The 43465-nt window shown below is 71.6% G+C and carries 32 protein-coding genes and 2 pseudogenes (1 of these 34 cut by a window edge); 11 read left to right on the top strand and 23 right to left on the bottom strand.

The features are described from left to right. Positions 1-1004: the 3' portion of an FxSxx-COOH system tetratricopeptide repeat protein gene (fxsT, locus tag ACZ601_RS29150; RefSeq protein WP_469543478.1), read on the top strand. 2386 nt of this gene lie to the left of the window's left edge; the window shows 1004 of its 3390 coding nt (coding positions 2387-3390); its start codon lies beyond the left edge, outside the window; it ends in the stop codon at positions 1002-1004. Between the two features lie 74 nt (positions 1005-1078). Here the strand turns inward: fxsT and ACZ601_RS29155 are convergent, their stop codons facing one another. The 7 genes and pseudogenes from ACZ601_RS29155 to ACZ601_RS29185 form a co-directional block, all read right to left on the bottom strand. Then, complete coding sequence (locus tag ACZ601_RS29155; RefSeq protein ID WP_440575203.1) at positions 1079-4921, bottom strand: multifunctional oxoglutarate decarboxylase/oxoglutarate dehydrogenase thiamine pyrophosphate-binding subunit/dihydrolipoyllysine-residue succinyltransferase subunit; 3843 nt, start codon at positions 4919-4921, stop codon at positions 1079-1081. Positions 4922-5178: 257 nt separating this feature from the next. Then, positions 5179-6255: a HAMP domain-containing sensor histidine kinase gene (locus ACZ601_RS29160; RefSeq protein ID WP_311303251.1), complete on the bottom strand. Its 1077-nt coding sequence runs from the start codon at positions 6253-6255 to the stop codon at positions 5179-5181. Next, entirely contained in the window at positions 6252-6989 is a 738-nt protein-coding gene (locus ACZ601_RS29165; protein WP_014154105.1) for a response regulator transcription factor, read from the bottom strand. The genes ACZ601_RS29160 and ACZ601_RS29165 overlap by 4 nt, the downstream gene beginning before the upstream one ends. A gap of 235 nt (positions 6990-7224) precedes the next feature. Continuing rightward, positions 7225-7917, bottom strand: a complete 693-nt coding sequence (locus ACZ601_RS29170) for a spermidine synthase family protein (protein WP_469543483.1) — start codon at positions 7915-7917, stop codon at positions 7225-7227. 117 nt (positions 7918-8034) lie between these two features. Continuing rightward, a complete protein-coding gene (locus ACZ601_RS29175; protein ID WP_469543485.1) occupies positions 8035-8853 on the bottom strand; it encodes a nucleotidyltransferase in 819 nt (272 codons plus the stop codon). 48 nt (positions 8854-8901) lie between these two features. Continuing rightward, a pseudogene (locus ACZ601_RS29180) lies at positions 8902-9093 on the bottom strand (cysteine hydrolase); the annotation flags it as partial. Between the two features lie 178 nt (positions 9094-9271). Next, a pseudogene (locus ACZ601_RS29185) lies at positions 9272-9661 on the bottom strand (isochorismatase family protein); the annotation flags it as partial. A 198-nt stretch (positions 9662-9859) separates the two neighbouring features. On the opposite strand from ACZ601_RS29185, the gene lon reads away from it, so the two are divergent. Next, complete coding sequence (lon, locus tag ACZ601_RS29190) at positions 9860-12286, top strand: endopeptidase La (RefSeq protein WP_469543487.1); 2427 nt, start codon at positions 9860-9862, stop codon at positions 12284-12286. Positions 12287-12382: 96 nt separating this feature from the next. Here the strand turns inward: lon and ACZ601_RS29195 are convergent, their stop codons facing one another. Together ACZ601_RS29195 and ACZ601_RS29200 are read right to left on the bottom strand one after the other, a co-directional pair. Further along, on the bottom strand, positions 12383-13063 hold the full coding sequence (locus ACZ601_RS29195; protein ID WP_440575205.1) for a polysaccharide deacetylase family protein: 681 nt from the start codon (positions 13061-13063) through the stop codon (positions 12383-12385). A 299-nt stretch (positions 13064-13362) separates the two neighbouring features. Further along, the gene (locus tag ACZ601_RS29200; protein ID WP_469543489.1) at positions 13363-14226 is read right to left on the bottom strand and encodes a lysozyme; all 864 of its coding nucleotides are present in this window, start codon (positions 14224-14226) and stop codon (positions 13363-13365) included. Positions 14227-14450: 224 nt separating this feature from the next. Between ACZ601_RS29200 and ACZ601_RS29205 the strand changes: the two genes are divergently transcribed. Beyond that, entirely contained in the window at positions 14451-14948 is a 498-nt protein-coding gene (locus tag ACZ601_RS29205) for a MarR family winged helix-turn-helix transcriptional regulator (RefSeq protein ID WP_440575197.1), read from the top strand. Between the two features lie 37 nt (positions 14949-14985). On the opposite strand, the gene ACZ601_RS29210 is transcribed toward ACZ601_RS29205, so the two are convergent. Beyond that, positions 14986-15771, bottom strand: coding sequence for a hypothetical protein (locus ACZ601_RS29210; RefSeq protein WP_469543491.1), 786 nt, complete (start codon positions 15769-15771; stop codon positions 14986-14988). A gap of 363 nt (positions 15772-16134) precedes the next feature. Here ACZ601_RS29210 and ACZ601_RS29215 point away from each other — a divergent pair, with 363 nt between their 5' ends. Genes ACZ601_RS29215 through ACZ601_RS29235 form a run of 5 tightly spaced genes read left to right on the top strand, consistent with a single transcriptional unit; the run spans position 16135 to position 21914 of the window. Then, positions 16135-19128, top strand: coding sequence for a sensor histidine kinase (locus ACZ601_RS29215; RefSeq protein WP_469543548.1), 2994 nt, complete (start codon positions 16135-16137; stop codon positions 19126-19128). After that, a complete protein-coding gene (locus tag ACZ601_RS29220; RefSeq protein ID WP_440575195.1) occupies positions 19125-19604 on the top strand; it encodes a roadblock/LC7 domain-containing protein in 480 nt (159 codons plus the stop codon). The genes ACZ601_RS29215 and ACZ601_RS29220 overlap by 4 nt, the downstream gene beginning before the upstream one ends. Continuing rightward, positions 19601-20017: a DUF742 domain-containing protein gene (locus tag ACZ601_RS29225; protein ID WP_440575194.1), complete on the top strand. Its 417-nt coding sequence runs from the start codon at positions 19601-19603 to the stop codon at positions 20015-20017. The genes ACZ601_RS29220 and ACZ601_RS29225 overlap by 4 nt, the downstream gene beginning before the upstream one ends. Continuing rightward, the gene (locus ACZ601_RS29230) at positions 19998-20648 is read left to right on the top strand and encodes a GTP-binding protein (RefSeq protein WP_469543494.1); all 651 of its coding nucleotides are present in this window, start codon (positions 19998-20000) and stop codon (positions 20646-20648) included. Before ACZ601_RS29225 ends, ACZ601_RS29230 begins: the two co-directional genes overlap by 20 nt. Before the next feature lie 30 nt (positions 20649-20678). Further along, entirely contained in the window at positions 20679-21914 is a 1236-nt protein-coding gene (locus ACZ601_RS29235) for a styrene monooxygenase/indole monooxygenase family protein (RefSeq protein WP_440575192.1), read from the top strand. 61 nt (positions 21915-21975) lie between these two features. Here ACZ601_RS29235 and ACZ601_RS29240 read toward each other — a convergent pair whose 3' ends face one another. From ACZ601_RS29240 to ACZ601_RS29260, 5 genes are all read right to left on the bottom strand, one after another. Next, positions 21976-23145 (bottom strand): C40 family peptidase, encoded by a 1170-nt coding sequence (locus ACZ601_RS29240; RefSeq protein WP_469543497.1) that lies wholly within the window; start codon positions 23143-23145, stop codon positions 21976-21978. Between the two features lie 175 nt (positions 23146-23320). Next, a complete protein-coding gene (locus ACZ601_RS29245; protein ID WP_469543500.1) occupies positions 23321-26122 on the bottom strand; it encodes an outer membrane protein assembly factor BamB family protein in 2802 nt (933 codons plus the stop codon). A gap of 94 nt (positions 26123-26216) precedes the next feature. Continuing rightward, positions 26217-26483: a hypothetical protein gene (locus ACZ601_RS29250; RefSeq protein WP_440578820.1), complete on the bottom strand. Its 267-nt coding sequence runs from the start codon at positions 26481-26483 to the stop codon at positions 26217-26219. A 17-nt stretch (positions 26484-26500) separates the two neighbouring features. Then, positions 26501-27253, bottom strand: a complete 753-nt coding sequence (locus ACZ601_RS29255; RefSeq protein ID WP_469543502.1) for a TetR/AcrR family transcriptional regulator — start codon at positions 27251-27253, stop codon at positions 26501-26503. Positions 27254-27279: 26 nt separating this feature from the next. Continuing rightward, entirely contained in the window at positions 27280-28215 is a 936-nt protein-coding gene (locus ACZ601_RS29260) for an AurF N-oxygenase family protein (RefSeq protein ID WP_469543505.1), read from the bottom strand. Positions 28216-28393: 178 nt separating this feature from the next. On the opposite strand from ACZ601_RS29260, the gene ACZ601_RS29265 reads away from it, so the two are divergent. Further along, a complete protein-coding gene (locus tag ACZ601_RS29265; RefSeq protein ID WP_469543507.1) occupies positions 28394-29521 on the top strand; it encodes a ferritin-like domain-containing protein in 1128 nt (375 codons plus the stop codon). Positions 29522-29561: 40 nt separating this feature from the next. Further along, positions 29562-30662: a protein kinase family protein gene (locus tag ACZ601_RS29270; protein WP_469543510.1), complete on the top strand. Its 1101-nt coding sequence runs from the start codon at positions 29562-29564 to the stop codon at positions 30660-30662. 40 nt (positions 30663-30702) lie between these two features. Here ACZ601_RS29270 and ACZ601_RS29275 read toward each other — a convergent pair whose 3' ends face one another. The 7 genes from ACZ601_RS29275 to ligD form a co-directional block, all read right to left on the bottom strand. Next, positions 30703-32160, bottom strand: coding sequence for a peptidoglycan D,D-transpeptidase FtsI family protein (locus ACZ601_RS29275; protein WP_469543513.1), 1458 nt, complete (start codon positions 32158-32160; stop codon positions 30703-30705). Positions 32161-32242: 82 nt separating this feature from the next. Further along, a complete protein-coding gene (locus tag ACZ601_RS29280) occupies positions 32243-33622 on the bottom strand; it encodes an FtsW/RodA/SpoVE family cell cycle protein (protein WP_469543515.1) in 1380 nt (459 codons plus the stop codon). Between the two features lie 80 nt (positions 33623-33702). Beyond that, positions 33703-35043 carry an ATP-binding protein gene (locus ACZ601_RS29285; RefSeq protein WP_469543518.1) on the bottom strand — a complete coding sequence of 447 codons (1341 nt, stop codon included), beginning with the start codon at positions 35041-35043 and terminating at the stop codon, positions 33703-33705. After that, on the bottom strand, positions 35040-35846 hold the full coding sequence (locus ACZ601_RS29290; protein WP_469543521.1) for a hypothetical protein: 807 nt from the start codon (positions 35844-35846) through the stop codon (positions 35040-35042). Before ACZ601_RS29290 ends, ACZ601_RS29285 begins: the two co-directional genes overlap by 4 nt. Positions 35847-35960: 114 nt before the next feature. Further along, positions 35961-36302, bottom strand: a complete 342-nt coding sequence (locus tag ACZ601_RS29295) for a zinc ribbon domain-containing protein (protein WP_440576705.1) — start codon at positions 36300-36302, stop codon at positions 35961-35963. Beyond that, complete coding sequence (locus ACZ601_RS29300; protein ID WP_469543524.1) at positions 36299-38440, bottom strand: HEAT repeat domain-containing protein; 2142 nt, start codon at positions 38438-38440, stop codon at positions 36299-36301. Before ACZ601_RS29300 ends, ACZ601_RS29295 begins: the two co-directional genes overlap by 4 nt. Positions 38441-38626: 186 nt before the next feature. After that, positions 38627-39523 carry a non-homologous end-joining DNA ligase gene (ligD, locus tag ACZ601_RS29305; protein WP_440576703.1) on the bottom strand — a complete coding sequence of 299 codons (897 nt, stop codon included), beginning with the start codon at positions 39521-39523 and terminating at the stop codon, positions 38627-38629. Positions 39524-39583: 60 nt separating this feature from the next. On the opposite strand from ligD, the gene ku reads away from it, so the two are divergent. Then, positions 39584-40633, top strand: a complete 1050-nt coding sequence (gene ku, locus ACZ601_RS29310) for a non-homologous end joining protein Ku (protein WP_469543528.1) — start codon at positions 39584-39586, stop codon at positions 40631-40633. Between the two features lie 107 nt (positions 40634-40740). Here the strand turns inward: ku and ACZ601_RS29315 are convergent, their stop codons facing one another. Beyond that, positions 40741-42651: a S53 family peptidase gene (locus tag ACZ601_RS29315; RefSeq protein ID WP_469543550.1), complete on the bottom strand. Its 1911-nt coding sequence runs from the start codon at positions 42649-42651 to the stop codon at positions 40741-40743. Positions 42652-43465: the final 814 nt, after the last annotated feature.

Below are 43465 nucleotides of genomic sequence, written 5' to 3' on the forward strand. Positions count from 1 at the left end.
CCGAGTTCCTGGCGGCCGAGCGCGGTGAACTGGACCCGGACCATCTGCGCGCCGCCGGCGGGCTCGCCGCAGACCTGCGGGGCCTGGGCCGCTACCGGGAGGCGCTGGACCTGTCCGTCTCGATCCGGGACCGCTACCGGCGGCTGCTGGGCCACGACGACCCCCGGACCCTCAACGCGGAGAACAACGTCGCCGTGTCGCTGCGGCTGCTCGGCCGGTACCGACAGGCTCTGGAGGCGGACGAGTTCACCCTGGAGCGGCGGCGTGCCGTACTGCCGGAGCGGGCACCCGCCACCCTGTACTCGGAGATCAACCTCGCCATGGACCTGCGGCTGCTCGGCCGGCACCGGGAGGCGGAGACTGCCCTGCGGCAGACGGCCGGACGCCATCTGCGCTGGATGGGCGGCAACAACCCGCAGACACTGCGCGCCCAGTACCACCTGGCGCTCTGCCAGTACGCCCTGGAGGGCGCCGCCTCCGCCCTTCCGGCGCTCGCCGCGACCAGGGACAGCTCGCTGCGCCTGCTGGGCGAGCACGACCCGCTCACGCTGCTGATCAGCACGGCGGCGGCCGGCGCGGATCGGGAGGCGGGTGACCCCGGCCGGGCGCTGCGGCTGCACGAACAGGTGGTGGACGGCTACCGGCGGATGCTGGGCGACCGGCACCCGTACACGATCGGCGTCGAGGGCAACCTCGGGCTGATGCGCTGGGCCCTGGACGATCAGGACGCCGCCCGCTACGAGACCGAACGGGCCCGGACCCTGATGGCGGAGGCGGTCGGGGCCGGGCACCCCTGGGCGATCGGGTGCGCGCTGAACGCGACGGTCCTCCGGATGCGGACGGGCCGGACCGAGGAGGCCCACGCGCTGGGCGGGTCGATCGGCCGACGGGCCACCGAGGCGCTGGGCCCCGGCCATCCGCTCAGCCTCGCCTGCCGGGAGGCGGACGATCCGGTGCGGGCCGGGTCCCTGGCCTTCTGGCCGTTCGAGCCGCTCATCATCTGAGGACCCGTGGCAACGCCGGGGGCCCGGCCCGCGCGTGATGCGCGGGGCCGGGCCCCCGGTTCGTGATGTGCCGGTCAGGCCTCGAAGACCTCGTCGAGCAGCTGGGTCTGCTCGGCCTGGTGGCGCTTGGCCGAGCCGACCGCGGGCGAGGAGCCGCGCGGCCGCGAGATGCGGCGCAGGCGCTCACCGTGCGGGACGTCGGCGCCGACGGCCAGGTCCAGGTGGTCGATGAGGTTCAGGGCGATGAACGGCCACGCGCCCTGGTTGGCCGGCTCCTCCTGCGTCCACAGGTACTTCTCGGCGTTCGGGTACTTGGCGATCTCGGCCTGGAGCTCGGCACCCGGCAGCGGGTACAGGCGTTCCAGGCGGATGATCGCGGTGTCCGTCACGCCGCGCTTCTCGCGCTCGGCCTCAAGGTCGTAGTAGACCTTGCCGGCGCAGAAGACGACCTTGCGGACCGCGTTCGGGTCGACCGAATCGTCACCGATCACCGGACGGAAGCCGCCGGTGGTGAACTCCTCCGCCTTCGACGCGGCCGCCTTGAGCCGGAGCATCGACTTCGGGGTGAAGACGATCAGCGGCTTGTGGTGCGGGTTGTGCACCTGCCACCGCAGGAGGTGGAAGTAGTTCGACGGCAGCGTCGGCATGGCGACCGTCATGTTGTCCTGCGCGCACATCTGGAGGAAGCGCTCCGGGCGGGCGGACGAGTGGTCCGGGCCCTGGCCTTCGTAGCCGTGCGGCAGCAGCAGCGTGACGCCGGAGGTCTGGCCCCACTTCTGCTCGGCCGAGGAGATGAACTCGTCCACGACGGTCTGCGCGCCGTTGACGAAGTCACCGAACTGGGCCTCCCAGATGACCAGCGACTCCGGGCGGGCCAGCGAGTAGCCGTACTCGAAGCCCATCGCCGCGTACTCGCTGAGCAGCGAGTCGTAGACGTTGTAACGGGCCTGGTCCTCGGAGAGGTAGAGCAGCGGGGTGTAGTCCTCGCCGGTCTTCTGGTCGACGAGCACCGCGTGCCGCTGGCCGAAGGTGCCGCGGCGGGTGTCCTGGCCGGCGAGCCGGACCGGGGTGCCCTCCATCAGCAGCGAGCCGATGGCGAGCGTCTCGCCCATGCCCCAGTCGATGGTGCCGTTGTCCACGGAGGCGGCACGGCGCTGCATCTGCGGCATCAGGCGCGGGTGGACCGTGACCGAGTCGGGGATGTTGACCTGCGACTCGGCGATCAGCTTCACGACCTCCGAGGACACCGCGGTGGTCACGGCCACCGGGAACTCGGCCTGGACGTCCGGGACATGAGGCTGGGACGGTGCGGAGGTGGCCTCGCGGACCTCCGCGAAGACCTTCTCCAGCTGGCCCTGGAAGTCCTGGAGCGCCTGCTCGGCCTCCTCCAGCGTGATGTCGCCGCGACCGATGAGGGACTCGGTGTAGAGCTTGCGCACCGAGCGCTTCTTGTCGATCAGGGTGTACATCTGCGGGTTGGTGAACTCCGGGTTGTCGCCCTCGTTGTGACCGCGGCGGCGGTAGCAGATGAGGTCGATGACGACGTCCTTGTTGAACGTCTGCCGGTACTCGAAGGCGAGCCGCGCGACGCGGACCACGGCCTCCGGGTCGTCGCCGTTGACGTGGATGATCGGCGCCTCGATCATGCGCGCGACGTCCGTCGCGTACATCGAGGAGCGCGAGGACTCCGGGGCGGCGGTGAAGCCGACCTGGTTGTTGATCACCACGTGCACGGTGCCGCCGGTGCGGTAGCCGCGCAGCTGCGACATGTTCAGCGTCTCGGCGACGACGCCCTGGCCCGCGAAGGCCGCGTCGCCGTGGAGCGCGACGGGCAGGACGGTGAAGTCCGTGCCGCCCTTGTTGATGATGTCCTGCTTGGCGCGGGCGATGCCCTCCAGGACCGGGTCGACCGCCTCCAGGTGCGAGGGGTTGGCGGCCAGCGAGACCTTGATCTGCTCGCCGTCCAGACCGGTGAAGGTGCCCTCGGCGCCCAGGTGGTACTTCACGTCGCCGGAGCCGTGCATGGACCGGGGGTCGAGGTTGCCCTCGAACTCGCGGAAGATCTGCGCGTACGACTTGCCGACGATGTTCGCCAGGACGTTCAGCCGGCCGCGGTGGGCCATGCCGATGACGACCTCGTCCAGGCGCGCCTCCGCTGCGGAGTCGATGACCGCGTCGAGCAGCGGGATGACGGACTCGCCGCCCTCCAGCGAGAACCGCTTCTGGCCGACGTACTTGGTCTGCAGGAACGTCTCGAACGCCTCCGCGGCGTTGAGCCGGCGCAGGATCCGCAGCTGCTCCTCGCGCTCCGGAGCGGGGCGCGGACGCTCCACCCGGTCCTGGAGCCACTTGCGCTCCTTCGGGTCCTGGATGTGCATGAATTCGATGCCGGTGGTGCGGCAGTACGACTCACGCAGCACACCGAGGATGTCGCGGAGCTTCATCAGGGTCTGCCCGGCGAAGCCGCCGACGGCGAAGTCCCGCTCCAGGTCCCACAGGGTGAGGCCGTGCTCGGTGATGTCCAGGTCGGGGTGCTTGCGCTGGCGGTACTCCAGCGGGTCGGTGTCGGCCATGACGTGGCCGCGGACCCGGTAGGAGTGGATCAGCTCGAAGACCCGTGCGGCCTTGGTGACGTCGTCGTCGTGCGAGGCGTCGATGTCCTTGAGCCAGCGGACCGGCTCGTAGGGGATGCGCAGCGCCTTGAAGATCTCGTCGTAGAAGTCGTTCTCGCCGAGGAGCAGCTGGGAGAGGATCCGCAGGAACTCGCCGGAGGCGGCGCCCTGGATGACCCGGTGGTCGTACGTCGAGGTCAGGGTCATGACCTTCGAGATGCCCAGCTTGTTCAGGGTGTCCTGCGAGGTGCCCTGGAACTCCGCCGGGTAGTCCATCGCGCCGACACCCATGATGAGGCCCTGTCCGGGCATCAGGCGGGGCACCGAGTGAACGGTGCCGATGCCGCCGGGGTTGGTCAGCGAGGCGGTGACTCCGGAGAAGTCGTCCATGCCGAGCTTGCCGTTGCGGGCCCGGCGGACGATGTCCTCGTAGGCCTGCCAGAACTCGAAGAAGTTGAGCGTCTCGGCCTTCTTGATGGCCGCGACGACCAGCTGGCGGTCGCCGTTCGGCTTCACCAGGTCGATGGCGAGGCCGAGGTTGACGTGCTCCGGCTTGACCAGGGTCGGCTTGCCGTCCTTCACCGCGAAGGAGTGGTTCATCGCCGGCATGGCCTTGAGGGCCTGCACCATCGCGTACCCGATGAGGTGCGTGAAGGAGATCTTCCCGCCCCGGGCGCGCTTGAGGTGGTTGTTGATGACAATGCGGTTGTCGAAGAGCAGCTTCACCGGGACGGCGCGGACGGACGTGGCCGTCGGCAGCTCCAGCGAGGCGTTCATGTTCTTCGCGACCGCGGCGGACGGGCCGCGCAGCGTTACGTACTCGGGCCCGGCGGGGGCCTCGGTGGCCGGTTCCGCGGCGGCCTTGGCGGCCGGAGCCGGGGCGGCCTTCGCGGGAGCCGGTGCCGCCTTCGCCGGAGCGGCCGGAGCCGCTGGGGCGACAGGGGCGGGCGCGGGCGCCGGGGCGGCAGGCGCGGCCGGGGCCGGGGCCTGGGCCGCGGGCTGCGCGGGCGCGGCAGGGGCGGTGTGGTTGGTGGCGGTCGGCGCGGTCACGGGCGGAGCCGTGGGCACCGCAGCCCCCGCGGCTGCGGCGCCGGGAACGGGCTTGTCCGCCGTGCCGGACGTACCCGGCTTGTAGTCGGCGAAGAAGTCCCACCAGGCGCGATCGACCGAATTGGGATCCTGGAGGTACTGCTGGTAGATCTCGTCGACGAGCCACTCATTGGGGCCGAAAGCAGCAGCCGGGTTCGAACCCGGGCTGGCTTGGTCGGTCGAGATGCTCGAGTTACTGGGGGACTGAGACGACACGGCGGCAACCGCCCTCTTCCGCTTCACAAGGTGGTGGACAGCGGAAATCAAGGCTACGCCTCCCGGACCGTTCCATGCGGACCGGGCCGGTCTTCGTCGTGCAAGTCACATCGAAAGTCGGGTTTCGGCGCAGGAAATGGCGGGAAACAAGCTTGGTTCCGCATTGCTCCGGGTACGCGAGACCGCAGTTACGGCCCCTTGGACCGTACCCCTTGAACAGAACACGCAGAACGTGCCCTTCCGGTTCGAACCCTATGTCAACCTCGCGGTTGATGGATCCCCGGAAGAGTGACGCGGATGCGGCATCCGCGAGCTGATTCGGCCACACCGATCCGTCCGCCGTGCAGATCCACCGCCCAGCGGGCGATCGCCAGGCCGAGCCCGGTGCCGCCATCGCTGCCCGGACCGTGCGGGGACGTCACGTCGCCCCGGTTGAAACGCTCGAAGACCCGGTGCCGCTCGGACTCCGGAATGCCGGGGCCCTCGTCCAGGACCTCCAGATGCAGGGACTCGGGCTGACTGCCGCGCCGGGCGCGCACCGTCACCCGGCCGTGCGGCGGGCTGTGCTTCACCGCGTTGTCGATCAGGTTCGCCACCACCTGGTGCAGCCGCTCCGCGTCCGCGTGCGCGGTCAGCTCGGGCGGCGACACGTCCAGATGGAGATGGACGTCCTTACGGGTGGAGTTCCCGGAGCCGGAGGACAGCCGGCGGTGGCCGGTGGCCAGGTTCGCCTCCTTCAGCACCCCCGACAGATACGGCCACACCTCGAACCGGCGGGCCTTCAGCGTGACGACGCCGTTGTCCAGCCGGGACAGGTCCAGCAGCGTCTCCACCAGCCTGCCGAGCCGCTCGGTCTGCTTGAGGGCGGTGCGCATGGTCTCCGGATCGGGCGAGGACACCCCGTCCACGACGTTCTCCAGCACCGCTCTCAGCGCCGCGATGGGGGTCCGCAGCTCGTGTGAGACATTCGCCACCAGCTCCTTGCGGTGCCGGTCCACGGCCGCCAGATCGTCCGCCATCAGGTTGATCGTCTGGGCCAGATCGCCCAGCTCGTCACGCCGGTCGGCGCCGCTCACCCGTCTGGTGTAGTCGCCGTGCGAGATCGACCGGGCCACGGCCCGCATCTCGTCCAGCGGCGCGGTCAGTCCGTGCGCCACGAACTGGGTGATCAGCAGGGTCGCGATGACCGAGAACACCGTGATGAACCGCAGCTCGGTGCGGGTGCGCAGGGCCACCATCAGCAGCCCGGTCGTGATGAAGACCGAGACCACCACGAGGGTGCCCAGCTTGGCCTTGATCGAGAACGGCCGCAGCCCCGGTCCGGGCGCGGTCATGGCGCCGGGGTCTCCAGGGCGTAACCGACACCGTGCACGGTACGGATGCGCTCCGCGCCGATCTTCCGGCGCAGCGCCTTGATGTGGCTGTCGACAGTCCTGGTGCCGGAGGCGTCCGCCCAGTCCCAGACCTCGGCCAGCAGTTGCTCCCGGGACAGCACCGCGCGCGGCGTGTTGGCCAGGCAGACCAGCAGGTCGAACTCGGTCGGCGTCAGGTGGACGTCGTCCGCCCGCACCCGCACCCGGCGCTGCGCGTGGTCGATCTCCAGCTCGCCGAGGCGCAGTATGCCGCTGCGCGGCGTCACGGCGGCCAGCGCGGCCCGCTCGACGCGGCGCAGCAGGACGTGCACCCGGGCCGCCAGCTCACGCATGGAGAACGGCTTGGTCATGTAGTCGTCGGCGCCGACCCCGAGTCCGACGAGCATGTCGGTCTCGTCGTCCCTTGCGGTCAGCATCAGGACCGGCACCGGGCGCTGGGCCTGCACCCGGCGGCAGACCTCCAGCCCGTCGAAGCCGGGCAGCATGATGTCGAGCACCATCAGATCCGGCTGCCAGGCCTCGGCCGCGTCCACGGCCGCGGGGCCGTCGAGCGCGGTCTGCACCAGGAAGCCCTCGGCCCGCAGCCGGGCGGAAATGGCATCGACGATCGTCGCGTCGTCCTCGACCACCAGCACCCGGCGCTGCGCGCCAGGGGTGGCCGCGACACCGTTGTGGGTGGTGTGTGTCTGTTCCATCGCCCCGCCCCTGCCCGTTCTCGCGGGGGCCATTCCCCCGGACGCACGGTTATCGCTTGTGAATTTCGCGGGAGATCCCGTTATCGGTCAGCAGCGTAAAGGCAGCGGGCCGTTCCCGGCTACGCAGGGTGCAAGGGCGTGGGGGTGCGCGGCCCGCGCGAAGGAGGTGGAGTGTCGCTCTTGTGGCGCTTGGCCCCCGGGCGTCCCAGGGGCCCGGATACCCGGCGGGGGAATCTCACTCGGCGCGAAGTGCGAGATGGACCACGTCGGGCACACCTCGGGCAACGCCGACCTCTTCGGTCCGAACCCCATGGAATCCGGCATCGCGCAGGGCTTCCTCGAACGCGGCGGACGGTTGCGCGGACCACACCGCGAGCACCCCGCCGGGCGTGAGGCACCGGAGGCAGTCGGCCAGCCCGGCGGGGGAGTAGAGGTTCCCGTTGTCCTCCGTGACCGTCCAGTCCGGTCCGTTGTCGATGTCCAGACACAGCGCGTCGTAACGTTCCGTAGTGGTACGGAGATGGGCGACGAGATCCGCCGTCAGGATCGCGGCCCGCGGATCGGCCAGCGCCGCTCCCGAGATCCCGGCCAGCGGCCCGCCCAGGTGCCAGTCCACGATGGCCTGTTCCCGCTCCACCACCGCGATCCGGCCCCAGCGCGGTTCCGCGGCGGCCCGCGCGAGCGAGAACCCGACGCCGAGGCCGCCGATGAGCACCGCCGGGGCCGGCCGGTCCGCGGGCAGCGCGGCGAGGGCGGCGTCGATCAGCAGCCGCTCGGAGCGCCCGTCCGAGGTGTCCATCAGGAAGCACCCGTTGGCGATGATCTCGAAGTCGTCGCCCCGCCTGCGCAGGACGACCTCCCCGTACGGTCCCTCGCGGCGGTCGAGGGTGACGGGGGCGAGGGCGTCGGGGCCGTGGGTGTGGTGCATGGCGCGGGTCTCCGGTGGGTTGGTCGGCGGGTGCGGTCACCGCCGGTCGGTGTCGGGCCCATCCTGGCCCGAGCGGCGCTTCCTGGGCCAGTGGGGTGCCCCGGACCGTGGAGGTGTTCAGGGGCGCGGGGCCTTCTCGCCGTGCACCGCGATGTGCTCGGCCGCCAGCCACGGGGCGAGGTCGTCGACGAGCATCGACAGGACGGCCGGGTCCGCGGTCGGGGCGCGGCCCGTGCGGGCGGCCAGCCGCATCTGCTCGGCCCGCTCGGGCTGGTGGGGGTAGTAACGGGCGAAGAGCTCGGCGCACTCGGTCAGATCGCTGGTCCAGCCGCCCCACCTGGGCATCACCAGGGTGAAGCCCGTCCGCACGATGCGGCGGGCGACGCGGCGGCTCATGGCGCGGCGTTCGGAGTCCGTCGTCGCCCCGGCCGCCCGCTCGTGCCAGCGCGGCAGCAGCAGGCACAGGTCGCCGTTGGTCTCCCGGGCGAGCAGTGAGCTCGGACGGTAGCGCGGCAGCCGCCCGGCGAGGTCGTCGCCGAGCAGCGGGGTGCACAGGCAGGCGAGGAAGAAGCCCGTGTCATGGCGTTCGAGTTCGCTGAGCACGGTGTCCCTGCCGGACAGCAGGATGCCGACGCCGTCGATCTGCTCGAACGACGCGTCGAGTCCGGCCTCGACGGCGTCGGCGTCGGCCCGGTCCGTCTCGGTGGGCTCGGCGTGCAGGACCAGTTGCAGATCCAGGTCGGAGACGCCGGGAACGGCCGTGCCGCGCGGAATGCTGCCGTAGAGGTAGGCGCTGTCCAGCCGGTCGGGGCCGAAGACCCCGGAGATCCGGGACCGGGCGGCCGCCACGACCGGCGCGAACCGCTCCGGCACCCGGCTCAGCGAGCCCTCGCGGGCGATCGTGCCGTCCGGTTCCAGCCCTCTGTCTTCGTTCATACGCGCACTCTGCCCTGTCGCCGGGGCCGCGCCGAACGCTTTTCGGGCTCAGCGCGGACGCGAGGGCGGGGCGGCGAACGTCACGTCCGCAGCCGGCACGGTGACCTCGGCATCGCCGCTGATCGCCCACGCCGCGACCCGGGACACCACGGCGGCCGGGACGGCGGCGCTGATGCCGGGGGCGGCCGGGACGTCCTGCGTCGCGTGGGCGTCGTACGGCAGGACGACCCGGTAGTCCAGGGCGTGTCTTCAAACTGCCGTCGTTGCCCGAAGGGCGGCCGGGCGGCGTCAGGTGCGTGCTCTCGGCGTGCCGGCCCCAGGCCCCTGTACTGGACGTACCGGGGTCTGGGGCCGGCACGGCGAGAGTGCGTGCATGGCGTCGCCCGGCAGACGGCAGTTTGAAGACACGCCCTGGGGCCAGGGCGGTACGGGCGGTGGCCTGGACGCACATCTCCGACATCACCCCGCACACCGCGAGCGACCGGGCCCCGGCGCCGCTCAGCAGCTCTCCCAGCCGGGTGCCCGCGAAGCCGTCGTCCTTGGTCTTGCGGATCACCACCTCCCCGGGACCGGCCTCGACGGGCAGGTGCAGCGCCCAGCCCGGGGTGTGTGGCTCGTCGTCCGAGCCGGGCGCGCCGTCGTTCTGGAGGTGCACGACCAGCGCGCCGCCGCTCCGGGCGCGTGCGATCAGCTCGGCCACCCGCTCCAGGAGTCCGGCCGCGCCGGGCACCGCACGGTCGCCCGTCACCCCGGCCTTCTGGACGTCGACGACCAGCAGGGCATGCGAGGGGTGAGCGGCATCGTTCATGGCGCCATCCTGTCGGGCACGGCCCGCGCCTTCCACGGGATTTCGCGGGCGCTTCCGTGTGTTGCACGAGAGGCGGGCGCAGGCAGTCGTCACCTGATCGTGTTGCTGATCGCTCACAGCGAACACAGACCGGGGAACATTGAGCAGCTCATAAGCATTGAGTCTGCATAGCTCAACTTGACTGCCGAAGGGGAGATCATGGCTACTGAGTCCAATGCGGTCACACCGCTCACCCTGCCTGTGCTGCCGCTCGACGACGAGGTCGTGCTGCCCGGGATGGTGGTGCCTCTGGACCTGTCCGACACCGACGTACGCGCCGCTGTGGAGTCCGCGCAGGCCGTTGCCCGCGCGGGCGGCGGCAAGCCCGAGGTGCTGCTCGTCCCGCGCGTCGAGGGCACCTACACCGGCATCGGTGTCATCGGCACCGTCGAACAGGTCGGACGGCTCTCCGACGGAGACCTCGGCGCGCTCATCCGGGGCCGCGGCCGGGTACGGATCGGCGCCGGAACCACCGGACCGGGCTCCGCGCTCTGGGTGGAGGGCACCCGGGTCGACGCGTCGGCCCCCGACCCCCTCCCCGGAGCCGTCAGCGAACTCGCCAAGGAGTACAAGGCGCTCGCCACCAGCTGGCTGAAGCAGCGCGGCGCCTGGCAGGTCGTGGACCGGGTCCAGCAGATCGAGGACGTCTCCGCGCTCGCGGACAACTCCGGATACTCCCCCTTCCTCACCACCGCCCAGAAGGTGCGGCTGCTGGAGACCGCGGACCCGGTCGCCAGGCTGAAGCTCGCCATCCAGTGGCTCGGTGAACACCTCGCGGAGCAGGACGTCGCGGAGTCCATCGCCAAGGACGTCCAGGAGGGCGTCGACAAGCAGCAGCGCGAGTTCCTGCTGCGGCGCCAGCTCGACGCCGTCCGCAAGGAGCTCTCCGAACTCAACGGCGACTCCGGCTCCGGCGACGAGTCCGACGACTACCGGGCCCGCGTCGAGGCCGCAGACCTTCCCGACCACGTCCGTGAGGCCGCGCTCAAGGAGGTCGACAAGCTGGAGCGCTCCTCCGACCAGAGCCCGGAGGGCTCCTGGATCAGGACCTGGCTCGACACCGTCCTCGAACTGCCGTGGACCGAGCGGACCGAGGACGCCTACGACATCAAGGGCGCCCAGGAGATCCTGGACGCCGAGCACGCCGGGCTCCAGGACGTGAAGGAGCGCATCACCGAGTACCTCGCGGTGCGCAAGCGGCGCGCCGACCGAGGTCTTGGCGTCGTCGGCGGGCGGCGCGGCGGTGCGGTGCTGGCGCTGGTCGGGCCTCCCGGGGTCGGAAAAACCTCGCTGGGTGAATCCGTGGCGCACGCCATGGGCCGCGAGTTCGTCCGCGTCGCGCTCGGCGGCGTCCGGGACGAGGCGGAGATCCGCGGCCACCGGCGCACCTACGTCGGCGCGCTGCCCGGACGCATCGTCCGGGCCATCAAGGAGGCCGGTTCGATGAACCCGGTCGTCCTGCTCGACGAGATCGACAAGGTCGGCTCCGACTACCGGGGCGACCCGGCCGCGGCCCTCCTCGAAGTGCTCGACCCGGCCCAGAACCACACCTTCCGCGACCACTACCTGGAGGTCGAACTCGACCTCAGCGACGTCGTCTTCCTGGCCACCGCCAACGTCCTGGAAGCGATCCCGGAAGCCCTGCTCGACCGGATGGAGCTGGTCAGGCTCGACGGCTACACCGAGGACGAGAAGGTCGTCATCGCCCGCGACCACCTGCTCCCGCGCCAGCTGGAGCGGGCCGGTCTGGAGCCGGACGAGGTCACCCTCGACGAGTCCGCCCTGCGCAAGCTGGCCGGCGAGTACACCCGCGAGGCAGGGGTGCGGAACCTGGAGCGTTCCGTGGCCCGGCTGCTGCGCAAGGTGGCGGCCCAGCACGAGCTCGGTGACCGGGAACTGCCGTTCACGGTGACCGATGAGCACCTGCGCGGCCTCATCGGCCGGCCGCACCACGTCCCCGAGTCCGCCCAGGACCCGGCCGAGCGCCGCACCGCGGTGCCGGGCGTGGCCACCGGGCTCGCGGTGACCGGTGCCGGGGGCGATGTCCTCTTCGTGGAGGCCTCGCTCGCCGACCCGGAGACCGGTGCCTCCGGACTGACCCTCACCGGCCAGCTCGGTGACGTCATGAAGGAGTCCGCGCAGATCGCGCTGAGCTTCCTGCGCTCGCACGGGGCGGAGCTGGAGCTGCCGGTCGCGGACCTCAAGGACCGGGGCGTGCACATCCACTTCCCGGCGGGCGCGGTCCCCAAGGACGGCCCGAGCGCCGGCATCACCCTGACGACCGCGCTGGCCTCGCTGCTCTCCGGACGCCTCGTCCGCACGGACGTGGCGATGACCGGTGAGGTGTCGCTGACCGGACGGGTGCTGCCGATCGGCGGGCTGAAGCAGAAGCTGCTGGCCGCCCACCGCGCGGGCATCACCACCGTGGTGATCCCGCAGCGCAACGAGGCCGATCTGGACGACGTCCCCGCCGAGGTGCTGGACACGCTGGACGTCCACCCGGTCACCGACGTCCGCCAGGTGCTGGAGATCGCCCTCGCCCCGGCCTCGGCCCCGGCGGAGCGCAGGATCCCGGCCGCCGCGTAGGCGCCGCGCAGTGACGGGCGCGGCACCACGGGCGCGGCCGGTACGGACGGCCCGTCACCCCTCGCGGGGTGGCGGGCCGTTCCGCGTACGAGAGGCCTACGGACGGTAGATCGTGCCCGGGACCGGCTCGGCGGGCGCCATCAGCTGGGGGACCGTCACGAAGGTGTAGCCCTGCTTCTTCAGCGCGTCGATGATGCCCGGCACCGCGGGCACCGAGCCCTTGTAGATGTCGTGCAGCAGGATGATGCCGTCCTTGCTCGCCTGGTCGAGTATCCGCTTCTTGATCAGCGCGGAGTCGGTCGTCGAGTAGTCCTTGGCGGTGGCGCTCCACAGGATCTGGGAGAGCCCCAGGTCCTTGCTGATGTTGGAGACCGTGTCGTCCGTGCGGCCCTGCGGCGGGCGCATCAGCCTCGGCTTCTTGCCGGTGATCGCCGCTATCGCGTCCTGCGTCTTCTCCAGCTCGGCGCGTATCTGGGCGGGCTTCTTGTCCGTCAGGATCTCGTGCGACCAGGTGTGGTTGGCCACCTCGTGACCCTCGGCCTCGATCCGGCGGACCGTGTCGGGGTGCTTCTTCACATGGTTCTTGCCCAGCAGGAAGAAGGTCGCGTGGACCTTCTCCTTCTTGAGGATGTCCAGCAGGTGGGGGGTGTCCTCGGCCGGGCCCGCGTCGAACGTCAGGGCTATGCACTTGGCCTTGCGGCAGTCCACCGGACCGAAGGACCCCTTGGAGTCCGAGGCGGCGTCGGCGCGTGCGGAACCGGGGGCGGTGGTCTCCATCGAGCAGCCGCTGAGCGTGAGGGTGAGGGCCGTCACAAGGGTGACGGCCAACCCCGTACCGATCGACTTCGTCCTACTGGGCAAGGCGGGTCACTCCCTCTTGGCTGAATGGCGCACTCGGCGTGCGCCCGGAGGGACTATACACACCGCGTATACATGCCATGTATAGCGGGGGTGCCTGCCTTCCCCGGAGGCTTAATGCCTGGTCAGGGGCTTGAAACGGGAAGAACCCGGCGACGGGGTGCGTCGCCGGGCTCTTCTGTGGGGAGGCTGCGCCGGGCGGCCGCCGGCGGGGCGGCTCAGCCGTTGGCCAGCGCCTGTACGCGGTCGAGGGCGCCGTTGAAGTGGCTGTGATCGCCCACGGTGGGGCCGGTCGAGGTGTACTGCCACATCGTGTAGAAGCCCCAGCCGGCCGGGAGCGCGCCGACCGTGGAGTTGTAGCGGGCCACCCAGAGCGGGTTGGTGGTGCCGAAGCCCGCGTTGTTGCCCGTGCAGGTCTGCCACCAGCTCGTCGCGGTGTAGATGACCGCGTCGCGTCCGGTGCGCGCCTTGTAGGTGTTCACGAAGTCGCGGATCCAGGAGACCATCGCGGCCGGGGTCTTGCCGTAGCACTGGTCGCCGTACGGGTTCCACTCGATGTCGAGCGCGCCCGGCAGGGTCTTGCCGTCCTTCGACCAGCCGCCGCCGTGGTCGACGAAGTAGTTGGCCTGGACGGCGCCGCTCGTGGTGTCCGGGGTGGCGAAGTGGTACGAGCCGCGGATCATGCCCACGTTGTACGAACCGTTGTACTGCTGGGCGAAGTCCTCGTTCGTGTAGTACGTGCCCTCGGTCGCCTTCACGTACGCCCACTTGACGCCGCTGCTCCAGAGGGCGGCCCAGTTCACGGCGTTCTGGTGGCCGCTGACGTCCACGCCCTCCGTCTGCGCGGCACGGGTGCCGGCCGGCAGCCCGCCCCGGCCGTCGTGGGCGACGACGCCCATGCCCATGGTGGCCGAGCCCCTGGCGGGCTTCGTGGGGTCCCCGGTGGCCGGGTTGCCCGCGGCGCCCGCGGCGCCCGCGGCGCCCGGCAGGGTGATGAGGAGGGAGAGTGCTGCGAGCAGAGTTCCCGCGGCCGCGATGCGTGAGCGGCGGGCGGTCTTCGAGCCGGATCTGTGCACGGGCATTGCGTGCCTCCGAGGCCTCAGTGGGGGGATCTGCTGACTCAGGGACCGGTGCGCGCACCCCTGATGGCACGTCATGGTGTGAACATGCCATGCATGACGCTACGCACGTAGACCCGTGCTGCGGAAGAGGGCCAGGGCGGTGCCGTTGGTCTACTCCTGCGAAATACTGGCGGAGCTGCGGCGATGACCAGCGGTGAAGGAAACTTTCAGCGGCAGGAAAGCTCATGAGGGGTGTTGACGTGCACGGGAGCGAAAGAGGGAGTGAACCGGGCGCAGCCGGGACAAGTGGTGTGGACCACGAATTCCTGGCCCTGGAGCTGGAATTGGCGGTGTTCCTGCGCCGTGCACGGGCGAATTCCGGCGAGATGGCGCGCGAGGTCCACCCCGAGCTGGAGGCTGCCGCCTACGGGCTCTTCGTGCGCCTGGAGTCGGCGGGCCGGCAGCGGGCGACGGACCTCGCCTCGTACTTCGGAGTCGGCAAGGCCACCATGAGCCGTCAACTGCGCGCCCTGGAAGGTCTCGGACTGGTGGCGCGCGAGCCCGATCCGGCCGACGGGCGGGCCTTCCTCGTCCGCCTCACCGACGAGGGCCTCGAACGATTCCGGCACGTCCGTGACGCCCGCCGGGACCGCTACGTCCGCAAGCTCGCGGACTGGGACCGGGCCGAGGTCGCGGAACTGGCCCGGCTGCTGCACCACTTGAACGCCCGCGCGGAGGACTGAGGCGGCGGGCCGGCGGGGCGGTTCGCCGCGCACCCGCTCACAGCTCCGCGTAGACCGCCGTCGCGTCGTCGTGGGTCTTGGCGCGCCGCAGCCGCGTCCGGTCCGTGTCCGCGTCCTCCAGGGCCCGGACCCGGTCGATCAGCCCCTGGGGCCCCTCCTTGCGCAGCACCCCGAGGCAGTCCGTCCAGTCGCCCTCGCCGAACATCTCCGTCCAGCGGCTCGCGCCGTCCGTCATCGCGGCCATGGCCCGCACCTCGGCGCGGGGCGTACGCCCCGTCACCGCGCGCCGCGCCACGGCCGGATCGGCGGCGGCGGTGAAGAAGCCGCCCTCCTTGTTCCGGACCCGCGCGTCCGCGATCGCCTCCGAGGCGAGTGATTCGGCCGGCAGCCGGTCGAGCCGGTCGTCGAGCAGGGCGCGCACGGTGCCGTCGGGCGATTCGAGGAGCAGTACGGAATCGGACAGGACCAGGTGTTCGACGGCGGTGTCGTCCCAACGCACCATGACGACGGTTGCCTGTGGCGTGCGTACGTGAGAAAGGTCACACAGGGGGCGGTGTGCGTCCGCGGTGCGCCGGATGGACTCGGCCAGGACCTCCCGCAGGGTCAGATCCCGCCGCGAACCCGACAGTTCGACCAGGGCGCCGCCCAGCCGTGCGGTGAACCACGGGACGGAGTGCACACAACCGTCGTCCCCCTGCGGCGGGGTGACCCCGTCGAGCAGCACCAGCCCCCCGCCCTGGCCGGAGGCGGGGAGGACGGTGGCGGCCCAGTCCTCGTTCGAGCGCCCGGGAATGCCGGCGGCGGTGGCGAGCTCCATACGCATACGGTCAGTCTGCACGACGCCTTCACGAGGCGTGCACGGAGCCCGGCCCGCTCGTACCAGCAGGTCAGACGGGCGGCTGGACCGGAGGTAATGACTCCGCCAAGGGTGCGGGCGGGCATCCTGCCAAAGCCCGCCCGGAAGTTCCAGCCGGACGGCCAGGTGTGCCGGCGGGGCCCCCTGGGGAGAGTTGTTCGTCAACTCTTGAGTGTTGTTCACTCGTTCAAGTGGCGGAGCGGTTGATGCGCGCCCCCCTCTCAAAAGCACTGGAATGGTCAGAAGCCGTACCAGGGGGCGGGGCGCTCGTTCAAGTGGCCGTGCGTCACCTCTGCTTCAAGGGCGGACGAGTCAAGAATGCGAGCACCGGTGCAGAAGAAGCGGCCTCGGAGCAAGGGCGGCAAGAACAGCGGTTCCGAGGTGGCGTCTTCGGCGCCGGCCGAAGGCGGACGCACCGTGCGCGTACGCAGTCGGCTGGTCGCGGGAGTCGCGGTCGTCGGGATCACCGTCATAGCCGCGGGGGCTCCGGCCGCCCTCAGCGCCTCGTCCGAGCTGAACGACTCGCAGCGGCTGGTCACCCTCGCGGAGCTGAACCAGCAGGCCATCGCGCTGGCGCACTCCCTCGCGGACGAGCGCGACGAGGTCACCGCGTACATCGCCGTCGGCCGGGAGGGAAAGCCCGGCCAGGGCGGCGCCACCGGGAGCCGGAGCGCCCGAGTCGACCAGCAGGTCGACGAGATGCGCGACGCGGCCCCCGAAGTCCTGCGCCGCGACCTCTCCACCATCCCCTCGCTGCGCCGCGACGCCGTCAGCGGCAAGGGCTCCGCGCTGGAGGCCCACCAGTCGTACTCCGAGGTCATCGCCAAGCTCCACGGCCTCGCGGACGAACTCGCGGAGAAGACCCCGCCGCGCGCCGCCGGAGCGGGCCGCGCCCCGCTCGCGCTGGGCCAGGCCACCGAGCACGCCTCCGCCACCCGCGGGCTGCTGCTCGCCGCGCTCGCCGTCCCCCGCAAGGAGCCGGTGACACAGACCGACCCCTTCACCGGACTGCCCGTCCAGACCCAGGACGAGGGCGCCACCAAGGACGACCGCACCCGTGACGAGCTGAGCGCCGCCGCCCAGCAGGCCAGGGTCGGCGAGCTGTCCTCGCTGGCCGACTTCGACCAGGCGGCCGGCACCACCGCCCGCGACAAGCTCGCGTCCACCGTCACCGGTCCCGAGGTCAACAACGCGGAGAAGTACCTCGCGGAGCTCACCGACCGCCCCGAGCTCTCCGACGCCGACCAGAAGGTCAGCGGCAAGAAGACCGGAGCCGCGCTCTCCGCCCGGATCGACCGGATGCGCAGCGTCGAGTCCGCGCTCGGCACCGCCCAGGTGCGGCGGCTTGAGCAGCTGCGCGACGACGACGTCACCGCGCTCGAACTGCGGATCGCGCTGCTCGGCGGCTGCTTCCTGATCGCCGTCGCCGTCTCCACCGCCGTGGCCCGCACCCTCACCCAGCCGCTCGCCGTGCTGCGGATCGGCGCCGCCCGCCTCGCGGCGGAACCCGACACCGCGGAGCCGGTCCGCTACACCGGCCGCAACGACGAGTTCGCCCAGGTCGTCCGGTCCATCAACACCCTGCACGGCAGGCTGCACGGACTGCTCCACGACTTCAACGGGCGGTTCGGGAAGCTGGAGAGCGAGCGCGCCGAGCTGATCGCGGGCCGCGAGGCGCTCACCATCCAGCGCGCCGAACTCCAGGTCCACACGGCCGACCTGACCGCCCAGCTGGAGAAGTTGAAGAACACCGTCCACCACACCTTCGTCAACCTCTCGCTGCGCAACCTCGGCCTCGTCGAGCGCCAGCTCGGGGTCGTCGAGTCGCTGGAGGAGCGGGAGCAGGACCCGGAGCGGCTCGCCACCCTCTTCAAGCTCGACCACATGGCCACGGTCATGCGCCGCCACAGCGAGAACATGCTGGTCCTCGCGGGCGCCGAGCACGGACACGCGCACCCGGGCCCGATTCCGCTGGTCGACGTGTTGCGCGCGGCGGTCAGCGAGATCGAGCGGTACGAGCGGGTCACCATCCAGTCCCTGCCGCCGCACGCCCAGGTCGCCGGGTTCGCCGCCGACGACCTCAGCCACCTGGTCGCGGAACTGCTGGAGAACGCCACCTCCTTCTCGCCGCCCGACTCCAAGGTCCAGCTCTCCGGCTGGCTGCTGGAGACCGGCGAGGTCATGCTCTCCGTGCAGGACGAGGGCATCGGTATGTCGTCCGTACGGATGGGCGAGCTCAACACCCGGCTGGCCGACCCCTCGCTCTTCGAGGCGGGCGAGCAGAACGCGGACGGGGCCGGTCTCGGCCTCCAGGTGACGTCGCTGCTGGCCGCCCGTCACGCCGTGCGGGTCCAGCTGCGCGAGCAGAAGGGCAACGGCGTGGCGGCGGTCGTCGTCCTGCCCACCGCCCTGCTGCCGAAGGCGCCGCCGGCCGCGACCCCGCCGCCGGTCACCGCGCCCGGCGACGCGCCCACGCTGAACCTGCCGGGCTCGGTGGCGGAGGCCAACTCCAACGCGCTGCCGAGCCGCGTCCCGGCGCCCGCCGTCGACGTCGACCCGTTGATCGCGGCGGCCGAACAGACGATCGCCCAGTCCGAGGCCGAGTCCAAGTCCGAGGCCGCGCCCCCGGCGCAGCCCCAGACCGCACCCGCGCCGGAACCCGCGCCCGCACCGGAACCCGCGCCCGAGCCGTCCTCGGCGGGTCCGGAGAGCGACGCCGAGACCACGATGCAGGTCCGGCTTCCCCGGGTGCCCGAGTTCGACGACGTACCCGAGTTCACCCACGCGCCCGCCTTCGGCGAAGGACCGGAGGCCCCGCTCGCGTCCGGCCCCTACGCCATCGGCCCCGACACCCACGAACGCGCCGCGGACGAGAACCCGCAGCCGGCGGACACCCAGGCGGACGCCCCGGCCCCGGCCCCCGCATCCGTCACGGCCCCGACGCCCGCCCCCGCACCCGTCGCCGCCCCGGCGCCCGCCCCGGCGGCCGACACCGTGCCCGGCCCGCGCCACCCGGAGCCCGACCGGGTCACGGACAAGGGGCTGCCCAAGCGCACCCCCAAGGTCGTCGCGCCGGCCGCCGCCCCCGCCGCGGACCGCACCGGCAGCGTGGACAAGGACGCCCTGCGCCGCCGGCTGGGCGGCTTCCACCAGGGCGCGAAGGACGGCCGCAGGGACGTCGAGGCGGAGATCGCCGGTTCCGCCACGCCGGGGACGGCCGTTCCGGCCGCCCGCACCGCACGTACAGGCCACACTGAGGCGGCCGACCGTACCGACGGTCGAACCGACGAGACGGGGGACACAGTCGAGGAGGCACGCAGTTGACTGCGCCCAGCACATTCGGGCTGAGTACCGAGGCCCGGAACCTTCAGTGGTTGCTGAGCAATCTGGTGGAGGAGGTGCCAGGGGTCCACTCGGTCACCGTCGTCTCGTCGGACGGACTGATGCTGCTCTCCTCCGACCCCGGCCACCAGGCCGCCCGGTCGGCCGGCAAGCAGGACGGCCCCCGCGGCTCCAGCGCCGACCTGGCGACCATCGTCTCCGGAATCGGCAGCCTCACCATCGGGGCCGCGAAGCTGATGGAGGGCGGCGGCGTCAAGCAGACCATGGTCGCCATGGAGGAGGGCAGCGTCTTCGTCATGTCGATCAGCGACGGCTCGCTGCTCGGCGTGCACGCCACCCCCGACTGCGACATGAGCGTCATCGCCTACCACATGGCGCTCTTCGTCGGCCGGGCCGGCCACGTACTCACCCCCGAACTCCGCAGTGAACTGCGCAAATCGATGGAGAGCGCCCAGTGACCCACGCCGCCGCCGAACCCGCCCGCAGGCTCCCCGTGCGCGGGGCCGACAAACGGCCCGCGCGGGTGCGCCCGTACTCGCTCACCGGCGGCCGCACCCGGTTCGGCCACGTCCTGCTCGTCGAGACGTTCGTGGCCGCGCTCGAAGCCCCGGACGAGCGGCGCGAACTGACCAACGGCAACCTGTCCTCGCGCGTCATGCCGGAGCTCCAGGCCATCGTCGAGATCTGCCGCCGGATGCGTACCGTCGCGGAGATCTCCGCACTGCTGAAGATGCCGCTCGGCGTGGTCAGGGTCCTGCTCAGTGACTTGGCCGACCAGGGAAAGATCCGCGTGTACGGGACCGGGCACGGCACCGGCCAGCCCGACCGCGCACTGCTCGAAAGGGTGCTCGATGGACTCCGTCGTCTCTGAGTCGCCGCTGTTCGCCCCGCGTCAGCCGGGGCCCACGGACCAGGCAGAAGAGGGCCTGCGGGACTGGCAGCTGGACCACACCAGGGCACCGGTCGCCACGAAGATAGTGGTCGCGGGCGGCTTCGGTGTCGGCAAGACCACCTTCGTGGGCTCGGTCTCCGAGATCACCCCGCTGAAGACCGAAGCGATGATGACCCGGGCCAGCGAGGAGACCGACGACCTCAGCGCCACGCCCGACAAGGTCACCACGACCGTCGCCATGGACTTCGGCCGCCTCACGCTCGACGACGACCTCGTGCTGTACGTCTTCGGCACCCCGGGCCAGGAGCGCTTCTGGTTCATGTGGGACGACCTGGTGCGCGGCGCGATCGGCGCGATCGTGATGGCCGACACCCGCAGGCTGGCCGACTGCTTCCCGGCCCTCGACTACTTCGAGAGCTGCGGACTGCCGTACATCGTGGCTGTCAACCACTTCGAGGGCACGCCCGGGTTCGAGGCCGAGGACGTCAGGGAGGCCCTGACCGTACCCCCGCACGTACCTGTTGTGATCATGGACGCGCGTAACAGGATCAACGTCGTCGAGGCTCTGCTGGCCCTGGTGGGCCACGCCCTTGAGGCATCCCCCGAATAGTTCGCACGTCACACACAACGGAGAACCGCGATGCGGAAGATACTCATAGTCGGAGCCGGTCAGTCCGGTCTCCAGCTCGCCCTGGGACTGCAGTCCAGAGGGTACGAAGTCACCCTCATGTCCAACCGCACCGCCGACGAGATCCGTTCGGGGCGGGTCATGTCGACGCAGTGCATGTTCCACACCGCGCTCCAGCACGAGCGGGACTACCAGCTCAACTTCTGGGAGTCCCAGGCCCCGCGCATCGAGGGCCTCGGCGTCTCGGTGGCCGCCCCCGACTCCTCGCGGGCCGTCGACTGGGTCGGAAAGCTGGACGGCTTCGCGCAATCCGTGGACCAGCGGGTGAAGATGGCCGGCTGGATGGACACCTTCGCCCAGCGCGGCGGACAGCTCGTCATCCACGGCGCGGCCGTCTCCGATCTGGACTACTTCTCCCGCACCTACGACCTGGTGATGGTCTCCGCGGGCAAGGGCGAGCTGGTCTCCATGTTCGGCCGGGACGCCTCCCGTTCCCCGTTCGACGCCCCGCAGCGCGCCCTGGCCGTCGCGTACGTCCACGGCATGGGGCCGCGCCCCGAGCACCCCGAGTTCGACGCGGTGCGCTGCAACCTGGTCCCGGGCGTGGGCGAACTGTTCGTGATGCCGACGCTGACCACGTCCGGCCGGGCCGACATCCTGTTCTGGGAGGGTGTACCGGGCGGGCCGCTCGATGTCTTCCAGGGCATCAAGGACCCCTCCGAACACCTGGCCAAGACGCTGGAGCTGATGGAGCGGTTCACCCCGTGGGAGTACGCACGCGCCACGAAGGTCGAACTGACCGACGCCAACGGCACCCTCGCCGGCCGTTACGCCCCCACCGTCCGCAAGCCGATCGGCCGGCTGCCCGGCGGCGGCCTGGTGCTCGGCGTCGCGGACGTGGTCGTCGCCAACGACCCGATCACCGGCCAGGGCTCCAACTCGGCGTCCAAGTGCGCCAACGCCTACCTGGACTCGATCATCGAGCACGGCGACGGCGAGTTCGACGCGGCGTGGATGCAGTCCACCTTCGACCGCTACTGGGACACCGCCCAGCACGTCGTGAGGTGGACCAACGCGATGCTCGGCGTCCCGCCGGAGCACGTGCTGAACCTGATCGGCGCCGGCGGTCAGCTCCAGCCCGTCGCGGACCGCTTCGCCAACGGGTTCAACGACCCGGCGGACTTCGACAACTTCTTCTTCGAGCCGGAGAAGACGAACGCGTACCTGGCCTCGCTGTCCGGGGCCTGAGTGCTCCCCACCCGCTGGACGGACCCGGCCCGGCCGGTCGTCCGTTCAGCGGGTGCGCCTGTCATCCGGTGGGCGCGGTGGAGACGCTGTACCCGTCGTCGGAGCCTCCGGACGCCCCCTGGGGGAGCTCCGGCGCCTTGTACGTACTCAGTGAGGCGCTGTCCGGGTCCGGCCTGACCGCGCCCAGCAGCGGGTTCGACGCCAGTGGCGAGACCTTCACCAGGGAGCCGGGGCGGGGCGCCTGCACCACCAGCCCGTTGCCGATGTACAGCGCCACATGTGTGGCCTTCGGGAAGTAGATCACCAGGTCACCGGGGCGCAGCGCGCTCACCGGCACCTTGCGCAGCTGCCGCCACTGTTCCTGCGACGTACGCGGAATGGTGCGTCCGGCGTTCGCCCAGGCCTGCGAGGTGAGCCCGGAGCAGTCGAACGAGGAGGGGCCCTCCGCGCCCCACACGTACGGCTTGCCGATCTGCCGGACCGCGTACCGGACCGCCTCGCCGCCCTCCTCCGACGGCGGCCGGGCCGAGGACAGGGCGCCCGAGGTGACCAGTGCGTCCTGGGCCTCTGCCGTGCTCTTCTGTTCGAGTCCGGACACCTCGGCCAGCTGGTCCGCGGAGAGCGTGGCGAGCTTCGCCTCGACCTCCTTCAGGCGCTTCCGCACGGCGTCGCGGTCCTTCTTCTGCCGCGCGGCCAGCACCTGCTGCCGGTCCAGCACCTTGCGGGATTCCTTCGCCAGCTCGTCGGCGCGCTTCTCGGCGCCGGTCAGCCGTTTCACGGCCGCGACCCGTCCGGCGGCCAGCCGCTGGATGACCTGGCCCTGGTCCAGGGCCTGCGCGGGGTCGCGGGACAGCAGCAGCCGCAGGTAGGAGGAGAAGTCGGACCGGCCCTGGTACTGCTCGCGGGCCAGCCGCCCGGTGGCGTCGCGGCCGCGCGACAGCGAGAGCCGGGCGGTGACGAGGGCGGCGTCGAGCTTCTTCGCCTCCGCAGTCCGCTTCTTCAGCTCGGCCGCCGTCCCGTTGTAGGTCTCGGTGGCCTCCTCGGCCTGCTGGTACAGCTTCTGCAGCTCCACCAGCAGCGCGGGGGCGGTACCGGGAGCAGCCGCTTCCGGGGCGGGCTCGCCCACGGGTGCGGGAGAGGGGGAGGGAGCGGCCACGGCGGCGGCCGGTGACGTCACGACGACGGCTGCGAGCGCCGCCGTGCAGACGGAGCGCAGGACACTGCCGGGCACGACATCACCTCCGATAGCGGGGTGAATCGTCGGACTACCCCATAAGTGAGCGCAATGCCTCTATACGCTCACCTGCCGTCAGGTGATTCAAGAACCGAGGGGCGTGGCGGCGGCCCGGTCCCCCGGAAGGCGGCGGTTCGGCGCCGCCCTCCGGACCGGCGGTCAGCCTGTCCCGTCAGTCGACCGGGAACGCGTAGACCATCCGGCCGCGCCGGACGAGCGCGCTCTTCCCGAAGGGCAGTACCTGGTACGCGCTGGTGACCGTGGCGCCCTTCGGGTCCTGTTCCCCGATGTCCTGGAACTTCCACAGCCGCCGCCCGTCCGCCGCCGCGAACGCGGTGACCTGGCCGGAGCTGGCCGCGAGCAGGGTCCCGCCGGTGCCGCTGACACTGATCACGGGAGTCACGTCGGTGCGCGGCCCCTCCGTCGAGCGCTGCCAGCGCGGCCGCCCGGTCGACCGGTCGACCGCCCCCACCTCCTGGTTGCTGTTGGTGGTGTGCAGCAGTGCGCCGGCCTCGACCGAGTTCCCGAAGTGGGAGCCGTGGGTGCCGTTGAGCGTCCACTTCGGCTTTCCGTCGGGCGTCCCGAAGGCCCGGAGGTCGTCACCGACGGCCGCGTACAGCAGGCCGTCCGCATCGCCCACGGCGGCGCCGCCGGGTGTGACGGTGCCGAACGCCTCGGTCCACTTCGCCTTCCCGGTCTTCCGGTCGAAGCTGCGGAACGTGCCCTTGCCCTTCGCCGCCTTCACGTCCGCCGCGGTGAGCGACTGCTGGCTCTGCCGTACGACGATGTCGTCCGCCCGCACCGCGATCAGCCGGTACTCCGGCGCCTCCGGGCCCCGGCCGGTGGGTACGGGCGTCCGCCACAGCTCCTTGCGCTGCTCGATGTCGTACCCGAACAGGTACGACTTGACGACCACCTTGTCCTTCCCGCGCTTCTTGCCCTTCTTCGGCTTGGGGGCCTTCACGGTGGACTTGGTGGAGCCGGTGAACCAGACGGTCGAACCGGACGCGCCGACGAGATCGGGCACCACCAGGTGCGGAGCGCCGTCGAATCCGTCGGCGTACGCCAGCCGGTGGGCGACCTTGCCGTCCTTCGCCGACAGCCACAGGAACTCGTCCGGAGCGGCGACGAAGCACAGTTCCTTGCCTGCTGGCAGGGCCGCCTGTCCCTTGGCGGCGTCCGCGTTCTGCCAGACCCGGTGGCCGGTGCGCAGGTCGATGGCGGTGGCGTGGTCCGCGTCGGTGAGCACCAGCAGCCGGTCGTTCCAGAGTGCGGCGGTGCGCGGGGCCGGTTCGGACTCCGGGTGCGCGTGGATCCAGCGCGGCTGCGGTGGCAGTCCGGCGACGGCGGCCCGGCTGGTGCTCGGGGCGGGCTTGGCGTCGTCCGTGGGCTCGTCGTCGTCGCCGGAACCGAGCGCGAACACCGCGCCACCGCCGACCAGGAGCCCGGCGACCCCGGCCGCGGCCCCGATCAGCAGGCTCCGGCGTCCGGCCAAGGGGCGCTCGGGAGCGGCCGGGAGAGGGAAGGGCGCGGGAAGCGGAGCGGGGCCCTGGGCAGCCGGGTGGGGCATCGGGTGGGCCGCGTGGGGGAAGGGCGCCGCGGGGGCGGTGTAGGGCAGCGGCTGAGGAGCCTGGGGGAACTGAGGGGGCTGAGGCGCCTGACCGGCCGGTGGTTCGGCGGGGCCGGTCAGCTCACGATTGAGCGAGAGCTGGGTCGTCGCCGGGTCCTCGGACCGGGACGCGCGGGGGTCGATGATCCCGAACTGGGCGGTGCGGGTGTCCCGGCCGGCCGAGGGTTCCCCGGACCCGTCGCCGGCGGGGAGCGCCAGGGGTACGGCGTCCTGCACGTCAGGGACTTCGGGGGCGTCCGGGCCCGCCGGGGCGCCCGTCGCGTCCGGCACATCCGGGCCCTCCGGGGTGTCCGCCGCACCCACCGCGTCCGTTGCGCCTACCGCCCCCGTCGCGTCCCCTGTATCCGTCGTCTCCGTCGTCTCCGTCGTCTCCGTCGTCTCCGTCGTCTCCGTCGTCTCCGTGACGGGCACGGCGTCCTCGATGACGGGCGGCGCGGTCTCCAGTGCCTGGGCGCGCGCACCCTGTTCCGCCAGCGCCGCCGACAGCGGAGCCGGCAGCCAGTCGCCGCCCTTCGCGAGCCCGGCCGCGCCCTCCAGGGCCAGTTCGGCGGCCACCGCGCCGGCCGTCGGCCGGTCGTCCGGGTCCTTCGCCAGGCAGCGGCCGATCAGATCGCGCAACGCGTCCGGCACGGAGGCCAGTTCCGGGTCGGTGTGGGCGATCCGCTCGGCGGCCTCCGTCGCGGGGCCGTCCGCCAGCGGGGTGCTGCCGGTCGCCGCGTACGCGAGCAGCAGGCCCAGCACGAAGAGGTCGGAGGCCGGACCGGCCTCCTCGCCCTCGATCTGCTCCGGGGTCAGATAGCCGAGCCGGACGGAGAGCTGCCCGCCCGGCCGCGCCTCCGCGTCGGCCGCCGCACCCAGCGGGCCGAAGGCGGTGAGCCGGGGCCCGTCCCCGGCCAGCAACACCGTCCTGGGGGCGAGCCCCTGCAGGACGGCTCCGGTGGCGTGCACCCGGGAGAGGGTCTCCGCGATGCCCGCGCCCAGTATCCGTACGGCCCGCTCGGGGAGCGGCCCGGCGGTCTCGATCGCCTCGGCGAGGGTCAGCGCCGGTACGTATTCCGCGGCCGTCCACAGCGGTTCGTCCTCCTCCGCCCCGTCCGTGCAGGTGTCGAGCTGCGCGGCCACCCACCCACCGGCCAGCCGGTCCGCGGTCCGGGCCTCCGCCTCGAAGTGCCGCCGGAAGCCGGGCAGCGCGGCCAGCTCGGGCCGGGCCGCCGTGATCACGGCGAGGTCCTGCGGGGTCGCGCCGCGCGCGAGGTACTGCACCGCCGCGGCCGTCTCACGCAGCCGCACCAACGCCGTGTACGGGCCGAAGCGGCGTGGATCGTCCTGACGCAGCGCCTCCATGGCGCACCCCCTATATGACCGTCCTCGGACCTGACCGTCGATCTTACGGTCTCCCCCGAGGCGGGGAGCCTCGCCCCGGTTCACCCCATATGCGTCATTCCGGCTTCGACCAGGGCCACTTGGGGCTGTGGCGCTCGCGGCCGCCCGGGGCGTACTCGTACACCCAGCCGCGCTGGATGCCCAGCCGCTTGGAGTACCCGGCCGGGACCCGCCGGTAAGCGTGCACGGTGGCAGGTCCGCCGTCGGCGTCCGGGACCGGGACCTCGTACCACTTGGGCGGGTGGCCGGTGGCGCCGAGGAGTACGGGCAGGGCCCGCCCGTCCAGCGGGCCGCCGGTGAAGGGGACGTTCTCGCTTCTCACCCGCCCAGTCTGACCGATCAGTCCGGGGGCAGCAGGTGCGCCGCCGCACCGACCACCGGGATCAGCCGCTCCGCCAGCCGGCCGGCCGGGCCCGCCGCGGTCTCCAGCGGCAGCAGTTCGGCGACGGCGGTGGCGGTGGCCGGGTCCGTGGCCGCGGTGACCGCGAGGAGTCCGATGAACTGGTCGACGAGCCAGTCGCGCAGCTCGGACGCGGCCGGCTGCTTCCCCTCGTCCAGCCAGATCAGCGAGGCCGCCTCGACGGCCGCGATCCAGGTGCGCACCATCATCCGCAGCCGGGCCCCGGGATCGCTGCCCGCGCCCCGGCCCAGGTGCAGCAGGATCTGGTCGGCCGCCGCCCGCCGCACCTCGTCGACGATCGTGCTCGTACGGGACGTCTCGGCGACACTGCCGCCGCGCAGCAGCGCGCTGAAACCGGCGTCGTGCTGGTCGACGAAGGCGAGATAGCGGTCCAGCACCCGCGTCACCCGCTCCGTGGGCGGGCCCACGGCCGGTTCCGCGAAGCAGAGGATCAGTTCCTCCGCCGCGGACCTGAGGGCCGCCTCGTACAACTGCTGGCGGCCGCCCGGGAAGTAGCGGTAGACCAGCGGCCGGGAGACGCCGGCCACCGTGGCGACCTCGTCGAGCGAGACCTCGTCGGGGGCCCGGTGGGCGAAGAGGGTGAGTGCCGCACCGAGGAGCTGGGCGCGCCGCTCCTCGACGCTGAGCCTTCGGTACGCGCGCTGCGGGGGCGCGGCTGCGGCAGGGGTCATACCCGCAAGAGTAGTGGGCACCGTCGTCAGGCGAGCAGGCCCGAGTTCTTCCACAGCCTGCGGCCCACCCCGTTGAGCACCCCGATGTCGTCGAAGAAGTCGGTGAGCCGCTTGGCGCCCGACTGCATGACCTCCGCCCGGTGTCCGCTCTCCCGTACCTGGGCCACGGCCTCCTGGCGGTCCAGGCCGACGTTCTCGTACACCTGCGGGTTGACGAAGCAGACGGAGAAGACGCGGGCCGCCTCTCCGCAGCTGACCCGGGTCAGTTCGCGCTCCCAGCGCGGTGCGGTGACCATCTGGCGGCGCAGCTCCTCGCGGGCGTACCGGACGTGCCGGGCCTCCTCGATCACATGGATGCGGGTCACGCCGCGCACCAGGCTCTGGACGCGCTCGTCGGGGAAGGTCAGCCGCTGCATCCAGTCGAGGATCTCCTCGCCCAGCAGGGTGGCGGCGAACGAACCGGGCGTGGTGGAGATGGTCTTCAGTACCCGCGCGAGGTTGTGGTAGCGGCGGGGGACCGGGTAGCAGGGCGCCCCGCCCCAGGTGATCATCCGGCCGAACATCATCGAGTGCCGGCACTCGTCGGCTATCTCGGTGAGGGCGTAGCGGACGTGGTTGCTGACCACCGGCTTGTCGTAGATGTGCCGGACCAGCAGCTGCATCAGGATGATCTCGAACCAGATGCCGAGCGAGGCCAGCGAGGCCGACTCGTGCCGGGCCAGCTCCTGCTGCTGCTCCAGCGACATCTTCCGCCACATCGGGGTGTCGTAGAGGGAGATCAGCTCGGGCGGCCAGAACCACTTGCCGTCCTCGGCCACCGAGTCCCAGTCGAGTTCCTTGTCGGGGTCGAAGGAGTGCTTGGCCGAGGCCTCCAGCAGCCGTTCCGCGATCTGCTCGCGGTCCCGGAGCGGGCCGAGTGCGTCGCGGAGCAACTGCACATCGCGTTCGGTCACTGTCGTCATGGCTGGATCCACCTCACGCATGGGTTACCGGCGGTCACTCCTTATGAGACCTTCTGTCAGTAAGCCCGTCAATCCCTTGCGCACGACTTGTTGACCCGGCGTCTACCAGCGTGTGAACCTGCCAACTGAGCCAACCGGCAAGTGAATTGTCGAAGCATGCGAGGCGAAGGAGCCGTCCATGTCGACCCACGACCTCTACACCACCGCCCCCGACCAGCCGCTGTGGACCGTGCCCGCCTCCGGAGCCGCCCGCTTCAGTTGGGACTACGACGACGGCCGCGAACGCCTTCTCGCCCTCTACCAGAAGGGCAAGGACAAGCAGTGGGACGGCAACAAGCGCATCGACTGGAGCCTGGAGGTCGATCCCACCGACCCGCTCGGCACCCCTGACGAGGCCCTCACCCTGTACGGCACCCCGCACTGGGCGAAGATGACCGAGAAGGACCGGGGCGAGCTGCGCAAGCACTACACCTCCTGGCAGTTCAGCCAGTTCCTCCACGGTGAGCAGGGCGCGATGGTCTGCGCGGCCCGGATCGTGGAGTCCGTCCCCGATCTGGACGCCAAGTTCTACTCCGCGACCCAGACCATGGACGAGGCCCGGCACGCGGAGATCTACGGCCGGTTCCTGCACGAGAAGATCGGGATGCTCTACCCGGTCAACGACAACCTCCAAGGCCTCCTCGGGGACACCCTGCGCGACTCCCGCTGGGACATGCCCTACCTCGGCATGCAGGTCCTCATCGAGGGCCTCGCGCTGGCCGCGTTCGGCATGATCCGCGACACGACGACCAAGCCGCTGCCCAAGCAGATCCTCGCCTACGTCATGCAGGACGAGGCCCGCCACGTGGCCTTCGGCCGGATGGCGCTGCGCGACTACTACAAGCAGCTGAGCGACGCGGAACTGCGCGAGCGCGAGGAGTTCGTCATCGAGGGCTGCTACCTGATGCGCGACCGGCTCAGCGGCGTGGAGGTGCTGGAGAACTTCGGCATCGGCAAGCAGGAGGCCAAGGAGCTGTCCGAGCACTCCGAGTTCCTCCAGCTGTTCCGCAAGCTGCTGTTCAGCCGGATCGTCCCGTGCGTCAAGGACATCGGCCTGTGGGGCGAGCGGCTCCAGAAGGCCTACGTCGACATGGGCGTCTTCGAGCTGGGCGACTCCAGCCTGGACCTGCTGATGGCGCAGGACGAGGAGATCGCCGAACAGCTGGACCGGGACCGCTTCGCGGCGGAGGAGCACGCGCGGGTGGCGGAGGTCGCGGAGGCGATAGCGGACGGCGGCGAGGCGGCACCGGCACCGTCGGCCGACTGAACCGGGGGCGGCGCGGGGCGTGCTGAGTAAGGTCGGCCGTATGCCTCGGAGCGATCACAGCGCCGGTCAGGGCGGGCCCGCCCCGGACCGGGACCATCACGCACGCCTCGCCGCCCACCGCTCTGTCTCCACCCACCTGTCGCTGCTGAGCGACCACCGGCTCCGCGAACTGGTCCGCGCGGCCGCGCCGACCGGAGCGGGCATCGGCGGCAGGTCGGCGGAGCTGGACGTGTGCGGGCGGCGGGTCTTCGTCAAACGGGTGCCGCTGACAGACCTCGAACTGCGGCCGGAGAACGTGCGGTCGACCGCCAACCTCTTCGGGCTGCCGGTGTTCTACCAGTACGGGATCGGCTCCGCCGGATTCGGTGCCTGGCGGGAGCTGGCCGCGCACACCGTCACCACCGACTGGGTCCTCGGCGACGACTGGCCGGACTTTCCGCTGATGTACCACTGGCGCGTCCTGCCGGACTCCGCCCCGCAGGGCTTCGTGGACGAGTTCGGGGGCATCGACGGGGCTGTCGCCCACTGGGAGGGCTCCTCGGCCGTACGCGACCGGCTGGAGGCCATCGGCGGCTCCTCGGCCAGTCTGGTGCTCTTCCTGGAGCATGTGCCGCAGACCCTCGCGGCCTGGCTGGGCGAGCGGCGCGCGGCGGCCCGGGAGGGCGGGGAGGGCCCGCCGTACGAGTGGCTGGACGAGACCCTGGCCCGAGGGGCGGACTTCATGAGCTCCCACGGGTTCGTGCACTTCGACGCCCACTTCGGCAACATCCTGACCGACGGCCACTCGATCCGCTTCGCGGACTTCGGCCTCGCTCTCAGCACCCGGTTCGAACTCTCCCCGGACGAGTCCGCGTTCCTGGCCGGGCACCTCGCGTACGACCGCCACTACGTCGCCGGGCACCTGGTCCGCCACCACCTGTTCGACGAGGTGTGCGACGCCGGATTCCTGCGTCGCTGGATCGCGGGCGACCGTCCGGAGGGCGTACCGGCCGGGGCCGCCGCGGTGCTCGACCGGCACGCGGCGGCGGCCCTGGAACTGGACGGCTTCCACCGCCGCCTGCTCGGGGTGAGCAGGCGGACGCCCTACCCGGCGGCCGAGATCGAGCGGGCGGCTACGGGCCGCCCGAGCGTCCGCCCGTAGCCGAAGCGCGCCACGCGTGCACCCTCGGCCCCCCGCCCCCTCAGTCCGCCAGCGCCGCCTCCATGACGGAACGGGCGATCGGCGCGGCGCTGCCGCCGCCGCTGATGTCGGCCCGGTCGGCGGCGGCGTCCTCGACGACCACGGCGACCGCGACGGCGGGCCGGGCGGAGTCCTCCGCCTGTGCCCAGGAGATGAACCAGGCGTACGGGGTGCCCGTGTTGTCGACGCCGTGCTGGGCCGTGCCGGTCTTGCCGCCGACCGTCGCCCCGTCGATGCCCGCGTTGCCTCCGGTGCCGTCCTGCACCACGTCGATCATCATCTGCCGCAGCTCCGACGCCGTCTGCGGATTCATCGCCCGGTGGTACGTGCGCGATCCCGTGGTGCGGACGGTGGAGCCGCTGTGCGTGGTCGTACGGTCCACCAGGTGCGGGTACATGAGCTCGCCGCCGTTGGCCACCGCCGAGGCCACCATCGCCATCTGGAGCGGGGTCGCCGTCGTGTCGAACTGGCCGATCGAGGACAGGGCCAGCTGGTCGTCGCTCATGTCGGTGTCGAAGTTGCTCTTCGCCACCCCGGACGGGATCTTCAGCCCGGTGTCGTTGAAGCCGAACTTCCCGGCCGCCTCCACCATGCCGTCAAGACCGACCCGCACCCCGAGCCGGGCCATCACGGTGTTGCAGGAGACCCGGATCGCCTCGGCCAGGGACGCGTCCTCGCAGCCGCTCGCCTCGTCGGGCAGCGTCGTCGAGGTCCCCGGCAGGACGTAGGGGGAGGGGGTGTCGGTGGCGGCGTCCGGGTCGGTGACGACCTCGGCGTCCAGCGCCGCCGCCGCTGTCACGATCTTGAAGGTGGAGCCGGGCGGATAGGTCTGCCGGATGGCCCGGTTGAGCATCGGCTGACCGGTGTCCGCGTTCAGCTCCCGCCAGGCGTCGGTGACGGACGAACCGGTGCCGGAGAGCCGCCCGGGATCGTACGAGGGCGTCGAGACCAGGGCCAGGATCTTGCCGGTCGTCGGCTCGACGGCCGCGACGGCACCGCGCCGGCCGCCGAGCCCCTCGTAGGCGGCGCGCTGCATGGAGTCCTTGACCGTGGTGGCGACGTCTCCGCCGGGCTGCCGGCTGCGGGTGATCTCGTTCCAGAAGGGGAGCGGGGCGAGCATCGGATCGGCGCCGGACAGGACGTCGTCCTCGGCGTTCTCGATCAGGGTGGTGCCGTACGTCTGCGAGGCGTACCCGGTCACCGGGGCGTACAGCGGGCCGTGGCGGTAGGTGCGCTCGTACGCGAGCTGCTCGCCGGTGTCCTTGGAGCCGGTGACGGGCTTGCCGTCGGACAGGATGTTGCCGCGCGGCTGGTCGTAACGGTCGATCGTGTTACGGCGGTTGGCGGCGTTGTCGTCGAGGGAGGGGGCCTCGAAGACCTGGACCCGGGCGGCGTTCAGCAGCAGCGCCAGGAGCAGCAGCAGGCAGAAGGCGGCGGCGCGCCGGATGTAGCGGATCACGGCCGGGCTCCCCGGGCGGTCGGTGTGTGCGTCGGCGCGTACGTCGGTGAGTGCAGCGGCGCGTACGTCGGTGCGTACGGGATCACAGCTCGTCCTCCAGGATGGGTGCGATGACTCCGGTCTCCACCTGGTCCGGGTGTGGTCTGCGGGCCTGGTCGCTGACCCGGATCAGCAGCGCCACGATGATCCAGTTGGTGACCACGGACGAGCCGCCCTGGGCGAGGAACGGCATCGCCATACCGGTCAGCGGGATCAGCCCCATCACGCCGCCCGCGATCACGAACACCTGGAGCGCCAGGATCGAGGCGAGACCGATCGAGAGCAGCCGTCCGAAGGAGTCGCGCAGGGCGAGCCCGGCCCGGTAGCCGCGCGCCACCAGCAGCGCGTACAGCATGAAGATCGCCGTCAGCCCGGTCAGGCCCAGCTCCTCGCCCGCCGTCGCCAGGATGAAGTCGGACTTGGCGGCGAACCCGATGAGGATGGAGTGCCCGAGCCCGAGCCCGGTGCCGAGCATCCCGCCGGCCGCGAAGGCGAACAGCGACTGGGCGAGCTGGCTCGGGCCCCGGCCCGCGTCGATGGAGGCGAACGGGTCGATCCAGTCCTGCACCCGGCTGTGCACATGCGGTTCGAAGGAGCCGACGACGAACGCGCCGACGGCGGCGAGCAGCAGCCCGACGGCGATCCAGCCGGTCCGGCCGGTCGCCACGTACAGCAGGATCACGAACAGGCCGAAGAAGAGCAGCGAGGTGCCCAGGTCGCGCTCCAGGACCAGCACCCCGACGCTGAACAGCCAGATCGCCACGATCGGGCCGAGCACCCGGCCGGTGGGGAGCTGCAGTTTCCAGATCCTGCGGCCGGTGTACGCGAGGGCGTTGCGGTTCGCCGCGAGGTAGGCGGCGAAGAACACGGCGAGCAGGATCTTGGCGAACTCGCCCGGCTGGAAGGAGAATCCGCCGACCCTGATCCAGATCTTCGCGCCGTTCACGGCGGGGAAGAAGATCGGCACGATCATCAGGACGAGCGCGGCGGCGACCGAGAGGTACGCGTACCGCTGGAGCACCCGGTGGTCGCGCAGGAACACCACCACCGCGATGAAGAACGCGACGCCGAGCGAGGACCAGACCAGCTGGGTGGTCGCCGCCTGGTCCTTCGGGGTCTCCAGGTCGAGCCGGTAGATCAGCACCAGCCCGAGCCCGTTGAGCAGGACGGCGATGGGCAGCAGCAGCGGATCCGCGTACGGGGCGCGGAAGCGGACGGCGAGATGGGCCAGCAGGGCGAGCAGCCCGAGGCCGCCGCCGTACCCGGCGACATCGGGCGGGACCGCGTCGTTCCTGGCCAGACCGACGGCGGCGTAGCCGTAGACGGAGATGAGGACGGCCCCGACGAGGAGCGAGAGTTCCACGCCGCGCCGCTTGGGCAGGCGCAGCTCGGGCGGGGGTGCGTCCGCTGTCGTTGCGGTCATGCCACGCAACGTAGCAAGAGGTGGGAGTTATTTCGCTTATGTCATAGTACTGAGGTTGGTGGGGCCTGGGTGGCGGGCCGTCAGGACCGTGGTCCGGGCGGCTTCTTCCCGTCCTTCCCGTCCTTCGCGTCCTCGTCCTCGCGTGATACGTACTCCGGCAGTGTCAGCCGCGCGACCGCCCCGCCGTCCGCCGCGTTCTCGAAGACCAGCCGGGCGCCCATCACCCCGGCCTGCCCGGCGGCGATGGTCAGTCCGAGGCCGTGCCCCTTGCTGCCGCCCTCGGTGCGGAAGCGCTGCGGGCCGCCCTCCGTCAGATAGTCCGGGAAGCCCCCGCCGTGATCCCGCACCGTCACCACCGGCCCGTCGACCGTCAGCACGACCGGCGGGCGGCCGTGCCGGTGCGCGTTGCTGATCAGGTTGGAGAGCACCCGCTCCAGCCGCCGCCGGTCCGTCTCGACGCGCACCGGCGGCCCGTCCCCGACGACCCCGACCTCGGTCTCCGTTCCCGAGGCGGCCACCACCCGCCGGGCGAGCGGCGCCAGTTCGTACACATCCAGGTCGACCTGCTCGGTCCGGGTGTCGAGCCGGGAGATCTCCAGCAGGTCCTCGGTGAGGGCGCGCATCGTCCGGACCCGGTCCTGGACCAGTTCGGAGGGGCGGCCGGGCGGCAGGAGTTCGGCGGCGGCCGACAGGCCCGTCAGCGGGGTGCGCAGCTCGTGCGCGACATCGGCGGTGAAGCGCTGCTCGGTCAGCAGCTTGCGCTGGAGCGCGGAGGCCATCGTGTCCAGCGCCCCGGCGACGATCGCCACCTCGTCCTGGCGCCGCGAGGGGTCGGCCGTCCGGGGGTCGTTGACGCGGGCGTCGAGGTCGCCGGCCCCGATCCGGCGGGCCACCCGCGCGGTCTGGTGCAGCCGCCGGGTCACCCGGGTGACGGCGAACCCGCCGGCCAGCAGCGTCGCGCCGATCGCCAGCAGCGAGGAGCCGATGATCGCCCCGTCCAGGCCGTTGATCGTGCGGGCGCTCTGGCTGTAGTCGACGTGGGTCGCCAGCGCGTGGCCGTCGGCCGGGGCGGCTGCCCACATCGTCGGGTGGCCGAGGAGCTGCGCGACCATGGTGCCGCGCTCCCCGTTCACCGCCAGCTCGCGCAGCGATGCGGGCAGTCCCGGCGGATCGATGCCGGAGCGCGGCGGAAGCGCCTCGCCCGCCTCGTAGGCGGCGGTCACGTCCGTCAGCCGGGCCAGCGCCTTCTCGCGGGCGTGGCCCACCGTCTGGCGGGTGACCGCGGTGTGCACCAGCACGCCCAGCAGGGCCGCGAGCACGCAGCACATCACGGTGATGAAGACCGCGGACTTCCAGGTCAGCGTCGCGGTCCAGGCGGGCAGTCGCGGCCCGCGCCGCCTGGCTGCGGCCCGCCGGCTCACCGGCGCTCCGCGGAGACGGCGGCCGAGGGCGCCGCGCTGGGTACGGCGGTCTGCCGTGCGGAGGGGGGCGCCGCCGTCGGCGCGGCGGAGGGCAGCTCGCCGGGCCGTTCGGTGGGGCGCCGGGTCTGCGGGTGGCGCCGGCCGGGCTCCGGCTGCGGGGTCATGCGCAGGATCCCGTCCTGGGTGGGCAGCATGGCGCGCTGCCTGCCGTCCCAGGACCAGGCCGTGCGGTACTCGTACCCGGTGATGGCCGAAGGCGCCCGCATGATCAGGTCCCGGCCCGCCAGCTCCACGCTGATCACCGCGTCCGAGGTGGACATGATCCGGGTCAGCCCGCTCGGCTCCGGCATGTAGACCCGTACGGACAGCTGGCGGTCCGCCAGCTTGACGGCGAGGACCAGCTCGTCCTTGCCGTCGCCCGTCAGATCGCGGTAGTACGGCGCGAGCACCGGGCAGTCGGCCGGGGCGGTCCGGCAGGCGTTGATCCGGCGGACCGTCGCCGCCGGGAGTTCGTCCGTACCGCTGGCCCGGTCGGGGCGCGCCTTCAGGCCCGCCCGCACCACCGCCACCGGGTCCAGCCGGTGCACATCGCCGCCCGGGACGGTGATCCCGGGGATGTGCGCGGTCTCGCCCTCGCCGTAGTCGTACGGAGCGGCGGAGGCGGGCGGCAGCTCCGGCCAGAGGCGGGCCGGGCCGATGGCGGCCGGCACCGTCCCGGTGCTCTTCAGCCCGCCGCCGGTGCCGCACCCGGCCAGCAGGGCGGCGCCGGCCAGCAGCGCCGCCGTCCGGTGCTGCGCACGCATGGCTTCCTCCGCTCCCGAGGTCTGTCGAGCCGGTGGGCACACGCTCGCGCACGGCCCCGGCTCCACAGACCTTATTCGGGAGGAAGTCTCTTATGCGTATTTAGTGCTGATACGTCAGTGCTGATACGGGTTCTGACCCTGCCCCTGGCCCTGACCCTGCGCTCCCGGAGCGTAGCCCGGCTGCCCCTGCGCCTGCCCGAACGGGTTGCCGTCCTGCGACGCCACGTGCTGGGCCATCAGCTGCTCGGCCTGCTCCTTGGGTATCCGCTGCTCGCCCCCGCAGAACGTGCACTGCGTGGCGAACTTCGTCGAGAACGGGAACAGCGGCACGAAGAACAGCGTGAACTTCGTGACCCGCTTGCGCAGGGTGTGCGCGGACGGATTACCGCACCAGCCGCAGACCATCGTCATCACGGCCAGTTGGTAGAGATAGCCTCGCGTACCGAAAATGATCATGTTGTGGGTCCCTTCCCCGTGTTACCCATGAGTGCCCGGCGGCAGAGCGCCAGCAGCTTCTCGTCCTCGTATGTGTCATGGCTGCCGTAGCCGCCGTCCATCGCGTTGTGACGGCGTACGGAGGCGAGCTCGGCGCGCAGCACCTGTGCCGCGTCAGAGCCTGCATCAGCGGCCCCCATCCGCGCCAGGCATTCGGCCACCCGAACCCTGACATGGCGGTTCTGCTCCCAGGCGGCCAGGAGTACCGGAACGGACTCCCGGGCCCGTCCGGAAACCTCCCACAGAGCGATCGCCGCGTCCACCCGCAGCCACAGCTCCTCGTGCCCCAGCAGCGCCCGCAGCCGGGGCGCCGTCACCCCGGCGAGCGCGCCGAGCCGGCCCAGCGCGCTCGCCGCCGCCCGCCGCTCGTGCGCGTGGTCCGCCTGGAGCCCCTCGATCAGGACGGGCAGCACGGCCGAGGCGTCCCCGTCGACCGCCCAGAGCGCCTCCGCGGCCTCCGTCGCCGCCGAGGAGCCGGGCCGCCGGATCAACGCCCGCAGCTCCGGCACCGCACAGGACGCCGCGGGCCCGAAAGAGCCGAGCGCCCGCAGCGCCGCCGTACGCAGCCACTCGCCCCGGTACTCCGGAGCCCCGCGCAGCACCCGCAGCACCTCCGGAGCCGCCTCGCCCGCCCGCAGCGCGGTCAGCCCGGCCAGCAACGGGCTCGCCCGGTCGTACGCCCCCTCGTCGAGCCCCACCTCACCGAGCCTGCGCCGCAGCGCACCGGCCAGCGGACGGGCCGCCGGGCCCAGATGACCGATGGCGAACCCGACGTCGTGCGGCACCTCCGGCCGCTCCAGGGCGGCGGCCAGCGCGGGCAGGGCGCGGGCATCGCCCAGCCGGGACAGCGCCTTCACCGGGCTGCCGAGCCCCGGCGGCCCGCTCGCCCACTCCTTCACCCACGCCCCCGGGTCCGCCGCGACCCGGGCCGCCAGCGCGTCGGCGGCCGGTGCGGCCAGGCCGAACAGCTCCTCCAGCACGTGCGAGGCGGCCTCGGCCAGCCTCGGCTCGGCGGCACCGAGCTGCTCGCCGACCAGCCGCACCAGCTCCGCGTAGGAGCCGCGCCAGGCACGGATCAGCCCGCCGCTCATCCGGACCGCGTCGATGCGCTGCCAGCGGTCGGGGCTGCACAGCTGATCGGTCAGCAGGGCCGTACGCTCCGCGACCCGGTCGTCGAGCCCGACATGCAGGGTCCGCAGCAGATCGGCCGTCCAGGGCGCGGTGCGCCCCGCGCCCTCCTCGGCGGGCATCGCGCGCAACTGCCCCACCAGCGTCACCGGAGCGGCCCGCTCCTCCGCCCCGGCCGGCTCCGGCTCGCTGTGCGCCTCTGCGGCCCGGCACCCCGGCTCCTCCGCGTCCCCGGCGGCCGAAGAGGACCGCAGCTGCCGCAGCAGGCCCGCCACCACCCGCACCACATCGCCCGGCAGCGCCTGCGGTGCGCAGCGCGCCAGCTGGGCCAGGGCCGCCAGCCGCAGCCCCGGCGGATACGCCTCCGCGGCCAGCCGGCTCAGCCAGTCCGCGATCTGGTCGGTCAGCGGGCGGTGGCGCAGCGCGACCCGCCCGGCCGCCTCGACCAGCGCGAGCCGGACCTCCTCGTCCCGCTCCACCGCGAGACGCTCCCGCAGCAGCGGCAGCACCAGCGCGGGGTTCCCGTGCAGGGTGGCCAGGGCCAGCGGGGCGGAGACCCGTACCCCCGGGTCGTCATCGGCCATCAGCGCGAAGAACACCCCGGCCCCGGCGGTGACGGCCGCCGCGGCCATGGCGTAGTTCGCCGCGCCCTCGATCTCGTCCTCGTCGATCTCTTCCTCGTCGTCCTCGTCGAGGTCGATGCCGCCGATGCTGGTGAGCAGCTCGACGATGCCGCCTCGGTCCGGGACCGCAGGGTCCACGACCAGCTCGAAGAGGAAGGGGATACAGGCGAGGGTGCACGCGTAGACGTCCCCCTGGTGGTGCACGGCCCCGTACATGCCGTCCAGCGCTCCCTCGCGCTCCGCCGGATCGGCGGACGCGAGGCCCTGGAGCAGGCCGGGCACATCATCGGCAGGCCCGTAGGCATGCTCCATCGAGGCCCAGTCGACCTCGTCGATCCCGGCGAACACGCCATCGCCTCCCCACGCCTTACGGCCTCACCCGCGATGCCGGCGGCGTCGCGGGTGAGGCCGTCTCCACGAAGCAGTGTCTGCGCAGAGTCTGCACCACCGCTCCGACAATCCACCCGCCACATGCGGCCTTTTACCTTTGGACATGACAACAATGGCAGCGGTGCGGTATGCCCGGGACGACCCTTAGAGAGGGTCCGGGACCGGACGTCCCCGGCCCGGTTCGTTCAGCGGACCGAGCAGGTCCCCGTACCGGGCCAGCCGCCCCGCCATGTCACCGGCCAGGAAGACCAGCTCACCGGGGCTGCGGCACGCCTCGATCTCCGCCCAGGTGACCGGCGCGGAGACGGTGGGCTCGGCCCTCGCGCGCAGGGTGTACGGGGTTGCGGTCGTCTTCGCCGCGGCGTTCTGGCTGAAATCGACGAACACCTTCCCCGGCCGCAGCGCCCGCTTCATCCGGTGCACGGCCAGATCGGGAAGTTCCGCTTCCGCCCGGACGGCCAGCCCCTTCGCGTACGCCGACACCCGGTCCGAGGGCGTGGGCTCCAGCGGTACGAGCAGATGCAGGCCCTTGGAGCCCGAGGTCTTCCCGTACGCCTCCAGACCGTCCTCGGCCAGCCGCTCCCGCAGCCAGAGGGCGACCTCGCAGCACTCCACGACGCTCGCGGGCGTGCCGGGATCCAGGTCGAACACCAGCCGGTCGGCCACCCCCGGCGTACCGGCCCGCCACTGCGGCGTGTGGAACTCCACCACCAGGTTGGCCGCCCACATCAGCGAGGCCAGATCCGCCACCACGATCTGCCTGGCCCCTTCGTTGTCGTGGTGCGGCACCGGCGCGGTCCGTACCCAGGACGGCGTACCGGGGGGCGGGTTCTTGGTGAAGAACCGCTGCCCGTCCGGCCCGTCCGGATAGCGCAGGAAGGACACGGGCCGCTCCCGCAGATGCGCCAGCAGCGCCTCGGCGGCCGTGGCCGCGTAGTAGTGCAGCACCTCGCCCTTGGTGGTGCCGGTGGCCGGATACAGCACCTTGTCCAGATTGCTGAGCGTCAGGCGCCGCCCCTCCACCTCCGTGATAGGCGACATAAGATAAGGATCACACGTAAAACGCACCTATAGGCTTATACGGGTTCTAAGGGGTGACCGGTGAGGTCCATATGGAACGGCGCCATCTCCTTCGGGCTGGTCAGCATCCCGGTCAAGCTGATCAACGCCACCGAGAACCACTCGGTCTCCTTCCGCCAGATCCACCTCACCGACGGCGGCCGGGTCCGCTACCGCAAGGTGTGCGAGCTGGACGGGGAAGAGGTGACCCCCGCCGAGATCGGCAAGGGCTACGAGGACGCCGACGGCTCGGTGATCCCGATCACCGACGAGGATCTCGGTTCGCTGCCGCTGCCGACGGCCAAGACGATCGAGATCGTCGCCTTCGTGCCGGCCGGCGCGATCGACCCGCTCCAGCTGGACACGGCCTACTACCTCTCCGCCAACGGGGTCCCGGCGGCCAAGCCGTACACCCTGCTGCGTGAGGCGCTGAAGCGGAGCCGGAAGGTCGCCGTCGCCAAGTACGCGCTGCGCGGGCGCGAGCGCCTCGGGATGCTGCGGGTCGTCGACGAGGTGATCGCGATGCACGGCCTGCTGTGGCCGGACGAGATCCGGACCGCCGAGGACGTCGCGCCGGAGGCCGGTGTGAAGGTGCGCGACGCCGAACTCGACCTGGCCGACGCCTTGATGGCCACGCTCGGCGAGGTCGACATGGACTCCCTGCACGACGACTACCGGGAGGCGGTCGAGGAGCTCGTCGCGGCCAAGGCGGCCGGTGAGGTGCCGCAGCGGGCGGAGCCCGAGGACACCGGCGGCAAGGTGATCGACCTGGTCGCGGCGCTGGAGAGCAGCGTCCGGGCGGCGAAGGAGGCCCGCGCGGACGGCGAGGACGCGCCGATCGCGAAGGTCACGTCGATGGCCGACCATAAGGGCGGCAGACGGACGGCGGCGAAGAAGGCCACGGCGAGCAAGGCCGCAGAGAAGAAGCCCGCAACGAAGAAGACGGCCGCGAGCGGGACGGCAGCGAAGAAGACAACGCCGAAGAAGAGCACGGCGAAGAAGAGCACGGCGAAGAAGAGCACGGCGAAGAAGAGCACGGCGAAGAAGCGGAGCAGCGCGAAGAGCACCCCGCGCAAGCGCACCTCGGCCTGACCGGCACTCTGTCCACTCTGTCCGCAGAACGGCAGAACGGCAGAACGGCCGCCACGGGGCCAGTGCCCCGGGACGGCCGTCCGGTCCCGCGTCAGGGGATTCCGGGCTCAGTGCTTGCGGTAGGAGCTCACGTATCCGGGGGCCGGAGTGCCGACACCCGTCACGTCGTCGTAGCCGCGCACCGCCGACAGCGAGGCGTCCTTGCCGAGGCTGCGCACCGAGGTCAGCAGGCCGTCGGCCGCGTCGTACCCGTTGGCGAAGTCCACCCGGGCGACGGCGAGGTCGTGCCCACTGCCCAGCGGGTGGTCCGTCACGTCGTGGTAGGCCTTGGTGAAGTACCGGTCGTAGATGGCCGGGTTGGCGAAGCCGAGCGGCCTGCCCCGGTTGGCCTGCTGGGAGAGGGCCTGGACTCCGGCGATGACCGGCGCCGCCAGGGACGTGCCGCCGATGCGGTACTCGTCGTAGCCCAGCGATCCGTCGGGCATCGTCTGGGTCTGGCCGACCAGGAAGCCGGTGTTCGGGTCAGCCACGGCCGCGATGTCCGGAGCGGTACGCATCCGGGTCTTCCCGTTGGCCTTCGCCAGCGAGTCCGGGACGACGCCGCGCTGGTAGAACGGCTGCTCCACGGTGGAGCTGGTGCCGCCGCCCGCGCCCGAGGTGTAGGCGCCGGGGAAGCCGGTCCAGCTCTTGCCGTCGGCCGCCAGGGGGGCGTTCGTGGTCCCCCAGCCGGTCTCCCACTTGTAGGTGTCGTGCTTGCCGACGGCCAGCGACGTACCGCCGACCGAGGTCACCCAGGCGGAGTTCGAGGGGACGTCGATCTGCTTCGTTCCGGTGGAGGCGACGTTGTCGCCGTTGTCGCCGGAGGAGAAGTAGAAGCCGATGCCCTCGATCGCGCCCATCTGGAACACCTGGTCGTACGCGAGCGCCAGGTCGGGGGTCTGGTTGGCCTCGACGTCGCCCCACGAGTTGGAGACGATGTCCGCGAGCCGGTGGTCGACGACCTTGTTCAGCGAGTCCAGCAGATCGTCGTCGTAGCAGGAGGCGCCGCCCACGTACACGATGTCCGCGGCGGGTGCGACGGCGTGCACGGCCTCGACGTCGAGGGTCTCCTCGCCGTACCAGCCGGAGGCCCCGCACTCCTCGGTCTTCGTGTAGTCGTCCGGCAGCACCTGGCTGAACTGCCCGCGCTTATAACGCGCGTCGCCGTTGCGCTTGGCGTACTGGGCGGCGTCCTCTGCGATGGTGGGGGAGGCATACGCGTCGGTGATGGCGACGGTCACGCCCTTGCCGGTGTAACTCCCGGCCCCGTACGCGGCGCGCAGCTGCTTGCCGGTGTACCCCTTGACCGCGTACGGCACCTTGGACCCGTAGGCGCTCGGCAGGCTGGAGGCGGTCTTGGACCCGTAGTACGAGGACGCCGGGCCGGAGTTGCGGAACACCGCGTCCGGCGGCGGGAGCACCTCGTCGTGGCTGGACTTGCGCGGCGCGTTGTCCAGTCCCGATACGGCGAGCACGTCATCGCTCAGCGCGGCCGGCACGGAGGCGGTGGAGGCCGGGGCGCGGTAGGTGTGGGCGCCCTTGCGGTAGTTGCGCAGCTGGGTGCTGAACGCCTTTTCGGTCCGGGCCACTTCACCGGTCGCGGAGACGTAGTGCTGATTGGCGCCGGTGACGGTCAGCCCGCTCGACTTCAGCCACTGGCTGACCCGGTCGATCTGGCCCTGGGTCGCCCCGAACCGTGCCTGCGCCTGCGCGGCGCTCAGGTACTTCCCGTACGACGGCGACTGCGGGTCGGATACGGCGGCCGCGTAGGCGGCCAGCCCCTTCGCGTCCCGCCCGGCGAGGTGGACCCGGACGGCGACCTTCCCGTTGTCGGCCGTGGCACCCTGGTCGGCCGTGGCGGTGGCCCAGGCCGGCTTGGTGCCCTGGAGCGCATCCCGGCCGCTCGGCGCGGAGTCTGCGGCTGCGTTGGGTATCCCGAGGGCGAGCGCACCGGCGAGCAGTGGCAGTGTCGCCGCCATGCTCAGCCCGGCGCGTCGTCCGGCGCGGCTGATTCTCAAAGTAACCCCCTGCGATGTGGGTCTCGCGTGCGGAGCATGTGCCGAATGATGTGCACATGTAATGCGCCACTCTGGCGAGGAACGCTTCATGTACGGGGCATGTAATGACCAAGAATCGACCAAGGGCCTTTCGGGTGGGGATGGTTCGCGCCGTATTGCAGGGTGAAGTGGCGTCTTGTCCTTGAGTGCGCGGTAGGTACGGATGTCTGTCTACTGACCAGCCCGTTCGGAGCCGTGGGGTCGACTCCGTCGACCGGTAGTCGACCGGAGCCTGCCCGGGGGGTGGAAGTCGCTTCCCGGATGCTGCCCCGAGTGTCGATCAGTACGTAGTGAAATGCCTTGTGAGTTGAGGCAGTTGGCGTAAGACTTATTGCAGGATCACTCCAACCGGCGAGCTTGTTCGGACCCGTCGGGCCCCATTGGGGCAGGGATCAGTTGGCCGGATCATTGGTGTCGAAATCCTGACCAAATAGACCCATTGTGAAAGAAGGTGTAACTCGAATGTGGACACTGCTCCAGTGGATGTGGTGACTTCACGGACCCTGATTGGGTACGTAACCGGCGGTTGATCCCCGCGACGGTCGAATGGGGCGGCGTCTGGGCGAGGCCTAAGGGCTGTCCCGCAAAGATCTTGGCTCCGAGTGCAGAGCAGCCGGAAGAGCCGGCGAGGTGCTCAACTAGTGGTTCGTGAGGTGTCCAGGAACCGGGCGAAGTCGGCGAGCGAGTGGAAGTCGTTCTCCCGTAGGCCGATCCGCGGGTTGACGTGGTGCAGGAG

This window comes from Streptomyces sp. NPDC104307 (genome assembly GCF_055584045.1).

Excerpts from the sequence above, each read along its gene's own strand:
- ACZ601_RS29230 (WP_469543494.1), top strand. The coding sequence starts at position 19,998 with ATGGACTCCGTCGTCTCTGAGTCGCCGCTGTTCGCCCCGCGTCAGCCG.
- ACZ601_RS29295 (WP_440576705.1), bottom strand. The coding sequence starts at position 36,302 with ATGATCATTTTCGGTACGCGAGGCTATCTCTACCAACTGGCCGTGATG.
- ACZ601_RS29175 (WP_469543485.1), bottom strand. The coding sequence starts at position 8,853 with ATGAACGAAGACAGAGGGCTGGAACCGGACGGCACGATCGCCCGCGAG.
- ACZ601_RS29210 (WP_469543491.1), bottom strand. The coding sequence starts at position 15,771 with ATGCGTATGGAGCTCGCCACCGCCGCCGGCATTCCCGGGCGCTCGAAC.
- ACZ601_RS29260 (WP_469543505.1), bottom strand. The coding sequence starts at position 28,215 with ATGACGACAGTGACCGAACGCGATGTGCAGTTGCTCCGCGACGCACTC.
- ACZ601_RS29280 (WP_469543515.1), bottom strand. The coding sequence starts at position 33,622 with ATGACCGCAACGACAGCGGACGCACCCCCGCCCGAGCTGCGCCTGCCC.
- ACZ601_RS29270 (WP_469543510.1), top strand. The coding sequence starts at position 29,562 with ATGCCTCGGAGCGATCACAGCGCCGGTCAGGGCGGGCCCGCCCCGGAC.
- lon (WP_469543487.1), top strand. The coding sequence starts at position 9,860 with ATGGCTACTGAGTCCAATGCGGTCACACCGCTCACCCTGCCTGTGCTG.
- ACZ601_RS29265 (WP_469543507.1), top strand. The coding sequence starts at position 28,394 with ATGTCGACCCACGACCTCTACACCACCGCCCCCGACCAGCCGCTGTGG.
- ACZ601_RS29205 (WP_440575197.1), top strand. The coding sequence starts at position 14,451 with ATGAGGGGTGTTGACGTGCACGGGAGCGAAAGAGGGAGTGAACCGGGC.
- ACZ601_RS29290 (WP_469543521.1), bottom strand. The coding sequence starts at position 35,846 with ATGCGTGCGCAGCACCGGACGGCGGCGCTGCTGGCCGGCGCCGCCCTG.
- ACZ601_RS29160 (WP_311303251.1), bottom strand. The coding sequence starts at position 6,255 with ATGACCGCGCCCGGACCGGGGCTGCGGCCGTTCTCGATCAAGGCCAAG.
- ACZ601_RS29165 (WP_014154105.1), bottom strand. The coding sequence starts at position 6,989 with ATGGAACAGACACACACCACCCACAACGGTGTCGCGGCCACCCCTGGC.
- ACZ601_RS29235 (WP_440575192.1), top strand. The coding sequence starts at position 20,679 with ATGCGGAAGATACTCATAGTCGGAGCCGGTCAGTCCGGTCTCCAGCTC.
- ACZ601_RS29245 (WP_469543500.1), bottom strand. The coding sequence starts at position 26,122 with ATGGAGGCGCTGCGTCAGGACGATCCACGCCGCTTCGGCCCGTACACG.
- ACZ601_RS29315 (WP_469543550.1), bottom strand. The coding sequence starts at position 42,651 with ATGGCGGCGACACTGCCACTGCTCGCCGGTGCGCTCGCCCTCGGGATA.
- ligD (WP_440576703.1), bottom strand. The coding sequence starts at position 39,523 with ATGTCGCCTATCACGGAGGTGGAGGGGCGGCGCCTGACGCTCAGCAAT.
- ACZ601_RS29255 (WP_469543502.1), bottom strand. The coding sequence starts at position 27,253 with ATGACCCCTGCCGCAGCCGCGCCCCCGCAGCGCGCGTACCGAAGGCTC.
- ACZ601_RS29200 (WP_469543489.1), bottom strand. The coding sequence starts at position 14,226 with ATGCCCGTGCACAGATCCGGCTCGAAGACCGCCCGCCGCTCACGCATC.
- ACZ601_RS29170 (WP_469543483.1), bottom strand. The coding sequence starts at position 7,917 with ATGCACCACACCCACGGCCCCGACGCCCTCGCCCCCGTCACCCTCGAC.
- ACZ601_RS29195 (WP_440575205.1), bottom strand. The coding sequence starts at position 13,063 with ATGGAGACCACCGCCCCCGGTTCCGCACGCGCCGACGCCGCCTCGGAC.